Origin of the sequence: Methylobacterium sp. J-078 (assembly GCF_022829285.1) — a bacterium.
GTDB lineage: Bacteria > Pseudomonadota > Alphaproteobacteria > Rhizobiales > Beijerinckiaceae > Methylobacterium.
In genome coordinates, this window is the sequence record NZ_JAKSYI010000141.1 from 1 (window position 1) to 56,849 (window position 56,849).

A 56,849-nucleotide genomic window follows, 5' to 3' on the forward strand; every position below is an offset into this window, starting at 1 on the left:
GCGCGGGGTGGAGCAGCCCGGTAGCTCGTCAGGCTCATAACCTGAAGGTCACAGGTTCAAATCCTGTCCCCGCAACCAAACCAACAAACGCCCGCCACGCTCTCAAGCGCGGCGGGCGTTCTCGTGTTCAGACCGGATACGAGAATCCCGTCAGTGCAACCAGGACGTGAAGAAATAGATCAGAAGGATTATCGGGATCGGAATTCCGATCAACCAAAGCAGACCGCCCTTCAACATCATACACCTCCACGCCGCGTTACTTGGGTCTTTCCAACGGGTGGTTTCGGGAAGGGGTTCCTTTGGCTTACAGGAGATCGCGCATGCGCTTGCCGCTTCGCTCGTAATAGTACGGGATCGGCAGGTAGGGTGCGAAGCCGCCCCTGACCTGGATCTCGAGGTCGTCGAGGACCACGCCGGTGATGCGCGGCAGGTTGAGGCGTCGGGCCTCCGCGAACGTCACCCAGATTAGTTCGACGAGTTCCGAAGCCGCCGAGACGACGTCCGGCACCGTGTGGGCGATCGTCGTGCGATCCGCCGCGAAGAAGCGCGTGTCGAACCGGCGGACCCGGCCCGGCGGCGTGACCGCCCGCGCGATGAGGTGCAGGGCCTCGAGGTCCGGCAGCACGCCGGCTTCGCGAAACGCGCTCCAGCTTCCAGGGGGGGCGGTTTCCGGCGGGCCGTACGCGCTGGTGCCCAGCATCAGGCCGGTCTCTTCGTAGGTCTCCCGGATTGCCGCCAGCGCCAGGGCACGGCCCAGGCCATCGCCGCCGCGCGGCACGCGCTGCGCCAGAGCGTCGTTCGCCCGTCCCGACAATGCGCCCGCCACGGGCATGTGGCGGTCCGCCCGCTCGATCCGGCCGCCGGGAAACACGAACTTGCCCGCCATGAAGGCGAGGCCCGGATGGCGCCGGCCCATCAGGATCTTTGGGGTGCGCCGGGTCCGGTCGATCAGGATCAGCGTGGCGGCATTGCGGGGCCGCAGGGCGGCCGCGCGGGCCGGCGTCTCAGGCGGAAGCGCCTCCGGCAGCATGTCCGTGATCTGGTCCATGCTGCGTCTCCTCGATCTCCGCGTTCGGCGACACCGGTAGCTTGGCAAAGCCGTGCATGCCAAGGGCATATTGCAGGCCGACCACCGCCCCCTTCGCCGGCTGCAGCAGGGCAAGGGAGCCCAGCAGCGTCACCAGGGGCCAGAAGGTGAGCTGAAACCAGAGCGGAACGTCGTAGTTCATCTCGGTCTCGAGGAGGAAGTAGCCGACGATGTGCCCGATGACGAAGATGACGATGTAGGGCGGCAGGTCGTCCGCCCGGTGATGCGCCAGTTCGAGGCCGCAGACAGCGCAGTCGGGCCGGACCTTGAGGAAGCGGCCGAAGACGCGTCCCTCGCCGCAATGGGGGCAGCGCCCGACGAATCCGCGTGCCATCGCGCGGACGAGGCCCGTGCGCGTGCCGGAGCCGGTCTCGATCGTCGCGGTCATTCGGGGCTCCTGGGGGATCGCGCCATGGTGTCTATACGCTCCGCATCAGCGACGCGACCCGCGATGGCGCGTTCCCGTCCTGATGCCGGCCGGGCGCCCCGGCGCGCCGGGCTTGCGGACGGGCCCCCGGCCCCGCGGAGCTTCGCCGCCGCCCCGGTCCGGCCGGGCCCGCCCTTCCGACAGAAGCTCGAAGCGCAGGGCTCCGGCGACGGCGGCCGCCTCGACGAGGCGGACCTCGACGCGGTCGCCGAGGCGATGGGTCTCGCCCGAGCGCTCGCCCACGAGGGCATGCTTGGCCTCGTCGTGGCGGTAGTAATCCGCCCCGATCGTCGAGATCGGCACGAAGCCGTCCGCGCCGGTCTCGTCGAGCTTGATGAACAGGCCCGACCGGGTGACGCCGGAGATCTGACCCGTGAAGGTCGCCCCGACCCGGTCGGCGAGGTGGTGGGCGATCAGACGGTCGATCGTCTCGCGCTCGGCCGCCATGGCCCGCCGCTCGGCCGCCGAGATCTGCTCGCCGATCTGGTCGAGGGCCGCCACCGTGACCTCGGAGGACAGGCCGTCATTCCCGAGCCGGCAGGCCGCGATCAGGGCGCGATGGACGATGAGATCGGCATAGCGCCGGATCGGCGAGGTGAAGTGTGCGTAGCGACGCAGGTTCAGGCCGAAATGTCCGAGGTTCTGGGCTGCGTAGACGGCCTGGGCCTGCGAGCGCAGCACCACCTCGTTGATGAAGGTCGCGTGCTCCGTCTCGGCCACGCTGGCGAGGATGCGGTTGAACAGGGTCGGGCGTAGCGCGCTCTCCTTCGGCAGCTTGATGCCGATGGAGGCGAGCACTTCGCCCAGCGCGCGCATCTTCTCCAGGGCGGGTTCGTCGTGCACCCGGTAGATCAGCGGCTGCCGCGCCTGTTCCAGGGTCTCGGCGGCCGCAACGTTGGCCAGGATCATGAATTCCTCAATGAGCCGGTGCGCGTCGAGGCGGGCCGGCACCACCACGCGGTCCACCGCGCCGTCGACGGTGAGCACGACCTTGCGCTCCGGCAGGTCGAGGGCGAGGGGGCCGCGCGCGTCGCGGGCCTGGCGCAGCGCCGCGTAGGCGGCCCAGAGGGGCTGCAGCGCCGGCTCCAGCAGGGGGGCGGTGGCCGCGTCCGGCGTGCCGTCGATGGCGCCTTGCGCCTGGGCGTAGCTGAGCTTGGCGCGCGAGCGCATCATCACGCGGTGGACGCTGTGGCGCCGCTTCACCCCGTCGACGCCGATCACCATCCGGATCGCGAGCGCCGGCCGGTCCTCGGCCTCGCGCAGGGAGCAGAGATCGTTCGAGATGCGCTCCGGCAGCATCGGCACCACCCGGTCCGGGAAGTAGACCGAATTGCCGCGCATCAGCGCCTCGCGGTCGAGGGCCGAGCCCGTCCGGACGTAAGCCGCGACGTCCGCGATCGCCACGGTGACGACGAAGCCGCCGGCATTGGCCGGGTCCGGATCGGGCACCGCCATCACGGCGTCATCGTGGTCCTTGGCGTCGGGGGGGTCGATCGTGAGAAGCGGCGCGTCGCGCCAGTCTTCGCGCCCCGCCAGACCCACTGGTACCGCCGCGTCGGCCTCGGCCAGGGTGGCGGCGGCGAAGACGTGCGGGATGTGGTGCAGGTGCAAGGCGATCAGGCTGACGGCCTTCTCCGAGCCCAGGGCGCCGAGGCGCTCGCGCACGCGGCCCTGGGGCAGGCCGAATCTGCTCTCGCGCTGCAGGACGACGCTGACGAGATCGCCGTCTCGGGCCTCGCCCTCCTCGCCCGCCGGAATCGCGATCTCGCGCCCCTGCGCCCGCTTCTCGACGGGAATGATGCGGCCGCCCTCGGGGCCGGCCCGATAGACGCCGATGATCTCCGACTTGTTCTTGCCCAGGGTCTTGATGACCCGGCCGGTGTAGCGGCCCGGTTCGGCGGGGCTCGCCTCGACGCGCAGGAGCACGCGGTCGCCGATCCCTGCGGCCGGCTGTCCGGGGCGCTTCGCGCCCCGCGGGGCCGCTACGGTGATCCGGGGCGCGGGGCCGTTGCCGACGTCCCACTCGGCGGGATTGGCCAGGAACTCACCGTTCCGGTCGCGCGCGGTGATGTCGGCGAGCACCACCGGCGGAAGGCGCCCGGAGGGTGCGAGGCCACCGCGCCCGCGCGCGATGGCGCCGTCCGCCTCGATTTCCTTGAGGATGCGCTTCAGGCCGATCCGGTCGGCGCCCTTAATGTTGAAGGCCGCCGCGATCTCGCGCTTGCCAACGGTCTCCGTGGAGGCGGCGATGAAGGCGACGATCTGCTCACGCGAGGGGAGGGCGGCGGGGCCGGGATTGGGGTCGATGCGTTTTGCCAAGGCGGGGCTCGCTGCGCGGGCGCGAGGCCATACGCGGGAAGGATTGGAAGCCGGGGACGCGAATGCGTTCCGGTCCTTGTAACATGGGCGTCCGCGTCTGCCCCGGCAACGGCAGAGGCGGCGCCGTCGACAGGGTTCAGCCGGTGGCGGCTGATTTCCGCAGGCGCTCGACGGCCCGGTCGATGTCAAAGTCCCGGGCGGTGAGTTCGGCGAGGGTGAAGGGGCACAGGGCGGGAAAACCGAACTGCACCTGGTTCTCCGCCTCACGGTATTCCGGGGCCTCGGCCTCGCGCACCGCCAGGGTCCAGAACCCCTCGACGTTGAGGCCCTCGACGCGGGCCGGATCGGCGGCGAGCTCGGCCTGAATCGGCCGCGCCGCCTCGCGCCAGAGGGCGCTCGCCCGGTCGTCCGACATCAGCGCGGCCCGCACGAGGTTGGCGAGGAGGGTGCGGATGTCCGTGGCGGCGGTCTCGGGCATGGATGGCGCTCGGCGCGAGGGATCGGTCGGCCCCAACGCGCAAGCCCTGCGCCATATCGAGGCTCTGGGCCGGATCGCGTCTCAGTAGGGCGTTCCCTTCGCCCGCTGCGCCTGAAGCGCCTCGGCGTACCAGACCAGTTCGTCGAGGAAGCGGGCCGCAGCCTTCGGCAGCCAGGCCTCCTGCGCGGCGCCGGCCTCGTCGAGGGCCTTGCCGATGCGGGGGATCGGCAGCAGCGATGGAATGCTCGACGCGCCGAGCTCGGCCATCATCGCCCGCAGCTGCATCGCCGCACGCACGCCCCCGTACTGTCCCGCCGAGTAGCAGACGATGCCGGACGGCCGCCAGGAATACTCCTCGAGGAAGTGGTCGAGCGTGTTCGCGAGGGCCGGCGGAATCGAATGGTTGTACTCCGCCGAGACGACCAGGAAGGCGTCCGAGCGGCGATAGAGCGTGGCCAGATCCTCGAGGCATGCTGGCGCTCCACCCTTCGGATATTCCTTGTACATCCGGTCGAGGAGCGGAAGCTTCAGTTCGGCCGGATCGACCAGGGGCGCCTCGATGCCGCGCGCTTGAAGTTCGGCGATGACGAACCGGGCCGCGCGCAGGCCCTGGCGGTCCGACCGGACGGAACCAAGAATCACGGGGACGACGAGGGACATGAGGTCGCTCCTGAACGCCGGCGCCATCCGCTCGGCGAAGAATCCTGGCTAGCGAACCTTCGCCGCACCCTCAATCCTCGCGCTTACCGGCAAGCGGCCCGGGAGCCGGTCGATCTTCGTCGTCTCGATGCGGGCGCGGTGTTTCTCAGAACCGCGTCGTCGCCCGCGTCAGCCAATCCGGTGAGGCATCGACCAGGAACGTCTCCAGGGCCTTGTCGTAGCCGAGCACGATGGCGAGGCCCGTCAGGACCAGGGTGAGGCCGAGCGCGGCCTTGAGACCCCGGCCCAGGCCCATCATGCGGTCGCGCCAGCGCATCAGCGTCGCGCGGGAGAGGGTGCCGAGGACGACCAGGGGCAGGGCCGCGCCGAGGCCGAAGAGCAGCATCGTCAGGGCGACGGTGCCGAGGTCGCGCCCCTGCGCGGCCAGGAGCGACGCCGCGCCCAGCGTCGGACCGACGCAGGGGCTCCAGACCGTCCCGAGGAGGAGGCCGACGCCGAACTGGCCGGAGAGGCCGATGCCGGAGACGCCGCCGAAGCGAGCCTGAATCCAGTTGCTCGCGGGGCCGGCCGCCACCGCCAGGCGGGTCTGCGCCACGGGCAGCATCAGCACGAGCCCGAGCACGATCATGAGCCCGGCCGCGCCCGTCCGGAACAGGCCGCTATCGAGGCCGAGGCTGAAACCGATTGTGGCGACGAACAGGCCGACCGCCACGAAGGCGAGGGCCAGCCCGGAGGCCAGCGCGAGGGGGCCGAGCCGATGCGCGGAGGCGGCGGCGCCCAGCACCAGCGGCAGCAGCGGCAGGACGCAGGGCGAGAGCACCGAGAGCAGCCCGGCGAGGAAGGCGAGGCCGAGCCCGGTGGCCATCGGCTCGGCCTAGAGGGTCTTCTCGACGAGGCTCTCGATCCATTCGGGCTGCGTCTCGCCCACCGAACGGCCGGTCTCGGTCTCGCCCTTGAAGGCGATCAGGGTGCTCTGCATGCGGGCGTCGAAGCGGCGCAGCACATCCTTCTGCGTATCGAAGTCGACGTCGAAGATCAGCAGGTCCTTGAAGCGCGCCTGCTCGCCCAGCTTGGCCAGGATCGGCTTCTGCGTCTTGCAGATCGGACACCAGGGTGCGCTCACCTCCACGAGGATCGGCCTGCCCGCCTTCTGGGCCGCTGTGAAGGCTTGCGCGCTGTAGGCCTGCGTCTCGGCGGCGCGCGCCGGCAGCGCGAGGATGGCGGGCGCGAGGGCGAGGCAGGCGAGGAGGACACGTCGGTGGAGGCGGGCGGAATCGACCGCTCGGGCAGGGCTGGATCCGGCGGGTCTGGACATCCGCATGGCACTTCACTCCCGGAATCTTGGTGGCCGTCTCGCGCGTCGCGGTAGCCCGTTGTGTCGAGCCTACGCCACGGCGAGGGCGATGTCGCCGGAATCGGGGCCGGCCGCGCGGTGCGCGCGCGCAAGATCGCGCGATGAGCCCGATGCCCCTCGGGACTGCACGCTTCGCCGATATGCCCGCAGCCGCGAGGCACGATCGCCGAATCTACCGGTTTCCTGCGGAATTCGTGCGGACCCAAGGTCGCCGTCGCCGCGTGCCTTCACCAGAGGGAGAATTCGGTGGCGAAATCGGTGGTCTTCAGCCGCGCGCAGGTCTCCGGCGCGACGCCGCAATCGGCCTTCGGCTTCAGCGTCAGGGTGCCGTCCGGTGCGGTCGCGAAGGTCAGGTGGAGTGGGGGCTCGTCCGCCTTGGTATAGGCGAGGCCGGCCTCGAAGCGAACGAAGTCGAAGCGGTCGCGGTCGGCATACACGATGAGGTCGCGTGAGACGGTCTCGCCCGGGTTGAGCTCGGAGGGGTCACCCCCCGCCTCGGTGGCGCCGGCGAACAGGCGGCTCTCGCGCAGGATCGCTTCGCCGGGACCCGCGAAGCCGTAGGCGCGGGCCGCGATGGTGCGATCGGCGGACGTCGTTCCACCCGCAGGCTTCGTGCCGGCTTCCGCGTCGAACCGCACACGCACCCCGGTGACGTTGTAGACGAGGCCGAGCACGCGCACGCCGGTCTGGCCGACGTTCTTGCGCGTCACCGTGGAGCGGATCGCCACGTGCTGGCCACGCTCGCCCGCCCGCACGAGGCTCGTCGTCACCGAGACGGCTGGCGGCTCCAGGGCCGGCTTAATCCGGGCCTCGTAGATGAAGGTGTAGACCGCCCAGGCGCCGGCCGCGACGATCGCCAGGGTCTGCACCAGGGCATTGGCGCGCTCCAGCCGTCCGCCCCGGCGGGATCGCGCATCCTCGTTCTCGTCCTTCGGCATTCGCAGTCGCGGCCCTCACGTCGGGGCGGCAAGCCCGTTGGAAAGATCATGGTTCCGTCGTCGGGATCTTAACGGCATCCGACCGGGAGTGGCGCAGTAGGACGGATCAGAGCCGGTCGCGGATCAGTCTGAGAAATCTGCGAAGGCCGCCCTGCTCGTAGAACACGACGTTCGCGGGGGTCGCGTTCCAAAGCCGCGTCAGCTCCGCATCGGAAATGCGATCCGCGGTGATGTCGTCGAGGTATTTCCGAAGTTTCAACCGATCTTCGCCCCGGAACGGAGACACGGCCGTTCGCAGGATCTCCTCCATCGTATCTCCCATGTCGTCCAGGCCTTCGATGAAGGCGAGGGCCAAGCTTTCGAATTCCGCTGAGCTCTGCAATCTCGGCTTCGGATATCGCTCCTTCGATCGTTTCGGCCTGGGCTTGTCGGTGCGTCGCAATCCGTCACCTTTCCGGTCCGGCACGCAAAGGCGTGACGCGCCGTTCAACGGATCGTCGCGATCATGACGCTCGCGACGGACCCCCTCTCCCTTCAGGCAATGCGATCGCATCCGGCTTAACCCCGTCATTCCGGGGCGCCGTCGGCGAGCACGGACCCGAAGAGGTGCTCCAGCGGTGTGCAATCCAGAGATTCAAATTGCAGGCGCAGGTTGATTTTGTCGATCCGCTGATGGAACTTCGCCGGCCGGCGGAACGCGAAACGCCGGAGCCCCTCGCGGAGCCCCGGCGTTTCGGATCGTCTCGAAGGGACCGGGCCAGGCGCCCGGCCCGGTCGCTCTCAGAGCGAGTAGTACATCGTGAACTCGACGGGGTGCGGAGTCATCTCGTAGCGCATGACCTCCGTCATCTTCAGCTCGATGAACGAGTCGATCTGGTCGTCCGTGAAGACGTTGCCGGCCTTGAGGAAGGCGCGGTCGCGGTCGAGGTTCTGCAGGGCCTCACGGAGCGAGCCGCAGACGGTGGGGATCTTCTTCAACTCGCGCGGGGGCAGGTCGTAGAGATCCTTGTCCATGGCGGCACCCGGATCGATCTTGTTGATGATGCCGTCGAGGCCGGCCATCAGCAGGGCCGAGAAGGCGAGGTAGGGGTTCGCCATCGGGTCGGGGAAGCGGACCTCGACGCGCTTGGCCTTCGGGTTCGTCGTCCACGGGATACGGCAGGAGGCCGAGCGGTTGCGGGCCGAGTAGGCGAGCAGCACGGGGGCCTCGTAGCCCGGCACCAAGCGCTTGTAGGAGTTGGTCGACGGGTTGGTGAAGGCGTTGAGCGCCTTGGCGTGGCGGATGATGCCGCCGATGTACCAGAGGCATTCCTGGGAGAGGTCGGCATACTTGTCACCGGCAAACAGCGGCTTGCCGTCCTTCCAGATCGACTGGTGCACGTGCATGCCCGAGCCGTTATCGCCGTAGACGGGCTTCGGCATGAACGTCGCGGTCTTGCCGTAGCTCTGGGCGACCTGATGGATGCAGTACTTGTAGATCTGCATGTGGTCGGCGAGCAGCGTCAGGGTGTCGAACTTCATGCCGAGTTCGTGCTGGGCGGAGGCCACCTCGTGGTGGTGCTTCTCGACCTTCACGCCCATGGACTGCATGGCGGCCAGCATCTCGCCGCGCATGTCCTGCGCCGAGTCCTGCGGCGGCACCGGGAAGTAGCCGCCCTTGGTGGCGACGCGGTGGCCGAGGTTGCCGCCCTCGTAGTCGGTGAAGCCGTTGGTCGGCAGCTCGGTCGAGTCGAGCTGGAAGCCGGTGTGGTAGGGGTCGGAGCCGAACTTCACGTCGTCGAACACGAAGAACTCGGCTTCGGGGCCGACATAGATGGTGTCGCCGATACCGGTGGACTTCAGGAAGGCCTCGGCCAGCTTGGCGGTGCCGCGCGGGTCACGGCTGTAGGGCGCGCCCGTGGAGGGCTCGAGCACGTCGCAGACGATCGACATGGTCGAGGCCGAGAAGAACGGGTCCATGCAGGCGGTGGCCGGGTCCGGCATCAGCAGCATGTCGGATTCATTGATGGCCTTCCAGCCGGCGATCGACGAGCCGTCGAACATCGTGCCTTCGGAGAACATCTCGTCGTCGATGAGGGAGACGTCGAACGTGACGTGCTGCCACTTACCGCGCGGATCGGTGAACCGAAGGTCGACGTACTTGACGTCGTTGTCCTTAATTTCCTTCAGGACGTCGGCTGCAGTCTTGGCCATCCTTGGGGGTCTCCTTCATGTCTCGGCCCGTTGCGGCCGTGGTTTTGCCGCAGCGTGCACCGGCGCGCCGCAGAGCGGAAGGGTCTCGGACGTCGAGCGCCTTGAGCGTCGTCGCCTTGGGCGTCGAGCGTTTAGCGCAGGTGGAGCCTCCGGGCCAGCGCAATTTAAAGGCCTCCGGCGCCGGGCGGCCGCCAGAAGAGACGCAAAAACAGAAACTTAGAACTGTCTTCGGGCGCTTCGAGACCGGGCCGCGGGCCATGACGACATCGGGAGTCCGTGACGGATTCCGTCAGGGCATCAGGATCTTGCGCATCTGGATGCAGTCGGCCGCGTGCCCGACCAATTCGGCCGCGTCCCAGGTGAAGCGGTGCCATCCCGTCGCTTCGTAGAAGCCGACCACGTCGGGGGCGGCGTTGACATGGAGCGTATGGATGGCGAATTGCCGGGCTCGTTCCTGCACCGCCTCGTCGAGCCGGCGGCCGAGCCCCCGGCCCTGATGCTCCGGTACGATCGCCACGAGGCGGACGATCCCGGTCCCGTCGCGGCGGTCGTCGATCCGAACGACCCCGAGGGCGGTATCGCCGTCGGTGAGCAGCAGGGGATGGTGGTCGGGGTGGCGATCGTCCGGGTGGTTCGCGTCGTAGTCCGTCCGGCCACGCGGCACCCAGAGGACGGTGTGTCGGATACGATGGAAGTCCTGCCAGTCCCGCGGATCGGTGACCGGCTTGAGCCGGCATCCGGCCTGCGCCACGGAACCGAGGCCTATAGACTTCAGATCGCGTCGGTCCCGGTCTCGCCGGTGCGGATGCGGATGGCTTCCTCGATGGTGGAGACGAAGATCTTGCCGTCGCCGATGCGCCCGGTCTGGGCGGATTTGCGGATCGCCTCCACGGCCCCCTCCACCAGCGCGTCCGACAGGACGATCTCGAGCTTCACCTTCGGCAGGAAATCGACGACGTACTCGGCACCCCGATAGAGCTCGGTGTGGCCCTTCTGGCGCCCGAAGCCCTTCGCCTCGATCACGGTGATGCCCTGGAGGCCGACCTCCTGAAGAGCTTCCTTCACCTCGTCCAGTTTGAAAGGCTTGATGATCGCTTCGATCTTCTTCATGCCGGGCGGGCCTGACCTCGATGCTGCTTGACCCATCGTTGGTATCATCGCCGTCCGGCCTTCGCCACGCCGTTTTGCTCTGAGACGGCGGAAAACTGCACAACGAACGTGCACAGGCGGCAAATCGTTTGGGCGAATGCCAGAGTCCGAAGCGGTTTCGTGGGTCCCGGACAGGCATTGCAGGAGGAATTCCCGATGACGACGCAGCGCCTGCTTGACGTCGAGGCGATGCGCCGGGTCGATGCGGCCGCCATCGCGGGCGGAACGCCCGGCCGCGTGCTGATGGAGCGGGCCGGCGCGGCGGTGGCGGAGCGGGCGCGCCTCCTGGCCGGCGAGGGCGGCCGCATCCTCGTCCTATGCGGTCCCGGCAACAACGGCGGCGACGGCTTCGTGGCCGCCCGTCTCCTCGCCGAGGCGGGCTTCGCGGTGCACCTCGTCGCCCTCGCGCCGGTCGCGGCCCTGTCCGGCGACGCGGCCCTCGCCGCGTCCGGCTGGACCGGTCCGGTCGGCACCCTGACGGAGGTCGGCGAACTCGGGGACTACGCCCTCGCGATCGACGCGCTCTTCGGGGCCGGGCTCGCCCGGGACCTCGCGCCGGATGTTGCATCCCTGGCCGCGCGTCTCGCCGCATATGGCACCACCGTTCTGGCGGTGGATGTGCCGAGCGGCGTCGACGGCGATACCGGCGCCGTGCGCGGCGCGGCCTTCCGCGCGACAGAGACCGTTACCTTCGTGGCCTTGAAGCCGGGGCACCTTCTCCAGCCCGGTCGCGACCTGTGCGGCGCCCTCCATCTGGCCGAGATCGGCACCACTGACGCCGATCTCGCGGCCGGGCTCGCCGAGGCCCCCGCCCTCTGGCGCAACGGTCCGGACCTCTGGAGCCACCTCCTTCCGCGCCTGAACGCAGCGAGCCACAAGTACACGCGCGGGCACGCGCTCGTGCTCTCCGGGCCGGCCACGAAGACCGGTGCCGCCCGGATGGCGGCGCGGGCCGCCCTGCGCGTCGGCGCCGGGCTCGTCACCCTGGTCTCGCCGACCGGCGCCCTCGCCGAGAATGCCGCCCACTGCACCGCGATCATGCAGCGCGCCTGCGACGGCGCCGACGATCTCGACGACCTCCTGGTCGACGAGCGCCTGAACGTGGTGCTGGCCGGCCCCGGCCTCGGCGTCGGCTCGGGCACCCGCGATCTCGTGGCGGTGGCGGCCGCAACGGGGCGCGCCCTCGTCCTCGACGCGGATGCGCTGACGAGCTTCAAGGGGCAGGCCCGCCTCCTTGCGGCACACCTGTCGGACAGCGACGCCCGGGCCGTGCTCACGCCGCACGAGGGCGAGTTCGCCCGCCTGTTCGAGGGGACGGGCGCGCTCGATCCGGAAGCCGGCAAGCTGGAGCGGGCGCGGCGCGCGGCCGCCCTCGCCGGGGCCGTCGTCGTCCTCAAGGGCGCCGACACGGTCATCGCGGCGCCCGACGGCCGCGCCGCGATCAACGATCACGGCACCCCCTATCTCGGCACGGCCGGTTCCGGCGACGTGCTCGCCGGGCTGGTCGCGGGGCTGCTCGCGCAGGGCATGGAGCCGTTCGAGGCGGCCTGCGCCGCCGTCTGGCTGCACGGCGACGCGGGCCTGCGCCACGGGCCGGGCCTCATCGCCGAGGACCTGCCGGAACTGATGCCGCAGGTGCTGCGGGCGCTCCTCGGCGCCTGACCGGCGTCCGGCGCTCAGGTCACTTCGAACAATGTCCAGAGCCCGGTGTCGAAGCGCTCCAGAACCGTGGAGCTGATGAGCCAGCGGCCCGGATTGTCCGCCTTGAAGGCGATGCGGGCCGTGCGGCCCTCCAGGAGCTGGAAGGTGTCGAGCCAGTAGGGTTCCCAACCGTCGTCGAGGGGATGGAGCAGCCGGAAGGCGTGCCCGTGCAGGTGGAGCGCTTGTGGAAAGGCGGTGGCGTTCTTGATCGCCAGGACCACCACCTGGCCCCGCTTCACGGAAAACAGGGGCGCCAGGCCGGCGCTGCCGCTGGCGCCGTTCACCGCCCAGATCCGAGCCGGATCGCCGGTATAGACGGGTTCCGCCGCCGGCTTGTCCTTGTCGATGCGGGCGCCGCCCGTGATCGTGATATCGCGCCGGACCGCGTTCTGGAGTTTCACCTCGGCGGGCAGGAGGGCGTTCTCACCGATCTTGGTGATCGCCGGCCGCGCCGGGGCGACGGGCTGGCCCGCCACCGCCAGGGTCGCGAGCACGAGGCCGTTGCCGACGAGAGCCGTGACGCTGCCGGTGGCGCCGGCCTCCGTCGGCAGGTCGAGCATCAGGTCGTAGCGGGTGCCGGGCGGGAAGGGCAGGGTGGCCCGCAGGGGCTCGAAGGTGTCGGTGGGCTGCCCGTCCACCGCCAGCACGTAGACCTTCACGCCGTCGAAGCGGATGCGCGTGCCGCGCGCGTTGCAGACGTTGCCGAGGCGCAGGCGCACCCGGCTGCCCGGCCGCCCCGTGATCGTCGCCGGAACCGGGGCCCCGTTCAGAGTCACCAAGCTGCCGAGGCGGCCTGAACTCGCCGCGAACGCGGTCTGGCCGAACGGCAGCAGACTGGCATCCTCCTCGATCCGCCAGTCCTGCATGAGCAGTGTGAGGTCCTGATCGGCCGCCGGGGGCGAGGCCTCCTCCACCACGAGTGCTCCGGCGAGGCCGCGCCCCGAAGGCTCGCTCGATCCGCCTATCACCAGAGGGCGGATCAGGAAGGTGCCGGCATCGGGCGGCACGAACGCGTAGGAGAAATCGGCGCCGGGGGCGATCGGTGCTTGAGTGACGCCGCCGACGCCGTCCATCGGGTTCTGGTTGCGCACCCCGTGCCAGTGCAGGCTGAGAGGCTTGTCCGTCCGGTTCTCGACCTTGAGCCGGACGGTCTCCCCGAGCTTGATCCGCACCACGGGCGGCGGCGATGTCGCGTCGAATGTCCAGACCGGCGTCGCGGCCGCGGGCTCGGGCTTCAGGCGCGTGCTGCCAGGCGCGGCCCTCAGGATCCGCTCGGGGCCGGCGGATGGCGCTTCGCCGGACGGCGAAACAGGTCCCTTGGGTTTTCCTGCCTGTGCCATCGTCCCGCGCGGTGCCAGGGCCAGGGCCGCTGCTCCGCCGAGCAGGACGCGGCGCGGAACCGAGACGGAAGCGTGCGGCGCGGGCGATCGGGGCTTCGGCATGGAACCTCGGAGATTCGGAGAGGGGCTCGGCGCGGGCGCGTCCGCGCAGCGCTTGTAGAATGCGGCTCCTCCGGATTCCAACCGCGCGAGCAGCGATGAAAGGCGCACGGCGTCGAACCGGGACGGTCCCGACTTTTTTTGATGCGGCCCGTGGCGCGCGTGCTATAGGACCGCGCTCTGGCGGCGGAATGCGCGCTGGGCGTTGGCGCTTGCGGGCGTGGCGGAACTGGTAGACGCGCTGGATTTAGGTTCCAGTGTCGCAAGACGTGGGGGTTCGAGCCCCTCCGCCCGCACCAGTCCTTCGCCGTCGGGAACGGATTGGCTCATAGCGATGGCCGCCCGGCCCGCCGTAGGGAGTCGGCCCCTCGGCGGCGCGATGTCCTGTCGCCGACCTCGTTCCGGTCCGTATCGGCGGACCGCGAGGGACCGAACGACACCACGCGATCACACGGACGACAGCGGAAAGACGACCATGCAGGTGACCGAGACACTCTCCCAGGGACTGAAGCGCGAGTTTCAGGTCCTGCTCGCCGCGAACGAGCTCGAGGAGCGCCTGACGAGCGAGCTGTCGACCCTGAAGGACAAGGCCCAGATCAAGGGCTTCCGCCCCGGCAAGGTGCCGGTCGCGCACCTGCGCAAGCTCTACGGCCGCTCCGTGATGGCCGACGTGCTGCAGAACGCCGTCAACGAGGCGAACCAGAAGATCGTTTCCGAGAACAACCTCAAGCTCGCCCTTGAGCCCAAGATCGAGTTCCCCGGCGAGAAGTCGATCGTCGAGCGGGCGCTCGACGCCAAGGACGACGTCTCCTTCAACGTCGCCCTCGAGGTGTTGCCGACCTTCGAGCTCGTCGACCTGTCCGACGTCAGCCTGACCAAGCAGGTGGCCAAGCCCTCCGACGAGGAGGTTGACGAGGCCATCACCCGCATGGCGTCGTCCAACCGCGCCTTTGCCCCCCGCGAGGAGGGCGCCCCCGCCGAGACCGGCGACCGCGTCACCATCGACTTCGTCGGCCGCATCGACGGCACCGAGTTCGAGGGCGGCAAGGGGGAGGGCATCGACCTGGAGCTCGGCTCCGGCTCGTTCATTCCCGGCTTCGAGGACCAGCTCGTCGGCGCCAAGGTCGGTGAAAGCCGTGTCGTCAAGTCGACCTTCCCTGAGGCCTACGGCGCCGAGCAGCTCGCCGGCAAGGACGCCGAGTTCGACGTCACCGTGACGGCGATCCAGGCCCCCGGCGAGACCAAGATCGACGACGAGCTCGCCAAGGGATTCGGCATGGAATCGCTGGAGAAGCTCAAGGAGGCTGTCTCCACCGCCATCGGCAGCGACTTCGAGGCGCAGTCCCGCCGCAAGCTCAAGAAGGACCTCCTCGACGCCCTCGACACCAAGTACGCCTTCGATCTGCCTCCGAGCCTCGTTCACCAGGAGTTCGCCGCCGTGTGGGCCCAGGTCGAGCAGGATCTGAAGACCCGCGGCAAGACCTTCGAGGACGAGGGCACCACCGAGGAGAAGGCCACCGCCGAGTACCGCAAAATCGCCGAGCGCCGCGTGCGTCTCGGCTTGGTGCTTGCGCAGGCCGGTGAGACGGCCGATATCAAGGTGACGGACGACGAGGTGAACCAGGCGCTGATCGCCCGGGTGCGGCAGTATCCCGGCCAGGAGCAGCAGGTCTGGGACTTCTACCGCAAGAACGCCCAGGCGCTCGCCGAGCTGCGCGCGCCGATCTTCGAGGAGAAGGTCGTCGACCACGTCCTCGCGCAGGTGAAGCTCGTCGAGGAGGTGGTCTCGAAGGAGGCGCTGTTCGCCGACGAGGACGCCGCGGCAGAAGGCACCGAGGCGAAAGCCGAGGCCGCCGCGACGGACGAGGCGGCCCCGAGCGGCGAAGAGGCCCTTCCCGCCGTCGCCAAGGCCGATTGATCCCGCCTGCTCCACGAGGGCGGCGGGCCGAGAGTAAGGCGATGTTCACCATCGCCGTAGTTCGCTGAAACGTCCGGCGCGCGCCCGATTCGCGGCGCGGCCGGACCCCTTGAATCTGGGGCACGTGATGATGAGAGATCCGGTCGACTATTATAACAGTGCGCTCGTGCCCATGGTGGTCGAGCAGTCGAGCCGCGGTGAGCGTGCCTTCGACATCTATTCGCGCCTGCTGCGCGAGCGCATCATCTTCCTCACCGGCCCGGTCGAGGATTACGGCGCGTCGCTGATCGTCGCGCAGCTGCTCTTCCTCGAGGCCGAGAACCCCAAGAAGGAAATTTCCTTCTACATCAACTCGCCGGGCGGCGTCGTGACATCCGGCCTGTCGATCTACGACACCATGCAGTTCATCCGCTGCCCCGTGACCACGCTCTGCGTCGGTCAGGCCGCGTCCATGGGTTCGCTGCTCCTCACCGCTGGTGAACCCGGCCATCGTTTTGCCCTGCCGAACGCCCGCATCATGGTGCACCAGCCCTCCGGCGGCTTCCAGGGACAGGCCACCGACATCCTGATCCATGCCCGCGAGATCGAGGCCCTCAAGAAGCGCCTCAACGAGATCTACGTGAAGCATACGGGGCGCGACTACGACGCCATCGTCAACGCGCTGGAGCGCGACAACTTCATGACGGCCGACGCCGCCAAGGAGTTCGGACTCATCGACGAAGTGATCCAGAAGCGGCCCGAGCCGGCCGCGGCCTGACCGACCGCGCGCCGGGCCGCGAGGCCCGGCGCGTCGTTTAGAGGCGGGACGCTTTTCTGAGCCCTGCCTTGATCCCGTCGCGGTCGCGTGCTTGCATCGCCAGTCTGATCGAGGCCGGCAGAAGCGCGCAGGTGACTGTTTCTTTAGGCGGACGCCATTAAATTCGAAGGATGCGTGTGCGCCCCGGACCGGCGCCATGCCCGCGAACGGAGACCGATATGAGCAAGACTGGCGGCAACGACTCGAAGAGCACGCTGTACTGCTCGTTTTGCGGCAAGAGCCAGCACGAGGTCCGCAAGCTGATCGCGGGCCCGACGGTGTTCATCTGCGACGAGTGTGTCGAACTGTGCATGGACATCATCCGCGAGGAATCGAAGTCCTCCCTGGTGAAGTCGCGCGACGGGGTGCCGACCCCGAAGGAGATCCGCCGCGTCCTCGATGACTACGTCATCGGCCAGGACTTCGCGAAGAAGGTCCTCTCGGTCGCGGTCCACAACCACTACAAGCGCCTCGCCCACGCCTCGAAGCACAACGACGTCGAGTTGGCGAAGTCGAACATCATGCTGATCGGGCCGACGGGTTCGGGAAAGACGCTGCTCGCGCAGACGCTCGCCCGCATCCTCGATGTGCCGTTCACCATGGCGGACGCGACGACACTGACCGAGGCCGGCTACGTCGGCGAGGACGTCGAGAACATCATCCTCAAGCTGCTCCAGGCCTCCGACTACAACGTCGAGCGGGCCCAGCGCGGCATCGTCTACATCGACGAGATCGACAAGATTTCGCGCAAGTCCGACAACCCGTCGATCACCCGCGACGTCTCGGGCGAGGGCGTGCAGCAGGCGCTCCTGAAGATCATGGAGGGCACCGTCGCCTCCGTGCCTCCGCAGGGGGGCCGCAAGCACCCGCAGCAGGAATTCCTGCAGGTCGACACCACCAATATCCTGTTCATCTGCGGCGGCGCCTTCGCGGGCCTGGAGCGGATCATCTCGGCGCGCGGCAAGGGCACCTCGATCGGCTTCGGCGCGACCGTGCAGGCCCCAGACGATCGCCGCACCGGTGAGATCTTCCGCAACGTCGAGCCCGAGGATCTGCTGAAGTTCGGCCTCATCCCCGAGTTCGTCGGCCGCCTGCCCGTGCTGGCGACCCTCGAGGACCTCGACGAGACCGCGCTCAAGCGCATCCTCCAGGAGCCCAAGAACGCTCTGGTGAAGCAATACCAGCGCCTGTTCGAGATGGAGAATGTCGATCTGACGTTCCAGGACGAAGCGCTTTCCATGGTCGCCCGAAAGGCGATCGAGCGGAAGACCGGCGCGCGTGGCCTGCGCTCTATCCTGGAGACGATCCTCCTGGAGACGATGTACGACCTGCCTGGCCTCGACTCCGTCGAGCAGGTGGTAATCGGTCCTGAAGTCGTCGATGGCAAGTCGCGGCCGCTCTACATCCACGGCGACCGAAACAAGGAAGCCCCGGCCAGCGTCAGCGCCTGAGGCCCGATCGGGGTCTCGTCAGGTCTGGGTGGTGCCTCGGGGCGGATGCTTGAAAACATCCGCCCCGATTTCCATCTCAAGCCTCAGCGCGATGGCCGCATGCTCACCCCCTGAGGTGCGGTGTCCCGCCACCAGCCGCATCGTTCAAGACCGTTCCCAAGACAGTCTCCCACGACACTTCCGACCCCCTCGCGGCCCGGTCGGCCCCTGGCAGGATGCTTGCTCCGGAGGAGGAGCGACTGCCCGGCGTCCATCATGAGGAAGTCCGATATGACTCAATCGAAATCGCGCCAGCCCGTCGTTCCGGGCTCGACGGGCTCCTACGCCGTCCTGCCGCTTCGCGACATCGTCGTGTTCCCGCACATCATCGTGCCGCTCTTCGTCGGCCGCGAGAAGTCGATCCGCGCCCTCGAGGAGGCGGTTCGCACGGACCGGCATATCCTGCTGGCGACGCAGATCAACGCCAGCGAGGACGACCCCTCGACGGACGCGATCTACAAGATCGGGACGCTCGCCAGCGTACTGCAACTTCTGAAGCTGCCCGACGGCACCGTGAAAGTGCTGGTCGAAGGCGCCGGTCGCGCCAAGATTTCCCGCTTCTCGAAGTCCGACACTTATTACGAAGCGGAGGCCGAGACCCTTACTGACGAGCTTGGTGATAGCGTTGAGGCGGAGGCCCTCGCGCGCTCGGTCATCGCCGAGTTCGAGAATTACGTGAAGCTCAACAAGAAGATCTCGCCCGAGGTCGTCTCTGCGGTGACTCAGATCGACGAGCCCTCGAAGCTCGCCGACACGGTCGGCTCGCATTTGGCCGTCAAGATCGCCGACAAGCAGGCCATCCTCGAGATCCCCACGGTGGCCCAGCGTCTCGAGCGCGTGCTGTCGCTGATGGAGAGCGAGATCTCCGTGCTCCAGGTGGAGAAGCGCATCCGGACCCGCGTCAAGCGGCAGATGGAGAAGACCCAGCGCGAGTACTACCTCAACGAGCAGATGAAGGCGATCCAGAAGGAGTTGGGCGACTCCGAGGACGGCAAGGACGAACTTGCTGAGCTCGAGGAGAAGATCGAGAAGACCAAGTTCACCAAGGAGGCCCGGGACAAGGCGGTGGCGGAGCTGAAGAAGCTGCGCCAGATGTCGCCGATGTCGGCGGAAGCCACCGTCGTGCGCAACTACCTCGACTGGATGCTCGGCATCCCGTGGGGCAAGCGCTCGAAGATGAAGAAGGATCTTCTCGGCGCCCAGGTCATGCTCGACGAGGACCATTTCGGCCTCGACAAGGTCAAGGAGCGCATCGTCGAGTACCTCGCCGTTCAGCAGCGCGCCAACAAGCTCACGGGCCCTATCCTGTGCCTCGTCGGACCTCCGGGCGTCGGCAAGACCTCGCTCGGCAAGTCCATCGCCAAGGCGACGGGTCGCGAGTTCGTGCGCATGTCACTCGGCGGCGTGCGTGACGAGGCCGAGATCCGCGGTCACCGGCGGACTTACATCGGCTCGATGCCCGGCAAGATCGTGCAGTCGATGCGCAAGGCCAAGACTTCGAACCCGCTCATCCTCTTGGACGAGATCGACAAGATGGGCATGGACTTCCGGGGCGACCCGTCGGCCGCCCTGCTGGAGGTCCTCGACCCTGAGCAGAACGCCACGTTCAACGACCACTACCTGGAGGTGGATTACGACCTCTCGAACGTGATGTTCGTGACGACCGCCAACACGTTGAACATTCCTGCGCCTCTGATGGACCGCATGGAGGTGATTCGCATCGCCGGCTACACCGAGGAAGAGAAGCTCGAGATCGCGCGCAAGCATCTGATCCCGGGTGCCGTGAAGAAGCACGGCCTCGACACCAAGGAATGGCAGATCGACGATGCTGGGCTGCTCATGCTCATCCGCCGCTACACGCGGGAGGCGGGGGTGCGCAATCTGGAGCGCGAGATCTCCAACCTGATCCGCAAGGCGGTGAAGGAAATCCTCATCACCAAGGTGAAGGCGGTGGCCGTCACCGAGGAGAACCTTCCGGTGTTCCTCGGTGCTCCGAAGTTCCGCTACGGCGAGATCGACGAGGAGGATCAGGTCGGCGTGGTCACGGGTCTGGCCTGGACCGAGGTGGGTGGCGAGTTGCTGACCATCGAGGGCGTCATGATGCCCGGCAAGGGCAAGATGACGGTCACGGGCAACCTGCGTGACGTGATGAAGGAGTCGATCTCCGCTGCGGCGAGCTATGTCCGCTCGCGGGCCGTTGATTTCGGAATCGAGCCGCCGCTCTTCGAGCGTCGGGACATCCACGTCCACGTTCCAGAGGGGGCGACTCCGAAGGACGGTCCCTCCGCCGGCATCGGCATGGCGACCGCGATCATCTCGACGCTGACGGGCATCCCGGTGCGCCGCGACGTGGCGATGACGGGCGAGGTCACACTCCGGGGTCGCGTGCTCCCGATCGGCGGCTTGAAGGAGAAGCTGCTCGCGGCACTGCGCGGCGGCATCAAGACGGTGCTCATCCCCGAGGAGAACGCCAAGGACATCGCCGAGGTGCCCGACAGCGTAAAGAACGGGATGGAGATCATCCCCGTCTCGCGGATGGACCAGGTGCTCCAGCACGCCCTCGTCCGTGTCCCCGAGGCGATCGAGTGGGAGGAGCCTGCCCCGAAGGTTCGCCCGGTTATCGCCGACGAGGATTCCGCGACGGTCATCGCCCACTGAGGGGCGACGCAAACCTGACATGAGACGAGGCCCCGGCGCATATGCCGGGGCCTTTTTCATGTCCGAACCCGAACGGCTGCCCGGGGGAGGGGGTTGCGCGCCCTCCCGCCCTTCCGTTACGAAGCATCACGTCCTGCGATCGAAGCGAGGCGCGACGGGCGGTTAGCTCAGTTGGTAGAGCGTCTCCTTTACACGGAGAGGGTCGGGGGTTCGAGTCCCTCACCGCCCACCATGTCTAGGAAAAATGCCGGTTCTGCAGACTGCCAATTCTGATTCGCAAGCTCATAGTAGGCGCCGTGCCCCGTTGGTTATTTCTGGTCGTTTCGGCGTTCCTTGCTTTAGCCGTCGCCGGCAGCACCCTGATCTTTCTGCGTTCGCCGAGTCAGGTCGTGCAGTGGTCGAACTGAAGTCTTGGATGCGCGTAAGGTCGCTTACGCGCATCAGGTAGCAAACCTCCAAAACCCGGAACGACACTTCCTCCACCATAGCTTGGAATTCCGTCTCCGAGGACGGATGCTGTGGATCTGACCGTTCGGATGTTCAGACCAGATGGTACCGATCATCGGACTTGGGCAGTGCGTCCGCTCAAACAGATAACGATATACAGCGAATGTCTTCGCAAGCCTCAGTCAGAATTCACCGGAGATCTCGGTTATGGGTGCCCTGAAATACGTGATCCGGTTGATGTCCCAAAACCTTGGTCCGGTTTCGTCGGTCTTGTATCAGGCAGCAAATCTATACGCCAAGAGCTACATGAACGTGAATCATGATATGAGGACGAACGGCGAACTCTATCTTCTCGACAAATTGGCACGCTTCGACATAAAGACGGTGTTCGATGTCGGTGCCAATAAGGGCGAGTATACCAATGCCTGCCTGAATAAATTTCAGGAGGCACGAGTTCATGCCTTCGAAATCGTCCCTGAGACGCATGCCAAGTTCATGAGCAACGTGAGGTCTGATAGGGTCGTCATCAATGCTTTTGGTCTCGCCGATCGAGCGGGTAATATTGAGATAAACTACAATTCGAAGAAGGATGGTTTGTCTTCCCTCATAGAGGGTACTGACATTAACAAGGGGCATTGGACCACTCGTCGCGTGGAAATCCGGCGTGGCGATGAGTATTGCCGAGCGAGCGGAATCACCGCGATTGATTTTCTCAAGATGGATGTCGAGGGTGCTGAAGATCTAGTTCTACTTGGCTTTTCAGATGTGTTGAGTGGGAATAATATTTCGATTATTCAGTTTGAGTTTGGGATGATCAATATATACAGTAAGTTTTTACTGGTTGATTTCTGGAAATTTTTGGAGGGACACGGTTTCCGTCTTGGGCCGATTATGCCAAAGGGCGTCGACTTCATGGGGTACAACCCGAGAAACGAAAACTTCCAGGGGCCTCCAAATTATGTGGCGGTCCATTCATCGAGGCCAGAGCTGATCGATGCCGTCAGATTGAAGTGAATGGCGTCAGGTTTTGGTGTGTGAACGCTGTCGGGCCGAATGGAACACGGGGGCGGGCTTGTTCTCATCCGTTCGTGGTCCGACTGTCTCAAGCGTCGAAAGGTCCGCCGCAGCCGGAAGTCGGATAGGCGAAGGAAGGCTGAGGGCAAGCATTCTGTGCAAGCCGCAAGAGCTTCCGCTGGTACTCCGCATGCGGCGGTACGCTTATGACCGCGACGCGCTTCCTCCCGCCGTCGCGTTTGAGAAGGCTGCATCGGTACTGGTCGCGCCGGGCAATCTCACACGGGTCGGACGCCTACCGTTGGTGTTCCGCACACAGGTCAAGGATGCGGCCGCCTTGGTCCTTGTGCCGCGAGCTGACTTTGGCCTCGGTGCTCATCGGACTGGGATCGGATTGTCCGTAGCAGGTCGCAAGGCGAAAGCATCGAGGTTTGTATTTTCTGCTGTGATTCATAGGGAAAGGCGAGGGAGGATTTTCGATGTTTCCGAACAGCTGTATAATATAGGCCCACCCCTCGATCTCCGTCGACGGGTCTAGATTTCTGTTATTCTCTTCGGATCGCCAGAAATCTGATCAGGCTTACTTTCTCTTGTGCCGTCTCAGGTTGGCAGGGTGGTCGATAACTTTCGGCCTCCTCGGTTGAGGTGCGGGATCGATCGGTGACCGAATTGATTGCCTGTGTCTCCGACGCGGCTCAAAGCGGACGTGTCGGTGATCCCAGGAAAAACCCGCCACGGCTTTCGCCGGGCGGGTGAGGCAGATCCTGATCCCTCGGGGGATATGGAACCTGTAGCGGGTGCCAACCTGCCTGCAACCCGCATTTGGGGGATCGCGCCGACGAAGCGCGCTCCCCGATCCGGGCGCCCGAGCATGTCCTGGGCGCTCTTGCCACGCGGGTAAGAGCGCCCGACGCCACCCGGCTCCGCGCCCGCCACCCTGGCCCTTGGAGCAAACCCGCGCTAGAGCGGGGTCGTCATGTCGCATAATACGTTCGGACACCTGTTTCGCGTCACCACCTTCGGCGAAAGCCACGGGGTCGCCCTCGGCTGCGTGGTCGATGGCTGCCCGCCTGGGCTGGCCCTCTCGGCGCAGGACATCCAGGCGGAGCTCGACCGGCGCAAGCCTGGCCAGTCGCGCTTCACCACCCAGCGGCGTGAGGCCGACCAGGTCCGCATTCTCTCCGGGGTCTTTGCCGACGACCGCACCGGCGGCGTCCAGCTGACCACCGGCACGCCGATCGCCTTGGAGATCGAGAACACCGACCAGCGCTCGAAGGACTATTCCGAAATCCGCGACAGCTACCGGCCGGGCCACGCCGACTACGCCTACGATGCCAAGTACGGCATCCGCGACTATCGCGGCGGCGGCCGCTCTTCGGCCCGCGAGACCGCCGCCCGCGTCGCCGCCGGCGCGGTCGCGCGCAAGGTTCTGCCGGCCGGCCTGACCATCCGCGCCGCCCTGGTGCAGATGGGCCCGCACGCCATCGACCGGTCGCGCTGGGACTGGGAGGCGGTGAGCGCCAACCCGTTCTTCTGCCCGGACCCCGAGACGGCGCGCTTCTTCGAGGATTACCTCGACGGCATCCGCAAGGACGGCTCTTCGGTGGGGGCGGTGATCGAGGTCGTGGCCGAGGGCGTGCCCCCCGGGCTCGGCGCGCCGATCTATGGCAAGCTCGACGCGGACCTCGCCGCCGCGATGATGTCGATCAACGCCGTGAAGGGCGTCGAGATCGGCGACGGTTTCGCGTCGGCCGCACTGCGGGGTGAGGAGAACGCCGACGAGATGCGCTCGGGCAATGCCGGCGCCCCGACCTTCCTGGCCAACCACGCGGGCGGCGTGCTCGGCGGCATCTCCACCGGCCAGCCGGTCATCTGTCGCTTTGCCGTGAAGCCGACCTCGTCGATCCTCACCCCGCGCATGAGCGTGACGCGGGACAACCGCGACGTGGACCTCGTCACCAAGGGCCGCCACGACCCCTGCGTCGGCATCCGCGCCGTGCCGGTGGCCGAGGCCATGATGGCGTGCGTCCTCGCCGATCACTATCTGCGCCATCGGGGGCAGGTCGGCGCGCGGGTCTGAGCCCGCCTGCGCCCGCCGCCGTCCGATCCGCGAAACGCCATGAGACAGCCCGTGCCCCACACCCACGTCACGCAAGCCATCGAGGCCTATGCACGCGGCGAGATCGTCGTCGTCACCGATGACGACGATCGCGAGAACGAGGGCGACCTTGTCGTCGCGGCCTCGCTCTGCACGCCGGAGAAGATGGCCTTCATCATCCGCAACACTTGCGGCATCGTCTGCGCGCCCCTGACCCGCGCCGAGGCGCGGCGCCTGCGCCTCGACCCGATGGTGGCCTCGAACGACGCGCCGCTCGGCACCGCCTTCACGGTGACGGTGGACGTCAAGCACGGGCTCACCACCGGCATCTCGGCCGAGCAGCGCTGCAACACGGTGCGGGCGCTCGCCAACGGCAATATGGGCGAGGACGATTTCGTGCGCCCGGGCCACGTCTTCCCGCTCATTGCCAAGGACGGCGGGGTCCTCATGCGCTCCGGTCACACCGAGGCGGCGGTGGATCTCTGCAAGCTCGCGGGGCTCCCGCCAGTGGGCGTGATCTGCGAACTCGCCAACGACGACGGCACGGTGATGAAGGGCCCGCAGATCACGGCCTTTTCGGAGTTGCACAACCTCAAGCGCGTCTCTGTGGCTGACCTTATCGCCTACCGGCAGGCGCGAGAGACCCTCGTCGAGCGGGTCGGCAGCTTCCCGGTCAAGACCGAGTTCGGCGAGATGACGGGCTACGCCTACACCACACCGTTCGAGACCGTGCAGCAATTCGCCTTCGTCCACGGCCGCATCGGCGACGGCAAGGACGTGCTGGTGCGCCTGCACCGCTCGAACGTGGTGGCCGACGTCATTGAGGGTGGACGCCAGATCGAGGCAGTGATGCGCCGGTTCGCAACCGAGGGCCGCGGCGTCCTCGTCTACCTGCGCGACGGCACGGCCGGCGTCCCCTTGAAGACCTTTGCTGAGGAGGGCTCGGAAGCCCAGCGGGTCGCGCAGTGGCGCGAGGTCGGCCTCGGAGCTCAGATTCTGCGCGACCTCGGCGTCTCCTCGATCCGCAACCTCGCGACCTCGTCGCGCGCCTATGTCGGCCTGTCGGGTTTCGGTATCGAGTTCCTCGGCGACGAGCGCCTCGAGGGCTGACATCAGGTCCGCCGCGGCATCCGGAAGGGCAGCATCAGCCGCACCAGCGGGTTGCTGAATCGGGTCAGCGAGAGGCTCTCGTGCACCGGCCGCACCGATTCCCCGCGCAGGGTCGCGGCGAGGTGCGAGCGCGCGTAGAATGGGGTGTCCTCGAAGGTCCGCAGCACTTCGGCCCGGCCGTCGTCGCTGCGGGTATGGCGGGGCATCCGCCACAGGCGGGTCCGGGACAGGTCGGCGCGGCGCGGCGGCGCGATCTCGCGAGGCGTCCCGTCGGGAGCGAAGCAGAGGGTGAGGTCCTGGTCGGTCCCGTCTCGGCGGTGCACGTCGTAGAGGATCGCCGCCCCGTCCCGCAGGTCCGCCCGGCACCACGTCCAGTCCGTGAAGGCGGCCTCCAGGGCGGTGTCGCCGTGGTTGGTGTCGAAGTAGGCCGTTCCCCGCCAGGACAGGTCAGGCTCTCTCAATTTCACCTCCACCGGCGAGTTCGGCGCCATGGGCCACCATCGGTGCCGGCCGGCCCCGTCGAGGTGGTGCGGCCCCGGCGTGAAGCCGGCGGGCCGGATGCGCACGGTGCCGCGCACCCGAGTGGGGATGGGGGCCGTGACCTCGTCGAGGCGAATCGTCAGGGTGGTGCCATCCCACTCGAGGCCGCTCTGGCCGATCCGGATATGGTCCGCGTCCCGCTCCAAGGCGGTGCGTCCGCGCTCGGTCATGCAGAAGCGGTTGGCCCGTTCGCCGTACAGCACCACGTTGATGGCGCAATGGTTGAACGGATCGCGCGTCGGGTCCCAGGCATAGTAGGGAGAGAACACGCTGCCGATGAAGGCGATGATGGTGAGCCCCTGGCGTCCGTCCGCGCTCAGGGCGTCGACGTACCACCAGACGTAGCCGTCGCGATCCACCCGCGTATCGAAGCGCGGGCGCGGCTGCTGTCGTGCATCAGACTGTCCGCCGCGATCCGCCCGGATTGCGCCGCCATCGGCACCCCCGGACCCGGATGCACGCTCCCCCCGGCTAGATACAGGCCCGGGATCTTTGTGCGCGCCCCCGGACGCTTGAACGAGGCCATCCAGCCGTGAGACGCCCGTCCGTAGAGCGCTCCCGCCGAGCCCGGAAACAGGCGGGCAAAATCCTCCGGCCGGGTCGTCACCGGCTCCGCCGCGTCCACCAAGGTCAGGCCGCTCGCGCTCAGGCGCCGTCGCATCGTGGTCACGCATGTCTCGATCTCCGAGGGGCTGAACGGGCGGGCCGGTGCGTTGGCGAGGCAGAGCAGGCGCTCCGGGCCGTCCGGATGTGGGGCGACATCGCTTCGGTCCTGGGCGCAGACGTAGATCGTCGGGTCGGCGGGCAGGGTGCCCCGTGCGATCTGCGCGAACTCCGCCTCGTAATCGGCCGAGAAGAACACGGTGTGGCGGGCGAGCGGGAACCCCTGGGCCCGGGCCGAGAGGCAGAGCGTCACTGCCGAGAGGGAGCGCTCGGAGGCCGGAACCGCGTCCGCTGCGCGAGCGGCCTCGCGGCCGAGCAGGCCCTCGGCGAGACCGGCGACGTCGGCGTTGCAGATCACCGCGTCGGCGAGCACCCGCTCGCCGTCGGCGAGGTCGACCCCGATAACACGCCCACTTGAGACGGCGATGCGGCGGGCGGGCGTGGCGTAGCGGAAGCGGGCGCCGCGCTCACCAGCGAGCTGCGCCACGGCCTGTGCCAAGCGGCTGAGGCCGCCCGCCACGTGCCAAACGCCCTGGCTCTCCACATGCGCTACGAGCATCAGGGTGGCAGGCGCCGCGAAGGGCGAAGAGCCACAATAGGTCGCGTAGCGCCCGAAGAGTTGGCGTAAGCGCGGATCGGCGAAGTAGTCGCCGAGTGCGCTCCACAGGGTCGTGAAGGGCTGGATTCGCCAGAGGTTGCCAAGACCCGAGAGGCCGGCTCTCCGGGTCAAGTCGACGGGGCTCGGGCGCGCGCCGCGGATGAACGGCCCCTCCAGGGTGCCGTAGACTTCCGCCGCCCGGGCGTGGAAGCGTCGGTATCCATCCCGCTCGCGCGCGCCTGCGAACGCCTCGATTGCCGCCTCGGAAGCTTCTGGGTCGGCCATGAGATCGAGCGTCTCGCCCGATCGCCAGGTGTGGCGGGCCAGGATCGCGGCCGGTTCGAGCCCCACATGGGCGGCGAACTCTGCCCCGCATTCCGCGAAGAGTTCCTCGAAGACCCAACGCATCGTGAAGACCGTGGGCCCGGCCTCCACCGCACCGGCGCCCACGGGGACGCTCCGCATCTTGCCGCCGGGGCGGGGCGCCTGCTCCAGCACCGTGACGTCGAGGCCCGCATGAGCGAGCCGCAGAGCGGCAGCGAGGCCGCCGATCCCGGCACCGACGATGACGACCTTCACCGATGAGCCTCCGTCGCGCGGAACTGCCTTGACGACTGTCAATCAATACTGACACTCTGACATTTCAATAACAAGTGACACGGGAGGAATCGCCGGATGGACGCCAACCGTCGTATCGAGCAGGCGCTGGACGCCGCTGTCGCGCATCTGGAGGCGCCGGGCGCGCCTCCCCGCCTCGCCGAGGCCCTGCGCTACGCGGTCTTTCCCGGCGGTCATCGCATTCGGCCGCGTCTTTGCTTGTCCGTTGCGCGGGCTTGTGGTGACGATGATCCGGCGGCTTCCGATGCGGCGGCTGCGGCGATCGAGCTTCTGCACTGCGCCTCCCTGATCCACGACGATCTGCCCTGCTTCGACGACGCGCCCCTGCGGCGGGGGCAGCCCTCGGTGCACGCGGCCTTCGGTGAGCCCCTGGCGGTCCTGGCCGGCGACGCCCTGATCGTCTCGGCCTTCGAGACCCTGGCGCGGGGCGCGGCCCGCAGCCCGAATCGCCTCGCCGCCCTGGTCGGGCTCGTCGCCCGCGCCGCCGGCTCCCCCGCCGGAATCGCCGCCGGGCAGGCCTGGGAATCGGAGCCGAACGTGGCGCTCACCGAGTACCAGCAGGCCAAGACCGGCGCGCTGTTCGCCGCCGCGACGGTGACGGGGGCGGCGGCGGCCGGCGCGCCGTCGCTGCCCTGGCGGCTCCTGGGCGAGTGCCTGGGCGAGGCCTACCAGGTCGCCGACGACCTGCGCGACGTCGCCTGCCGGCAGGAGGAGGTCGGCAAGCCGGTCGGGCGCGATTCGACCCTCGGGCGGCCGAACGCCGCCGCCCTCCTGGGGATGGGGGGCGCCCTGGCGCGCCTCAAGCGCCTCGTGCGGGAAGCCATAGAGGTGATTCCCGACTGCCCGGGCGCCGAGACCCTCCGGGCCGAGATCGAGGCGCAGACGCGGCTGTTCCTGCCGGCGAGCCTCGCGCGGGAGCTGGCCTGACGTGGCGCGGGGCGCCGCGATCGGGACCCCGCGCCCGGCCCCGGGGGAGGGCTGGCGCACCCGCTGGCGCGCCTTCCGCACCCGCACGGTGGCCGATCCGCGCTTCCAGCGCTGGGCCGCCGGCTTCCCCCTGACCCGAGGCATCGCGCGGGCGAACACGCGGGCGCTGTTCGACCTCTGCGCGGGCTTCACCTACTCGCAGACCCTGTTCGCCTGCCTGCGCCTCGACCTGTTCGGGGCGCTGGCGCCGGGACCCCTCGGCCTCGACGGTCTCGCGGCGCGGATGGGCTTGCCGGCCGAGGCCGCGACCCGCCTCCTGAAGGCGGCCGCCGCCCTCGGCCTCGTCGCCGCCCTGCCGGACGGGCGCTACGCCCTGGCGGATCTGGGCGCGGCCCTGATCGGCAACCCCGCCATCGGCCGGATGGTCGAGCACCATGCCATGCTCTACGACGACCTGCGCGATCCCGTCGCCCTCCTGCGCGGGGAGGCGGGTCCGACCCGGCTCGCCGCGTATTGGCCCTATGCCGGGCAGGACGGCACCACCCTCGGGGCGGAGGCGGTGGCGCCGTATGGCGGGCTCATGGCCGCCTCGCAGGCCCTGATCGCGCAGGACATCCTGGAGGCCTACCCGCTGACCCGGCATCGCTGCCTGATGGATGTCGGCGGGGGCGAGGGCGCCTTCCTGACGGCGGCGGCGCGCGCGGCCCCCCACCTCCAGCTCCGGCTGTTCGACCTGCCGGCGGTGGCCACCCGGGCGCAGGCCCATCTCGACCGGGAGGGCCTGAGCGGGCGGGCGCGGGCGATCGGCGGCAGCTTCCTCGCCGGCCCGCTGCCGGAGGGCGCCGACGCGATCTCCCTGGTGCGCGTGGTGCACGATCACGACGATGAACAGGTGCGCATCATGCTGCGCGCGGCCCGGGTCGCGCTCCCGCAGCATGCGGCGCTCATCATCGCCGAACCGATGAGCGGCACGCCCGGCGCCGAACCGATCACGGACGCGTATTTCGGGTTCTACCTGCTGGCCATGGGAACCGGCCGCTGCCGGACCGTGGCCGAGCTGACGGCCCTGCTGCACGAGGCGGGCTTCACGAAGGTCCGCGAGATGCCGACCCGCCGGCCGCTGCTGGCGCGGGTCCTTGTGTCAACCTGAATTGACGAAAACGGCGAATTCCGCCCGCGCCGGGTAATTTCAGATTGACGTATGAAAGTGTCTATCTAGGATGACACATCAGATCCGGAACGAACCGGATCGAATCGCCGGGACAGGGAGGACAGGCTCGATGAACGCACAGGCCGTCATCCTCCACCGCCCCGGTCAGATCGGCCTCGAGACCCTGACCCTCGACGCTCCGACCCCGGCCGACGCCGTCGTGGCGATTCGCTGGAGCGGGATCAGCACCGGCACCGAGCGCCTGCTCTGGTCGGGCCGGATGCCCGATTTTCCCGGCATGGGCTACCCGCTGGTGCCGGGCTACGAATCGGTCGGCGAGGTCGTGGAGGCCGGCGCCGAATCCGGATTGCGCGCGGGACAGACCGTGTTCGTCCCCGGCGCCCGCTGCTTCGGTCCGGTGCGGGGCCTCTTCGGCGGCGCCGCCTCGCACCTCGTCAGTGCCGGCGCCCGCCTCGTGTCCATCGATTCCGGTCTCGCCGAGCGCGGCACCCTGATCGCACTCGCGGCGACCGCCCATCATGCGCTGGCGGGTATCGACCTCGCTCGGCCGCTCCTCGTCGTCGGCCATGGGGTGCTGGGGCGCCTCGTCGCCCGCATCGCCACGGCCCTCGGCGGTGATCCGCAGGTCTGGGAGACCGTGCCCGTGCGCCGGCAGGGCGCGGAAGGCTACGCCGTGCGCGCCCCCGAGGACGATGCCCGGCGCGACTACGCCACGGTCCTCGACGTCAGCGGCGATGCCGGGATCCTCGACGCTGCGATCGCCCGGCTCGCGCCCGGTGGCGAGATCGTGCTCGCGGGCTTCTACGAGGCCCGGCTCGCCTTCGATTTCGCCCCCGCCTTCCTGCGGGAGGCCCGCATCCGGGTCGCGGCCCAGTGGCGGCCCGAGGATCTCGCCGCGACCCTGGCGCTGATCGAGGCGGACCGCCTCGCCCTCGACGGCCTCATCACCCACCGGCGTCCGACGGACGCCGCTCCGGACGCCTATCGCACGGCCTTCGGCGATGCCGAATGCCTGAAGATGATCCTGGATTGGAGAGCCGCATGAACATCCAGCTGAAGACGATGCAGCTGAACGGCGGCGCCCTGACGGCTTCCGAGGCGCTCCGCGCCGAGGCCGGCATCGAGCCGGATCCCGTGCCGGTCAAGGCCACCAAGGAGACGCAGATCATCGCGATCTACGGCAAGGGCGGCATCGGCAAGTCGTTCACCCTGGCCAATCTCAGCTACATGATGGCCCAGCAGGGCAAGAAGGTCCTGCTCATCGGGTGCGATCCGAAGAGCGACACCACCTCGCTGCTCTTCGGCGGCCGGGCCTGCCCGACCATCATCGAGACCTCCACCAAGAAGAAGCTCGCGGGCGAGCAGGTCGCCATCGGCGACGTCTGCTTCAAGCGCGACGGGGTCTACGCCATGGAGCTCGGCGGCCCGGAGGTCGGGCGCGGCTGCGGTGGGCGCGGCATCATCCACGGCTTCGAGCTCCTGGAGAAGCTCGGCTTCCACGAATGGGGCTTCGACTACGTCCTCCTCGACTTCCTGGGCGACGTGGTCTGCGGCGGCTTCGGCCTGCCGATCGCCCGCGACATGTGCCAGAAGGTCATCGTCGTCGGCTCGAACGACCTGCAGTCGCTCTACGTGGCCAACAACGTCTGCTCGGCGGTGGAATACTTCCGCAAGCTCGGCGGCAATGTCGGGGTCGGCGGCCTCGTCATCAACAAGGACGACGGCACCGGCGAGGCCCAGGCCTTCGCGCAAGCCGTCGGCATCCCGGTCCTGGCCTCGATCCCGGCCCACGACGACATCCGCAAGAAGAGCGCGAATTACGAGATCATCGGCCGGCCCGAGAGCCCCTGGGGCTCGCTCTTCGCGGATCTCGCGCAGAACGTCCACGACGCGGCCGCCAACCACCCGACGCCGCTCTCCCAGGACGGGCTGCTCGGTCTGTTCAAGGGCGAGGCCGTCGGCCGGGGCGTCACCCTGGTGCCCGCCACCTTCGAGGACATGTGCGGCACGACCCAGGTCGTGAAGCCGTCCCTCGAAGTCGTCTACGACGAGGTCTGACGCATCATGGCCGTCACCCTCGACATCGCGGATCTTCGGGCGCGCCAGACCCTTCGCGCCGGCAACGAGCGCCCGGCCTCGACCCTGGCGCCCCTCGTGGCCCCGGCCGAGGTGGTGAACCTCGCCGCCGCGAAGGAGGACGGTCTGGGCTGCCATTCCGGCAAGGCCACGATGCGGGCGGCCGCCGAGGCCGCCGGGATGTCCGATACGCTGGATCAACTCCGGAAAGACTACCCGACGGGGCCGCACGACCAGCCCCAGAGCATGTGCCCGGCCTTCGGTAGCTTGCGCGTCGGATTGCGGATGCGGCGCACGGCGACGATCCTGTCGGGCTCCGCCTGCTGCGTCTACGGCCTGACCTTCACGGCGCATTTCTACGGCGCCAAGCGGAGCGTGGGCTACGTGCCCTTCAACTCCGAGACCCTGGTCACCGGCAAGCTCTTCGAGGACATCCGCGAAGCGGTGTTCCAGGTGGCCAAGCCCGCCGATTACGACGCCGTCGTCGTCATCAACCTGTGCGTGCCCACGGCCTCCGGCGTCCCCTTGCGCCTCCTGCCCAAGGAGATCGACGGGGTCCGGATCATCGGTATCGACGTGCCGGGCTTCGGGGTCCCCACCCATGCCGAGGCCAAGGACGTGCTGGCCGGGGCGATGCTGAAATTCGCCCGCGGGGAGGCCGAGCAGGGCCCCGTCCAGGCGCCCCGCGCCGGCCGGGCCGAGCGCCCCACCGTGGCGCTGCTGGGCGAGATGTTCCCCGCCGACCCGGTGGTGATCGGCGGCCTCCTCGAGCCGCTGGGTCTGGCGGCCGGTCCCGTCGTACCGACGCGCGAATGGCGCGAGCTCTACGCGGCCCTCGACTGCACTGCCGTGGCGGCGATCCACCCGTTCTACACCGCCTCGCTGCGCGAGTTCTCCGCCGCCGGGCGGCCCATCGTCGGCTCGGCGCCGGTCGGGCACGACGGCACCGCCGACTGGCTGGACCGCATCGGCGAGGCCTGCGCCGTGCCCCGCGCCACCGTCGAGGCCGCCAAGAACCGCTTCCTGCCCATGATCGCGGGAGCGCTCGCCGCCAACCCGATCCGGGGGCGGATCACGCTCTCGGGTTACGAGGGCTCGGAACTCCTGGTCGGACGCCTCCTCGTCGAGAGCGGCGCGGACCTGCGCTACGTGGGCACCGCCTGCCCGCGCACCCCCCATTCGGAGGCCGACCGCGACTGGCTCGAGGCCCACGGCGTCACCGTGCGCTACCGCGCCTCCCTGGAGGACGATCTCGCCGCCCTCATGGATGTGCGGCCCGATCTCGCCATCGGCACCACGCCGGTGGTGCAGAAGGCCAAGGCGCTCGGGGTTCCGGCCCTCTACTTCACCAACCTGATCTCGGCCCGTCCGCTCATGGGCGTGGCCGGCGCCGGGTCCCTCGCCAAGGTCATCAACGCGGCCCTCGGCAACCGCGCGCGCTTCGACGCCATGCGGGATTTCTTCGATGGGGTCGGCACGGGTCACGCCGCCGGTATCTGGGAGGACGTGCCCAAGCTCCGCAAGGCGGTGGCGAGCCCCCGTCGCGAAAAACCCGCTCATGATCCGATCGGGGAGATGGCCTGATGCTCGTCCTCGATCACGACCGTGCCGGCGGCTACTGGGGCGCCGTCTACGTCTTCACCGCCATCAAGGGGTTGCAGGTCGTCATCGACGGTCCGGTGGGCTGCGAGAACCTGCCCGTCACCTCGGTGCTGCACTACACCGATGCCCTGCCGCCGCACGAACTGCCCATCGTGGTGACGGGACTGGCGGAGGAGGAACTCGGCCGGCACGGCACCGAGGCCGCGATGAAGCGGGCGCACGCCACCCTCGACCCGGCCCAGCCGAGCGTGGTGGTGACGGGCTCCATCGCCGAGATGATCGGCGGCGGCGTCACCCCGGAGGGCACCAACCTCCAGCGTTTCCTGCCGCGCACCATCGACGAGGACCAGTGGCAGACCGCCGACCGGGCCATGTCCTGGCTTTGGCAGGAATACGGCGCCAAGCGCTTCGCCAAGAAGGGCATCCCGGCCCGTCCGGAACGCCGGGAGGGCGTGAAGCCCCGGGTGAACCTGATCGGGCCCGCCTACGGCACCTTCAACATGCCGTCCGATCTCGCCGAGATCCGCCGCCTCGTCGAGGGCATCGGCGCCGAGGTGAACCTCGTATTCCCCCTCGGCTCGCATCTGGCCGACGTACCGGCGCTCGTGAACGCGGACGCCAACATCTGCCTCTATCGCGAGTTCGGCCGCCTGCTCTGCGAAGCCCTGGAGCGTCCCTACTTTCAGGCGCCCATCGGCATCCATTCCACGACGCGGTTCCTGCGGGCGCTGGGCGAAGCGCTGGGCCTCGACCCCGAGCCGTTCATCGAGCGCGAGAAGCACACCACCATCAAGCCGGTCTGGGACCTCTGGCGCTCGGTGACGCAGGATTTCTTCGGCACCGCGAGCTTCGGCATCGTGGCCTCCGAGACCTATGCGCGGGGCGTCCGGCACTTCCTCGAGGACGAGATGGGCCTGCCCTGCCATTTTGCGGAATCCCGCAAGGCCGGCGCCAAGACCGACAACGCCGCCATTCGCGAGATGATCGCCAAGAACCCGCCGCTGGTGCTGTTCGGCTCGTTCAACGAGCGGATGTACGCGGCCGAATGCGGCGCCCGCGCGGTGTTCGTGCCGGCTTCCTTCCCGGGCGCCATCATCCGGCGGCACACGGGCACGCCCTTCATGGGGTTCTCCGGGGCGACCTACCTCGTCCAGGAGGTCTGCAACGCGCTCTTCGACATGCTCTTCCACATCCTGCCGCTCGCCCGCGACATGGACAAGGTCGAGGCGACTCCGGCCCGGCTCCACCGCGAGCTGCCCTGGGACGAGGCGGCGCGTGCCCGCCTGGACGAACTCGTCGAGGCGCATCCGGTGCTGGTGCGGATCTCGGCCGCCAAGCGCCTGCGCGATGCCGCCGAGCGGGCGGCGCGCCAGGCCGGCGCGGGCCGGGTCGTCCCGGACCATGTCGAGCGCGCCCGCGCCGAGGCGAGCCTCGGAGCCGCCGCATGAGCGCCGGCCACCATTCCCTTTCCGGCTGGATCGGCGCGGCGCCGTCCAGCCGGTCGATGCCGACCCCGCGCGTCCTCGCAAGGACGCGTCCCGCCGCGGAACGCCAGGAGAGAGATCCCATGCAACGTTCGCTGAATCCGGTGTCGCGCCTGCATCAGGACGAGGTCCAGGCCCGGATCCTCCTGGCCACCACCTACCCGTTCTTCCTCGCCGCCGCCGTGGTGCAGCGCGTGCTGCCGCAGGCGCGCAGCGCCGTCGCCCAGCCGCGCCGCTCGGTCTTCGCCGAGGCGCGGGCCATGGCCGTCTCGGCGATCCCCTTCGTCTTCATGGGGTGATGCCCCCCGGAGCGGTCCGCTCGCGCGGTGCCGCTCCCACCCGTTTGCCCCTCGGGCCGAGGCGTCACGCCCGGCCCCCGACCGACCTCCCGTCCGAACAGGCGGGAAGGACCGCCCCGAGCCGCGCCGCGCGGCCCGAGGCGCACCCCGCCGTCTCCCGATCCGCGGGCGCGGCCAGTCACAGCGGAGGTTTGAACCGATGGCCAATGGCATTGTCGAGAAACCGAGCAGCCTGTCCGGGCTGACGGAACCGGAAGCCAAGGAGTTCCACGCGATCTTCTTGACGAGCTTCATCATCTTCACGGCGATCGCCGTGGTCGCCCACATCCTCGTGTGGCTGTGGCGCCCGTGGCTGCCCGGACCGAAGGGCTACGCCGCCCTCGAGACGGCGGCCCAGGGCGTCGTCTCCCTGCTCTCCTGAGAAGGACCCTCATCATGCACAAGGTCTGGCTTCTCTTCGATCCGCGCCGCACCCTGGTGGCGCTCTTCACCTTCCTGTTCGTCCTGGCGCTGCTGATCCACTTCATCCTGCTCAGCACCGACCGGTTCAACTGGCTGGAAGGCCCCAAGGCGCCGCGCGCGGCCAACGCGCAGACGCTGGTTCTGCCGACGATGCCCGCCTGACCGGGCCGGCATCCAGAGCAGAATACCCCGAACACGGATGATCGGCGGGCTGGCCACGAGCCACCCGTCGGCCATCGCCAAAGAGCGTGGTGGGCCTGGGAGGTCGCGATGGCGATGCTGAGCTTCGAACGAAAATACCGCATCCGCGGCGGCACCCTGGTCGGCGGAGACCTGTTCGATTTCTGGGTCGGGCCGTTCTACGTCGGCTTCTTCGGCGTCACGACGCTGTTCTTCTCGGTGCTGGGCACTGCCCTGATCATCTACGGCGCGGCGCTCGGGCCGACCTGGAACATCTGGCAGATCAACATCGCGCCGCCCGACCTCAAGTACGGGCTGGCGCTCGCGCCCCTCCAGGAAGGCGGCCTCTGGCAGATCATCACCTTCTGCGCGGTGGGCGCGTTTTCCTCCTGGGCCCTGCGCGAGGTCGAGATCTGCCGCAAGCTCGGCATCGGCTACCACGTGCCCTTCGCCTTCTCGGTGGCGATCCTGGCCTACGTCACCCTGGTGGTGGTGCGGCCCCTCCTGATGGGCGCCTGGGGCCACGGCTTCCCGTACGGCATCCTGTCCCACCTCGATTGGGTCTCGAACACCGGCTACCAGTACCTGCACTTCCACTACAATCCGGCGCACATGCTGGCGGTGACGTTCTTCTTCACCACGACGCTGGCGCTCTCGCTGCACGGCTCGCTGATCCTGTCCTCCACCAATCCGGGCAAGGGCGAGGTGGTGAAGACGCCCGAGCACGAGGACACGTTCTTCCGCGACACCATCGGCTACTCGATCGGCACGCTGGGCATCCACCGGCTCGGCCTGTTCCTGGCGCTCTCGGCGGGCTTCTGGAGCGCGGTCTGCATCGTCATCAGCGGCCCGATCTGGACCCGCGGCTGGCCCGAGTGGTGGGGCTGGTGGCTCAACCTTCCCGTCTGGCGCTGATCTCGGAAAAGGGAGGCTCGTGACACCATGGCCTACTACCAGAACATCTTCTCCGAAGTGCAGGTCCGTCCGATCGCGCCGGACCTCGGCATCCCGGTGGACTCCAACAAGCGCTGGGGCACGCCGTTCAACTCCTACCTGTTCGGCCTCATCGGCAACGCGCAGGTCGGCCCGATCTACATCGGCTATCTCGGGGCGCTCTCCTTCGCCTGCGGGCTGATCGCCTTCGAGATCATCGGCCTCAACATGTGGGCTAGCGTGAACTGGGACCCGGTCCAGTTCGTGCGCCAGTTGCCCTGGCTGGCGCTGGAGCCGCCGCGACCGCAATACGGCCTGCGGGTGCTGCCGCCGCTGGCCGAGGGCGGCTGGTGGCTGATCGCCGGCTTCTTCCTCACCGCCTCGGTGCTGCTCTGGTGGCTGCGCCTGTTCCGCCGGGCCAAGGCGCTCGGTCTGGGCTACCACGTGCCCTGGGCCTTCGCCTCCGCGATCTGGCTGTTCCTGGTGCTGGGCTTCATCCGCCCCGTGCTGATGGGCTCCTGGTCGGAGGCGGTGCCCTTCGGCATCTTCCCCCACCTCGACTGGACCGCCGCCTTCTCGCTCCGCTACGGCAATCTGTTCTACAACCCGTTCCACATGCTCTCCATCGTCTTCCTGTACGGGTCGACGCTGCTCTTCGCGATGCATGGCGGCACCATCCTGGCGGTGAGCCGCTTCGGCGGCGAGCGTGAGATCGACCAGATCGTCGATCGCGGCACCGCCACCGAGCGCGCCGCCCTGTTCTGGCGCTGGACCATGGGCTTCAACGCCACCATGGAATCGGTCCACCGCTGGGCCTGGTGGTTCGCGGTCCTGACCACGCTCACCGGCGGCATCGGCATCCTGCTCACCGGCACGGTGGTCGACAACTGGTACCTCTGGGCGGTCAAGCACGGCGTCGCCCCGGCCTATCCGCAGGTCTACCCGCCCGTGATCGATCCCCTCGCCACCTCTGCCACCACCATTCCCGGGGGAGCTCCATGAAGATCTTCTTCACCGTCCTCGGAGCCGCCGTCGCCTTCTTCCTCACGGTGGCGATGATCGGGTTGACCGATTGGGACCGGCCGCCCCTGGCGGTCCAGCAGAACGGCTATCGCGGCACCGCGATGGCGCAGGTCCACACCCGCGAGGCGGTGGCGGAGAAGAAGGAGGCCAACCTGGCACCCGCACCCGCCGACCCGGCCGAACCCGGCGACGATCTCGCCGGCACCACCTACGAGAACGTCCAGGTCCTCAAGAACGTCAGCGTCAACGAGTTCAACCGCCTGATGGTCTCGATGACCGAGTGGGTCAGCCCCGAGCAGGGCTGCACCTACTGCCACAACACCGAGAACATGGCCGACGACAGCCTCTACCAGAAGAAGGTCGCCCGCCGGATGCTGCAGATGACCCAGCATCTCAACAGCGACTGGAAGGACAAGCACACGGGTGGGGCCGGCGTGACCTGCTACACCTGCCACCGGGGCCAGCCGGTGCCGGCCAACATCTGGTTCACCGATCCGGGCCCGAACCGCCCCGGCGGCTTCACGGCCCGCAACAACGGCCAGAACCTCGCCAAGAGCTCGGTCGGCCTCGCCTCGCTGCCCTACGACACGCTCACCGAGTACCTCGCCGACAAGACCATCGACAACAACGTGATCCGGGTGAATTCGACCACGGCCCTGCCCACCACCAAGGGCAAGCCGATCCAGGACGCGGAGAAGACCTACGGCCTGATGATCCACATGTCGGAGGGCTTAGGGGTCAACTGCACCTTCTGCCACAACACCCGGGCGATCTCGAACTGGTCGCAGAGCACGCCGCAGCGGACCACCGCCTGGCACGGCATCCGGATGGTGCGGGACATCAACGGCAACTACCTGGAGCCGCTGACCTCCACCTTCCCGCCCAACCGCCTCGGGGCGCTCGGCGACGTGCCGAAGGTGAACTGCACCACCTGCCACAACGGACAGAGCAAGCCCCTCAACGGCGCCCACGTGGTGGACGCCTATCCGGAGCTCGCCAAATCCACCGAGACCGCCAGCGCGACCCCGCCCGCCACGCCGGCGGATCCGCCCACAATGCCGGCGAACCCGCCCACCATGCCGGCGACCCCGGCGCAACCCGCGCCCGCGCCGCAATAGCGGCCCGGGGCGAGGGCGAGACGACAGAGGCCGCCCGGGCAACCGGACGGCCTCTTTCGCTTGTGCGCTTCGCAGAGGGCGGGTTGACGTCGTAACCCCATCAGCGGGTCGATCGCATCCGCAAGTCCGAGGCATTGCCCGGCTCTCCTCCCCCTTATGGGGAGGCGTTGGAAGTGGGGGTGGCTCCGCCAGCCTCCGCCGGCTGAGGGTCACTCAACGACCGCCACCCCTCAGATAAAAGCCAATCAGCTTGACCGCGCGAATGGCTGATGAGGGTGGTTTGCTGTCTGTCCGCTTTCAGGAGAACCGGTAGTGGATCAGGTTCAGAACGCCGTCATGCGACACCCTTAACTGGCACGACATCAACCTCTTTTCGGCGACGCTGTGCCAAGCGGCCGGGCCGGTTTCCTTCTGACAGCCGATCCGCGAGTGCATCAATGGCGAGGCGGGACCGCAACGGCAGGTAGCGCGTCGCGGGCCAAACGGCGAAGCAATCCACCGTCGTACAAGGCCGGTCCGCCCAGATCTCGACGAGTTCGCCCGTCTGCACGCTGTCGCGGATCAGCCAGTGGGGAAGCCAGCAGAGCCCGAGGCCCGCGCGGGCCGCGTCCGCGATCACCTCGATGTCGTCGAAGCGCAGTCGGGCGGCAATGGCAACGGCCACGAGTGCGCCATCGGCATCGGGAAGCCGCCAGCCGTATTCTCGATCGCCGCACGCGTAGATCAGCGTGTCGTGGGCGGCCAGATCCGCAAGTACCTCGGGATATCCGCGCGCCGACAGGTAGCCGGGAGCGGCGCAAAGCACCCGGTGTTCCGTGCTCAGGCGACGGGCGCGCAACGACGTTCCGTTGCCCAGCGCGCCGAACCGAACCCCGATGTCGAAGCCTTCGGCGATGACGTCGATGACGCGGTCGTTGAAGCTCAGTTCAAGTTCGAGCTTCGGGTGCTCCTTGGCGTAATCGAGCAGGATCGGTGCGGCACGGCGCCGGCCGAAAAGAACCGGCATTGAGATGCGCAGCCGTCCTGCGACCTCGCGGCGGCCTGAGTCGAGGAGGGCCTCGCCGGTACGAAGTTCATCGACGGCGCGCTGGCAGTGTTCGTAGAATTGCTGGCCATCCTCCGTCAGGCTCTGGGCCCGGGTCGTCCGCTGGAACAGCCGGACGCCGAGGCGTTCTTCGAGGCGGGCGACGGATTTACCAATAGCGGAGCGTGACAGCGCTAGGCGATCCGCCGCACGGGCGAAACTACCGGCCTCGACCGCCTCGACGAAGATCTGCACACCGTCGAACCTGTCTCGCATTGTTGCCTCGGGCGCTTCCGGTTGCGCTGGCGGTTGTAGCATGTGAGGCAACAAAGAAGCGAACGATCCGACCTGATGTCGAGTGAAGATCTACGCTACGAATTCCTCAGACGCAGCGTGCGGTCTGGGCCAGCGTAGCCCCGGCCAAACGACCGCCGCCGTCGGTCACGGCCTCTGCCGGTGACCCATCCTGGAGACGTTCATGGCCCCCCTTCAAAAGACCTTCCCGCTAACCGCCGATGTTCAGATCCCGGCCGTCGGCTTAGGCACCTATCTCATCGCGCCGGACCAGACCGCGGAAGCGGTCCGCACCGCGATCTCCATAGGCTACCGGCACGTGGACACGGCCTCCGTCTACCAGAACGAGGAGGCCGTCGGCGCCGGCATGCACGCAGGTCTCCGTGACGCCGGGCTTCGCCGCGAGGACATGTTCGTCACTACGAAGCTGTGGCCCGGCGCCCGGGAGTTCGGCGAGGAGATCAAGTCGTACGAGGAGACGATCGCGGAGTGCGATGCGAGCCTGACGCGCCTGGGCCTCAAGGACGTCGACCTCTACCTCATCCACTCACCGCATGCCGGCGCCGGCCGCCTGGACCAGTGGCGCGCGATGCTGGAGATCAAGCGCAGCGGCAAGGCCCGCAGCGTCGGCGTCAGCAACTTCAGCCGGAAGCACCTGGAGGAGATCGAGGCGGCAGGGCTGACCATGCCGGACGTCAACCAGATCGAGCTCCATCCCTGGTCGCAGAAGCCGGATTTGATCGCCTACATGCGCGAGAGAAACATCACGCCCATCGCCTACAGCAGTCTCGCCCCCCTCTCCACCTGGCGCATCGAGCCGGGACAGGACAGCGCCAAGACCGATGCGATGCGGGAGCCGGATGCGGTCTTCCAGACGATGGCCGCCAAGTACGGCGTGTCGGAAGCCCAGCTTCTCCTGCGTTGGGGCATCCAGAACGGGTATGCCGTCCTGCCCAAGAGCCTCAACCCCGAGCGCATGCGCCAGAACCTCGACCTTGACGGCTTCCGCATCGACGACGCGGACATGGCGACGATCCGCGATATGGATCGTGGCGATGGCCTGGCCTGGTCAATCGGCGATCCGGCCCACGTCGCCTGAGCGGGGCCGCCGGACTGACGCGCCGACGCGCGTGAGGTCGACAGTCACGCCCTCGTGAGACGACACGGAGCATGGATGGTCTCGTACCCTTCATGCTGCGCTCGGCCACGTCTTACCTGGCGGCACGAATTGGAGCACGGGATTGTTGAGACGGACGATCCCCAAAGCCGAGCGAGAGGCTGCTACTGAGGTGCGCTCGCGCCGGCCTGTACGACCGACTTGGGTCGGCATCAGCGCGTCCGGTCTACGACCGAGTTGGGTGGAATTGGAAACGGTCTGCTTTCCGGGGGAGGCTTGCGAAGCCAGCGGGCGGCAGGTACCTTTTCGGTGTCGAAAAGGACCAGTGCGGCATCGGTAAGCCCGCTCCCTCCACGTGAGGCTCCGTGTCACCCTTTGGGGTGAACCCGCGACAAGCAACGGTGCGATCCACCGGGGCTTGGCGCGCCTTCGTTTCGAATGATCGCACGACAAGGCCTGACGGACGCGCGCGATCACGGAGCGACTGTTATGCCGATCATCACGGCCAACACCGGTATCATCACGCAAATCAACATCTTCACCGTGCCACAGGGTCGGCAACAACCGCTGATCGACCATCTGGCCCGAGCCGCGAGAGTGGCGCGCGAGGTCGATGGCTGGTTATCGGCTAGTCTGCACCGGAGCCTGGATGGAACGCGCGTGGCGAACTACGCGCAGAGCATGGATCGCGACGCAGCGCGACGCGTGTTCGATCATCTCTCAGCCAAGGGCCTCATCGACGGAAACCGGGGCTACGGCGAGGCGCATCCAGGTCTGTATGAGGTGGCGTTTACGTTGGAGCGATGACCTTTCGGCTTCAGCTTTGCAGGTATCACGAACGTTCTTGACGTCTGCGATGGGCGCAAATGGTCCCCGCATGGTCAGGCGGATTGGTCTTTGGCCCCAGACCCTCCTCACGAGAGAGGGGGACACGCTGCGCGCTTCAGGGCGCGGATCGGCCGGTTCACACGGACACTGTTGGCAGGATAGCGAAGAGAGAACCATGTCACGCACGCAGGTGCATTCCGGCGCTGCGGTACTCTGATACCGTAACCCGCAAGTCATTCTTAGAACACGGATTTCCGAAATTTTCGCCTGCCGATCCGCGTCCGCGCTTGACGCCTGAACCGCGCTCCCCTATTGGCTCTGGCAACGCCGCCGCGTCCTGCACGCGGCGGCGCATCGTTTTGACTTCAGACACCATACGGAACGCCACGGGATGAAGACCTTTTCTCTGAAGCCCGCCGACGTCGACAAGAAGTGGATCATCGTCGATGCGGAGGGCCTGGTCGTCGGCCGGCTCGCCTCCATCGTCGCCATGCGCCTGCGCGGCAAGCACAAGCCCGCGTACACGCCCCACGTCGATTGCGGCGACAACGTCATCGTCATCAACGCCGAGAAGGTGCAGTTCACCGGCCGCAAGCGCGAGCAGAAGGTGTACTACCACCACACCGGCTACCCGGGCGGCATCAAGGAGCGCACGGCCAAGTTCATCCTCGACGGACGCTTCCCCGAGCGCGTCGTGGAGAAGGCCGTCGAGCGCATGCTCCCGCGCGGTCCGCTCTTCCGCCAGATCATGGGCAACCTCCGGGTCTACAAGGGCTCCGAGCATCCCCACACCGCCCAGCAGCCGCAGGCGCTCGACGTCGGCAGCCTCAACCGCAAGAACGTGAGCGCTTGATCATGGCGACCCTCCAGTCCCTCTCCGACCTGAACCGCGCGAACGTCGAGAACCCCGAGAACGCGGCGCCCGTCCACGTTCAGAAGCTCGATGCCCAGGGCCGCGCCTACGCCACCGGCAAGCGCAAGGACGCGGTCGCCCGCGTCTGGATCAAGCCCGGCAACGGCACCGTCGTGGTCAACGGCCGCGCGGTCGAGGTGTACTTCGCCCGTCCCGTGCTGCGCATGATCCTGCGCCAGCCGCTCACCATCGCCAACCGCGTCGACCAGTACGACATCACCGTCACGGTGCATGGCGGCGGTCTCTCGGGTCAGGCCGGCGCCGTGCGCCACGGCCTCTCCAAGGCGCTGACCTACTACGAGCCCGAACTGCGCGCGCCCCTGAAGCGCGAAGGCTTCCTCACCCGCGACAGCCGCGTGGTCGAGCGCAAGAAGTACGGCCGCAAGAAGGCCCGCCGCAGCTTCCAGTTCTCCAAGCGCTGAGGCGTTTCGACAGGTATACGGACAGGGCGGCTTCGGCCGCCCTTTCTTTTTGAGCCGCCACAGCGAGAGACGAACCCACGATGGCCAAACCCTTCCGGCGTGTCCGCGAGCCCGATGCGTCCGCCGTCACCCTCTGCCTCGCGGAAAGCGACGGCGCGACCACCGGGGAGGTGAAGCTGGCCGACGGCCGCCTGTTCAGCACCACCGGAGCGCTGCCCATCGCCCAGGCCTTCGGAATCGCCGTGCACGTGGCCAACGAGAGCGGCCGGGAGATCGTGGTGATCGACCCGCGCAACCTCTGGAAGTCGAGCTGGGGCGAACTCGTCGCCTGAGGGCGCGGGCCCGGTATAGGGCCCGCACGCTTGCGTCACGCGAGGGCGTGTTCGAGCTCGCTCTTCGACATCTTGGAGCGGCCCGGAATATTCTTGTCGCGGGCGGCCTTCATCAGGTCGGCCTTGGTGTGGCCGCTGTCCCTCTTGCGCGCCGCGGCGGTCTTCTTGGCCACGTCGGCCGGCTGCTTCGAGAACTGCTTGCCCTTCGCCGTGTCGGCGCGCTTCTTCTTCGTCGAGCGGTCGTACTCGGATTTGGAGACCGCCGCGCGGGCCTTCTTCGGCAGGTAGCGCTCGCCGGTCTCGCCGCTCTTGTGGCCGGACTTCGTGTCCCACTCCTCCTCGGTCCATTGCTTGAGGTGGTTGTCGTCCGACTTCTTTCCCTTGTAGCCGCCGCCGGCATCCTTGTAGGCCTTGGTCGCGGCCTGGGCCTTGCGCGCCGACCACTGGCCCGGCTTGCCGCCCTTGTCCGATTTCGTGACCTCGGTCTTCACCTTTTCCCAAAGCTTCGGGTCGGTCTTCTCCGCGCTCGCTGACATCTGCGCCTCCGGAATGCTGATTTCTCGGGGCGACAACCGGCGGCCCCCCGGCCCGTTCCGACCCGGCATGCGTCGTGCACAGATGAGTCGTGTCGTCATCAAGGCTTGTCGGAGGGATGCGAGACGATTGACTTGACGAAGCGGGCCGGTCAGGTGGCGCGCACGGATCCGCTGCGTGCTAAAGGCCCGCGAATCCGACGAAGGGAAGTCGAGTGTCCATGAGCGAACACGGCGCGGGGCGCGAGCCCACGGTCTTCATCGACGGCGAGGCGGGAACCACCGGCCTCGGCATCCGCGAGCGCCTGGAGCGCGAGGGGCGGGTGCGCGTGCGCAGCATCCCGCACGAGAGCCGCAAGGACCCGGCCGTGAAGCGTCGCCTGCTGGAGGAGGTCGACCTCGTCGTCCTGTGCCTGCCGGATGCCGCCGCCAAGGAGACGGTGGCGCTGGCCGACACCCTGCCCGGGGGCGGGCCGCGCATCCTCGACGCCAGCACCGCGCACCGGGTCGATCCGGCCTGGGTCTACGGGTTCGCCGAACTCGAACCGGCGCAGGCGCGCGCCATCGCGCAAAGCCGCCGGGTGGCCAATCCCGGCTGTTATCCCACCGGCGCGGTCGCGCTGATCCGCCCCCTGGTGGAGGCTGGGTTGCTCCCCTCCGACCACCCCGTCAGCATCAACGCGGTCAGCGGCTACAGCGGCGGCGGCAAGGGCATGATCGAGACCTACGAGGCCGGGGAGGGCGAGCCGTTCCTGCTCTACGGCCTCGGCTTCGCCCACAAGCACCTGCCCGAGACCCAGGCCTACGCGCGCCTCACCCGCCGGCCGATCTTCATTCCCTCCGTCGGCAATTTCCGGCAGGGGATGCTGGTCAGCGTGCCGCTCCACCTCGACACCCTGCCGGGTACGCCCACGGTCGGTGCCATCCAGGCCGCCCTGCGCGCCTATTACGAAGGGCAGGATCTCGTCCGCGTGATCCCGGTCGGGGATGCCGAGCGCATCGAGCCCGAGGCGCTCAACGACACCGACCGGCTCGAACTGCGCGTCTTCGGCAGCGACACCCACCGGCAGGCCGTCCTGGTGGCCCGCCTCGACAATCTCGGCAAGGGCGCGTCGGGGGCGGCCGTCCAGAACATCGGCCTGATGCTGGGCCTCGCCTGAGGCCCGTTGGCGACAGCCGCGCCGGTCCCGCACGCGCCGATGGGCCGGGCGGTCCCGCATTCTTCGCGGGAGGCCGGCACGGCCCCGGCGAGATCCGTAGCCGGACCTCGCCTCCGGCCGCCGGCGCGCGTTCCGCCCGATCGCGGGCCGTCGTCGCCGACGCCATGCCTCTGAGGGGCGGTCGCCCGGTGCCCACCCTTGGGCCTCCACGCCGTTCGGCCCGTTGATCTCGCCCAAGCCCCCCAACGCATCGTCCCGCTGCAATACGCGACCGGGCCGTCGGCGCTCCGCCGCACCGGTTTCCAACTGACTGCTTCGGTCAGCCTGCGCCAGCACCCGTCTCACAAGCGAGTGAGCAGCTGTACTGCCGGACGCGTCGCCCGCCGACCGGGGCGTGCCGGGGTCTCGCGCATTCGGTCGGACCTGATCTTGCCGAACACGCAGTCCAGGCCCGGAATGAGATCGTGAAGCGCCTTGCTTTGAACGATGTCGCAGAAGACGCGGCGCCGGCATCGTTCGATCGGCAACCATTCGGCATCGGCTCGACTTGCAAACGGACGCCCCCGTTCACGTGCGCAATCGATGCGCCCGCACCGCTGAACCCGCGTTGCGCGACGAACAAGTCGATGAAATTGCCTGTCGCCGCCCCGCAGATACGAAGGGGTTTCCAAGAACGCCCGACAGTCGGAACGAGTTTCGCCGATTCATCAGGTTCATCCCGCGTCTTACCGGGCAACCGGAGGGTGACTGTTGGGTGTCGTGCAGGCGGCGCGCGAAAATTTGACAAATGATCCACAGCGGGGCGAGGAAAAAACGCTTGACCGGCCGAAGAACATCTTGCCTGGAAAAAGAAGTGCGCCTAGGTTTGTCAACAACATCAACACTTATGCAGATTGGCATCGCCTCATGAACGAAACTGACACCGACGCAGCGCGACTCATCACCCTGGCGGCCGATATCGTCTCGGCCTACGTCAGCAACAATCATGTCCAGAGCGCCGAGCTGCCGAAGCTGCTGAGCGATGTCCATGAAGCGATCCGCGGCGTCTCTGCTGCCGGGACGCCGGCGGCCGAGACCGGTCCGCCGAAGGCGACGCCCCAGGAGATCCGTCGCTCCGTCACCCCGGATTACTTGATCAGCTTCGAGGACGGGAAGCAGTACAAGACCCTGCGCCGTCACCTCACCCTGCGGGGCCTGACGCCCGAGCAGTATCGCGCGAAGTGGGGCCTGGCGCCCGATTACCCGATGACCTCCGCGAGCTATTCCGAGCAGCGCTCCGAGCTCGCCCGCGCCCTCGGCCTCGGTCAGCAGCGCCGCAAGGGCGTCGCCCGCGCGGCACCCGAGGAGACCGTCAGCGAAGAGGCGCCCGAGGTTGAGGCGCAGCAGGAGGAGGACGCTCCGGCGCCCGAGAAGAAGAAGCGCGGTCCTCGCAAGAAGGTCGACGCGTAATCGGTCGAGCCGGGCCCGACTGTCGCGGTCGGGCTTCGTCCACGTCGCGTTTCGCAAGCCGCCGACCAGGCTGTCCGAGTCAAATCGGAGCGGCCTGGTCGGCTGTTTTCGTTCGCGGACGACGCTTGGAGATTGGTTGGGGCGCGGGTCTGATGCGGGCTCCGGGTCATGGCTTTGGCCCGCTCGCGCGCACCGTGCTCCCTCTCCTGGAAGGAGAGGTTTGGGGTGAGGTGTGGTCCACCTCCGGAGAGGTCACGCACCTCACCCTGTCCCTCTCCTTCCAGGAGAGGGGACCCGCGCCAGAACCCGAACGATTCAGCCGGGGTGAGGTGTGGTCCACCTCCGGAGAGGTCACGCACCTCACCCTGTCCCTCTCCTTCCAGGAGAGGGGACCCGCGCCAGAACCCGAACGATTCAGCCGGAAACCGTATCAGGTGACAGGCGCGCTCCCGACCGGCCTCCACGCGCCGGCCGGGCGGCCATGTGGCCGCGCCGCTGGGAGGCCAGTTCGACGATGATCTCCGGCTCGCGCGCCGCCATCGTGCAGGGAGGATCGTATTCCGAGTTGCAGGGCCGGGCGTAACGCTTCCACGATCGACCGCAGCCCGGTTCGCTTTTCGAATATCGGGCTGGCCGATCGCGCGTGGCGAACCTCTGCCGTGCGCCCGGATCGTTTCGTGAGGCCCGTCGTCATACGGTTCCCGGCGGCATCGTGCGCTTTCCGATACGATTTTCTGCTGAATCGGTTCGGCTTCTGGCGCGGGTCCCCACTCCTTTCGGGAGAGGGAGAGGTGTGTGACTTTTCCGGAGATGGACCACACCTCACCCCAACCCTCTCCTTTCAGGAGAGGGCGCGCGTCGCGTGCAGGCGGATCGCAGCCATTACCCGAAAAACGTATGACGCGGGCCCCCGCTCCTTTGGGAGAGGCAGAGGTGCGTGACCTCTTCGGAGGTGGACCAAACATTACCCCCAATCCTCTCCCGTCAGGAGAGGGCGCGCGTCGTGCGCAGGCGGACCGAAGCCATCAACCGAAAAGCCGTCGTCAGACGAGCGGCGTCGCCAGCACCTTGTCGATCCGGCGGCCGTCCATGTCGACCACCTCGAAGCGCCAGCCGTGCGATTCGAAATGGTCGCCGGTGGCCGGGATGCGGCCCAGCTGGAAGATCACGAAGCCCGCCAGGGTGGTGAAGTCGTCGGAATTCGGCCGGTCCGCGAAGGCGAGGCGGTCGAAGGCCTGGCTCGCCGGCATCATCCCGTCGATGAGGAGGGAGCCGTCCTCGCGTTCCACGACGTTCGGTTCGTCGCCCACCTCCGGGATATTGCCCGCGATGGCCTCCAGGAGGTCGGTCTGGGTGACGATGCCCTCCAGGCTGCCGTACTCGTCGACGACGACCGCCATCCGCACCGGCTTTGCCTGGAAGGTTTCGAGGACGGCGAGGATCGACATGCTCTCGTGCACGACGATCGGCGGCTGCGTGGCGGCCAGCACGTCGACCGGGCGGCCGTCGAGGAGCTGATTCAGCAGGTCCTGCTTGCGCACCACGCCGACGATTTCGTCGACCGCGCTGCGGCTCACTACGAGCTGGGCGTGGTCGCACTCGCGCACGGAGCGGAGCATCGCGTCCCGCTCCTCGTCGGCGTCCACCCACTCCACCTCGTGGCGGGGGGTCATGATATCGCGCACCCGACGCTCGCCGATGGAGAAGATGCGCTGCACCGCCTCCTGCTGCGCCTCGCGGATGAGGCCGGCCTCCTGGCTCGCCTGGACCAGCAGGTTGAGTTCGGCGGTGGAGTGCAGGGACCCCTCGCCGTGACCGGCCTGGAGCCCGAACAACCGCACGATGCCGTTGCCGAGGCCGTTCAGGAACAGGATCGCCGGGCGGAAGACGAAGAGGAACACGCCGAGCGGCCGTACGACCGCCAGCGCCGTGCGCTCGCTGCGCTGGAGGGCGAGGCTCTTGGGCGCGAGCTCGCCGAGCACGATGTGCATCGACGTGATGATGACGAAGGAGATCACCACCGCGATGGTGTGCGCGGCCGTGGTGCCCACCGGCTCCGGCAGGAACGAGAGCAGCGGAATGATGATGTGGGCGAGTGCGGGCTCACCGACCCAGCCCAGCGCCAGGGACGAGATCGTGATGCCGAGCTGCGTGGCGGCGAGGAAGGCGTCGAGCTGATCGGTGGCCCGCTGGAGGGCCTTGGCGTGGGTCCGACGCTCGGAGACCAGTTCGGCCACCCGGCTCTTGCGCACGGAGACCAGGGCGAACTCGGCGGCCACGAAGAACCCGTTGGCGAGCACGAGGGCGATGACGGCGACGAGACCCAAACCCGTCGCCCATGCGTCGTCGAAAATCGTCGTCTCCCCTGGTCAGCCGGGGATCTCTAACAGCTACGCCACGCACCGGCCACAGCGATCCCGAGAAAGTCCCGGGATCGCCGCGTCGGATCGGTCAGCGGTCGGCCTTCTCGCCGGCGACGGTCAGTTCGATGTAGCGCAGGGTGGTCGGGCGCACGAGTTCGCGCACCTTGCGGGCCATGCCTTCCTCTTCCCGCAGCGATTGCTGGAAGCCCGTGATCGCCGCCTGCTGGCCGGCGGCCTCGGTGATCGCGATCAGCGACTCGTAGGCCGCGATCTCGAAATTCTCGAAGGCGTGGTTGGCGTAGGCGTTCTTCAGGATCTCGTCCTGGGCCGGCGCGTGGCCCAGGGCCATGATGTTGCCGACGAAGCCGAGCACGCCTTCCTTGATGGCGGACGGGCTCTCCGAGACGGCGTGCAGCGCCTCCTCGAGGCGGGTGCGCTGGCCGTGGGTCTCCTCGATGTGCCGGCGCAGGGCCGCCTCCATCTCCGGGTAGCGCTCCAGGCGCTCGACCTGACGCTCCATGATCTGGAGCGCCTGCATTTCGAGGGCATGCGTATTCTTGAGGGCCGTCACATAGATGTCGCGCGTGTCTGTGGTCACGTCGAAGCACTCCTCATCGGTCGCGAACGCATTCGCTGTCGTCACGAGAAGATCAGCCGACGGTTCGATGTTCCGCGTCGTCGCCGTGCTTCGTCGGTGTAGCCGCATCTATTCGCAGGACGGCATCGGCGAGCTTGAGGGTTGCGCGCGGATACGCTTGCGTCGACCCGCGTCAGGGTGCCGAGGCCGCCTTCAGTCGCTCCAGCTCGGCCTCTGCGCTCAGGGCCCGGTCTTTCCAGACGTCGCGCTCGGCCTCCGCCGCGCGCGCAGCGGTCTCGGCCCGCTTCGCCCGCGCGGCCTCCGTCGCCGCGAGGGCCTGGGCCCGCTCGCGGGCACGGGTCTCGCCCGCCATCTGCACCTTGAGGTCGCGGGGCGTGGCCATCGCGGTCCTTCCTGTCCAATTCGATCCCGGTTCGGAAGGCGTGCCTTCCCGCGCCGGGCGGCCGGGGTCAAGCGCGGATACCCGGGCGGCGGGGGGCCGAACCCGAGGGCCATGGGACCGCTCAGAGGAACTTCGCCGGGTCCGTGCTCGGGGGCGCCGGCTTCACGTCGGTGCGGTTCCACCAGCCGCCGCCCAGCGCCTGGAACAGGGCGGCGGTGTCGGCATACTGGTTGGCGCGCGCGCCGGCCGAGGTGACGAGGGCCGAGAGGTAGGATTGCTGGGCGATCAGCACCTGCGTGCTGTTCAGCGCGCCCGCCGCGTACTGCTTGCGGATGAGGCCGAGGCTCTCGTTCGTGGCCCGCTCGGCGGCCGAGGCCGCCGCCACCGCCTTGGCGTCGGATTGCAGGGCGCGCAACGTGTCGGCGACGTTCTGGAAGGCGCCGATCACCACCGCCCGGTACTGGGCCTGGGCCTCGTTCAGCGTCTCCTCCGCCGCGCGCTGGCGCCGGAACAGGGTCCCGGCATCGAAGATCGGCTGGGCCACGGTGCCGACGATGCCGTAGAACGAGGCGGCCGAGCTCGCGAGCTGCGCGATCCGCACCGCGCTGGCGCCGCCGTTGGCGGTGATGTTGAACTGCGGCAGGCGGTTGGCCACCGCGACGCCGACCGCCGCGCTCGCCTGCTGCACGTTGGCCTCCGCCGCCTTCACGTCCGGGCGCTGCTGCACGAGGCGCGAGGGCAGGCTCACCGGCAGGCTGGTGGGCAGGCGCAGGGACGCGAGGGTGAAGGTCTGCGAGACCTCATCGCTCGGCAGGCGCCCGACCAGGGCGGTGAGCAGGTTGCGCTGCTGGGCGAGCTGCTTCTCCAGGGGCGGCAGCAGCTGCATCGAGACCGAGAGCGCGGCCTGCTGCACCACCACGTCGGCCCCGGCGATCTGCCCGAGGGAGAGCTGCTTGTTGTAGAGGTTGAGGACCTCGGTCTGGGCCTGGATCACCTTGCGGGTGGCGTCGATCTGGGCGCGCAGCGACGCCTCCTGGATCGCCGCCAGGACGACGTTCGTGGTCAGCGTCAGGTAGGTGGCTTCCAGCTGGAAGCGCTGGTTCCCGGCCTGCGCCTCCAGGGACTCGATCTGGCGCCGGTTGCCGCCGAACACGTCGGGCGTGAACGAGACCGTCACCTGCGGCGTGTAGAGGCTGTAGAACAGCTGCCGGGTGTCGTTGAGCGGCCCCTGCAGGGCGCCCCCGGGAGCCTTCTGGCGCGAGCCGAGGCCGTTGGCGGCGACCACCGGGAACAGCGTGCCGCGCTGCGCCTCGACGTTCTCCTGCGCGATCCGCAGGGCGGCCTGCGCGGCGTCGAGATTCGGGTTGTTGGCGAGCGCCTCCTCGACCAGCCGGTCGAGGGCGGGGGAGCGGAACAGCGTCCACCACCGTCCCGGCACGTCGGCGCCCGCGACGAAGTTCTGGTCGGCCGAGCCGCCATGGGCGGTGCGGATGGTGTCGGCGGCGGTGGGGTTGGCCAGGGGTTCGCGGGTGTAGCGGGTCACGGGCGGATCGGCCGGCGGCACGTAGTCCGGGCCGACGACGCAGCCGCCGAGGCCCGTGATCGCGAGGGCGAGCAGGGCGCCGCGCAGGCGGCGCGGGGCCGGGCCCCGGCCGGCATGCGCCGCGTTCTGGGATGATGCCGCCATGTCGGAGAATCCTGTCGCCAACCGCGGCCGTAGAGGCGCCGGAGCGGCGTCGAAGTCAACGCGGGCGGGCGCAGGCGCGCGAGGCTGTGATCGCTGCATCACGCGTGCTCGGCCCGGGTCCCGGCCCGGATGGCCGCGTCCGACGGGATCGTCGCCGGCACCCGGCGCGAGAACAGCGCGATCAGGATCGGGACCACCACCAGGATGAGGTTGGGTGCGAGCAGGATGCCGCCCACGACCACGAGGGCGAGGGGCTTCTGCACCTGCGAGCCGATGCCGGTGGAGATCGCCGCCGGCAGCAGGCCGACGCAGGCGGCCACGCAGGTCATCATCACCGGACGCATGCGCACGTTGGCGGCGTGCCACACCGCGTCCGCCCGGGCCCAGCCCTCGTCGAGGAGCTGGTTGTAGTAGGAGAGCAGGATCACGCCCTCCATGGTGGAGATGCCGAAGAGGGCGATGAACCCGATCGCGGCCGAGATCGAGAACGGCGTCAGGGTCAGGACGAGGGCGAAGATGCCGCCGATCATCGCCATCGGGATGACGCTGAGCGTCAGCGCCATGTCGGTCACGGAGTTGAAGTTCACGTAGAGCAGCAGGGCGATCAGCGCGATCGTCACCGGCACCACGATGGTGAGGCGCTGCACGGCGTCCTGGAGGTTCGTGAACTGCCCGACCCATTCGAGGTGGAACCCGGCCGGCAGGGTCACCTCGCGGGCGATGCGATCCTGGGCTTCGAGGACCGCACCACCCAGATCACGCCCGCGTACCGAAAACTTCACCGGGATGTAGCGTTCCTGGTTCTCCCGGTAGATGAAGGCCGCGCCGGAGACGAGCTCCACGGTGGCGATCTCGGAGAGCGGCACCTGGACCACGCCGCCGGCCGGGTTGGCCGCCCCGATGGTGATGTTGCGGATGGTCTCCAGGCTGCGGCGGTACTGGGGCGCGAGGCGCACCCGCATGGGGAAGTGCCGGTCCGAGCCGTACTCGTAGAGGTCGCCCGCGGTCTGGCCGCCGATAGCCGCCTGGACGGTGGTGTTCACGTCGCCCGGCGACAGGCCGTAGCGGGCCGCTTTTCGCCGGTCGATGTCGATCCGCACGGTCGGCTGGCCGAGGGAGGCGAAGACCGCCAGATCCGCGATGCCCGGCACCGTCGACAGGGTGGCCTTGATGGCTTCGGCCGTCTTGGTGAGGTCGTTGAGGTCGTTGCCGTAGATCTTGACGGAGTTCTCGCCCTTCACGCCGGAGGCCGCCTCCTGGACGTTGTCCTCGATGTACTGGGAGAAGTTGAACTCGATGCCGGGGAAGGCCTCGTCGAGCTTGGCCGAGAGGTCGCGGACCAGCGCCTCCTTGTCGAGGCCCTTGCGCCAGGTGTCGAAGGGCTTCAGGGGCGCCAGGATCTCCACGTTGAAGAAGCCGGTGGCGTCAGTGCCGTCGTCCGGGCGGCCCTGGTGCGACAGCACGGTGACCACCTCCGGCACCTCGGCGATGATCTTGCGCAGGCGCTCCACGTAGGCGTTGCCGGCCTCGAGCGAGATCGAGGCCGGCATGGTGCCGCGGATGTAGAGGTTGCCCTCCTCGAGCTTGGGCAGGAATTCGAGGCCCAGCGTCCGCGCGGCGATGCCCGAGGCGCCGAGAAGCGCGGCGAGGACGAGGAGCGACAGCACCTTGTTGCGCAGGCCGAAGCGCAGGATCAGCACGTGGCCGAAGCGCAGCAGGCGCACGATCAGGGTGTCGCGCTCCTCCACGTGCTTGGGCAGGATCAGCGCCGAGAGCGCGGGCGAGACCGTGAAGGTGGCGATGAGCCCGCCGAGCAGCGCGTAGGCATAGGTCTTGGCCATGGGGCCGAAGATGTGGCCCTCGACGCCGGTCAGCGTGAAGAGCGGCAGGAAGCCCACGATGATGATGGTCGCCGAGAAGAAGATCGCCCGGTTCACCTCCGCGCCCGCGATGGCGATGGTGCCGAGGCGCCCGCTCAAGCCGCCCGGCGGTGCCTCGCCTTCGCCGTGTTCCGGCTCGGCCAGGTGCCGGAACACGTTCTCCACCATGATCACGGTGGCGTCGACGATCAGGCCGAAATCGATGGCGCCCAGGGAGAGGAGGTTCGCCGAATCCCCGCGCAGGACCAGGATCAGGATGGCGAAGCCGAGGGCGAAGGGAATCGTCGCCGCCACGATGATGGCGCTGCGCAGGCTCCCCAAGAACAGCCACTGCACCACGAAGACCAGCACCACGCCGAAGACGAGGTTGTGCATCACCGTGTGGGTCGTGGTGTGGATCAGCCCGCTGCGGTCGTAGATGCGCTCCACCGTCACGCCCGGGGGCAGGATTCCGCTGGCGTTGACCTTGTCGATCTCGGCGTTGACCAGCTTCAGCGTCGGCAGGCTCTCGCCGTCCCGGCTCATCAGCACGATGCCCTCGACGATGTCGCTCTGCCCGTCATGCCCGACGATGCCGAGGCGCGGCGCGTTCGAGACCCGCACCTCGGCGACGTCGCGCACCAGCACCGGCACACCGTTGACCTGGGTCAGCATCGTGTCGCGAATGTCGTCCATGTCGCGGATGAGGCCGATGCCGCGCACCACCGCCGATTGCTCGCCCACGTTCAGGGTCTGGCCGCCGACGTTGATGCTCGAATTGTTCAGCGCCGTGACGAGCTGGACCAGGGTCAGCCCCTGCGCCTGGAGCCGGGTGAGGTCGACCGCGATCTCGTATTCCTTGGTGCGGCCCCCGAAGGCCGTCACGTCGGTGACGCCGGGAATCGCCTTGAACCGGCGCTGCAGCACCCAGTCCTGCAGGGTCTTGAGGTCGGTGGAGGAGTAGCCCGGCGGCCCCGTCACCTTGTAGCGCATGATCTCGCCGACGGGACTCGTGGGGGAGATCTGCGGCTGGGCGCCGTTGGGCAGCGGCGGCAGCTGCGACAGGCGGTTGAGCACCCGCTGCAGGGCCTGCTGGTAGGTGAAGTTGTAGTTGAACTGCACCTTCACGTCCGAGAGGCCGAACAGCGAGATCGTGCGCACCACGGTGGCGTTGGGGATGCCGGCGAGCTGCACCTCCAGGGGAATCGTGATGTAGCGCTCGATCTCGTCCGCCGATTGCCCGGGATTCTGGGTGATGACGTCGACCAGCGGCGGCACCGGGTCGGGATAGGCCTCGATGTTGAGCTGCGTGTAGCTCGCATAGCCCAGCGCCAGCATCACCACGAACAGCAGGAACACCAGCACGCGCTGGCGCAGGGCGAAGACGATCAGGCCGTTCATGGGTGAGACTGGGTCATGACAGGTCTTCGCCTCGAAAAAAGGTGTCGGCTTCGAACAGGGATTCGGCCTCGACGGATGGCGGGCGCCCGCCTCAGGACGCCTTGTCGCCGCTGGTGGCCCGATCCATGAAGACGGCGCCGCGCGTGACGATCGCCTCGCCGGCCGAGAGGCCGCCGGTCACCTGGGCGAGCCCGCCGACGGTCATGCCGAGGGTGATCGGCCGGGCCTCGATGGCGCCGTCCGGCCGCGCCACCCAGACATGCGCCCGCGCGCCCTCGTACACGATGGCGGCGGCGGGCACGGCCGGCGCCGTCTGTCCGGGTCCCGTGAAGATGGTGAAGGCCGCGAACATCTCGGGCTTCAGGAGCCCCTCGGGATTCGCGACCTCGCTGCGCACGGCGAGCCGCCGGGTGGCCGGGTCGAGGCTGGCGGACATGTAGTTCACCCGCCCCTTGAACACGCGCTCGCCGAAGCCCGCCACCGTCGCCTCGATCTCCTGGCCGATGCGGATGCGGGGGATCTCGCTCTCGCGCACGTTGGCCACCAGCCACACCGTCGAGAGGTCGCCGATCACGAAGACCGGGTCGCTGGAGGCGGAGAGATACTGGCCGAGACCGACCTTGCGCTGGACGATGGTGCCGGCGATGGGCGCCCGGATCTGGGTCTCCGGGCTCATGGTGCCCTTCTTCTCGTAGGCGGCGATCTCCGCATCCGTCTTGCCGAGGAGGCGCAGGCGGTTCTTCACCGCCTCGAGGCCGGCCTCGGCGGTTTTCAGGTCGCTCTGGGCGCCGATCACGTCGTTCTGGGCGGACTGGTAGTCCTTGAGCGCGACCGCCTTGGCCTGGAACAGCTCCTGCTGGCGCGCCGCGATGGTCTGGTCGAGCTTGAGCAGGGCGGTCGCCTTGGCGAGGGTGTTGAGGGCGGCCTGATAGTCGCTCTGCGCCTGGACCATGTCGGTGGCCTCCAGGGTGAGGAGGACGTCGCCCGCCTTGACCGTGTCGCCCGCCCGCACGAGCACGCGGGTGACCCGGCCCGCATAGGGTGAGGTGACCGGCACGTTGTCGTCGTCGTTAAGGGCGATGCGGCCCTCCGCCGTACCCTCCGGGCGGAAGCTCATCGTCCGGACGGGCTGAATGTCCAGGGCGGCGCGCTGGGCGGGGCTCGGCCGGAACAGCCGCCCCTCGGACGAATCCGGCGCCTGGCTCGCCTCCGCCCCGGCGGTCTCGGACGCCGAGAACCGGTCGCGGATCGAGGTGGCGAGGCCGAGGATGGGGCCGGGCCAGACGCTCGCGGCCACGATCGCGCAGATCAGCAGCCCGAGGGGAATGACGATCCTGGCCATTGCAGGCGGGGTCCCGTTCATGGGGCGCAACTTCGTCTCGGTCTGGGCGTGGATCGTCGTCCGGGGGCGCCGGGGCGCCCTCGGTGGCCTCGGCACGGGGGCGGGGAGAGCCGGCGCCGGTCAGGCGCGGCGCGGGTCGCGCCGGCACGAGCCCGCAGATCGGTCCCCCCGAATC

Annotated in this window: 50 protein-coding genes and 3 tRNA genes; 30 read left to right on the forward strand and 23 right to left on the reverse strand. The window is 68.3% G+C overall.

Annotated features, from left to right (window positions below):
* The first annotated feature begins 1 nt into the window (after window position 1).
* Window positions 2-78: transfer RNA gene (locus MKK58_RS24780), tRNA-Met, on the forward strand.
* A 226-nt stretch (window positions 79-304) separates the two neighbouring features.
* On the opposite strand, the gene MKK58_RS24785 is transcribed toward MKK58_RS24780, so the two are convergent.
* The 12 genes from MKK58_RS24785 to MKK58_RS24840 form a co-directional block, all read right to left on the reverse strand.
* On the reverse strand, window positions 305-1,048 hold the full coding sequence (locus MKK58_RS24785; RefSeq protein ID WP_409565316.1) for an NUDIX hydrolase: 744 nt from the start codon (window positions 1,046-1,048) through the stop codon (window positions 305-307).
* The gene (locus tag MKK58_RS24790; protein WP_243915625.1) at window positions 1,005-1,475 is read right to left on the reverse strand and encodes a DUF983 domain-containing protein; all 471 of its coding nucleotides are present in this window, start codon (window positions 1,473-1,475) and stop codon (window positions 1,005-1,007) included. The genes MKK58_RS24785 and MKK58_RS24790 overlap by 44 nt, the downstream gene beginning before the upstream one ends.
* A gap of 45 nt (window positions 1,476-1,520) precedes the next feature.
* Window positions 1,521-3,833 carry a ribonuclease R gene (gene rnr / locus MKK58_RS24795; protein WP_243915626.1) on the reverse strand — a complete coding sequence of 771 codons (2,313 nt, stop codon included), beginning with the start codon at window positions 3,831-3,833 and terminating at the stop codon, window positions 1,521-1,523.
* A gap of 136 nt (window positions 3,834-3,969) precedes the next feature.
* Window positions 3,970-4,311, reverse strand: a complete 342-nt coding sequence (locus MKK58_RS24800; RefSeq protein WP_243915627.1) for a hypothetical protein — start codon at window positions 4,309-4,311, stop codon at window positions 3,970-3,972.
* A gap of 81 nt (window positions 4,312-4,392) precedes the next feature.
* Window positions 4,393-4,971 carry an NADPH-dependent FMN reductase gene (locus tag MKK58_RS24805; protein WP_243915628.1) on the reverse strand — a complete coding sequence of 193 codons (579 nt, stop codon included), beginning with the start codon at window positions 4,969-4,971 and terminating at the stop codon, window positions 4,393-4,395.
* Window positions 4,972-5,116: 145 nt separating this feature from the next.
* Complete coding sequence (locus MKK58_RS24810) at window positions 5,117-5,836, reverse strand: cytochrome c biogenesis CcdA family protein (protein WP_243915629.1); 720 nt, start codon at window positions 5,834-5,836, stop codon at window positions 5,117-5,119.
* Window positions 5,837-5,845: 9 nt separating this feature from the next.
* A complete protein-coding gene (locus MKK58_RS24815; protein WP_243915829.1) occupies window positions 5,846-6,286 on the reverse strand; it encodes a thioredoxin family protein in 441 nt (146 codons plus the stop codon).
* A 266-nt stretch (window positions 6,287-6,552) separates the two neighbouring features.
* Entirely contained in the window at window positions 6,553-7,263 is a 711-nt protein-coding gene (locus MKK58_RS24820; protein ID WP_243915630.1) for a hypothetical protein, read from the reverse strand.
* A 106-nt stretch (window positions 7,264-7,369) separates the two neighbouring features.
* Entirely contained in the window at window positions 7,370-7,618 is a 249-nt protein-coding gene (locus MKK58_RS24825; RefSeq protein ID WP_243915631.1) for a hypothetical protein, read from the reverse strand.
* Between the two features lie 425 nt (window positions 7,619-8,043).
* The gene (glnA, locus tag MKK58_RS24830) at window positions 8,044-9,456 is read right to left on the reverse strand and encodes a type I glutamate--ammonia ligase (protein ID WP_243915632.1); all 1,413 of its coding nucleotides are present in this window, start codon (window positions 9,454-9,456) and stop codon (window positions 8,044-8,046) included.
* A 289-nt stretch (window positions 9,457-9,745) separates the two neighbouring features.
* Window positions 9,746-10,207: a GNAT family N-acetyltransferase gene (locus MKK58_RS24835; protein WP_243915633.1), complete on the reverse strand. Its 462-nt coding sequence runs from the start codon at window positions 10,205-10,207 to the stop codon at window positions 9,746-9,748.
* Between the two features lie 20 nt (window positions 10,208-10,227).
* Complete coding sequence (locus tag MKK58_RS24840) at window positions 10,228-10,566, reverse strand: P-II family nitrogen regulator (protein WP_003600526.1); 339 nt, start codon at window positions 10,564-10,566, stop codon at window positions 10,228-10,230.
* Window positions 10,567-10,761: 195 nt separating this feature from the next.
* Between MKK58_RS24840 and MKK58_RS24845 the strand changes: the two genes are divergently transcribed.
* The gene (locus MKK58_RS24845; RefSeq protein ID WP_243915634.1) at window positions 10,762-12,267 is read left to right on the forward strand and encodes an NAD(P)H-hydrate dehydratase; all 1,506 of its coding nucleotides are present in this window, start codon (window positions 10,762-10,764) and stop codon (window positions 12,265-12,267) included.
* A 14-nt stretch (window positions 12,268-12,281) separates the two neighbouring features.
* On the opposite strand, the gene MKK58_RS24850 is transcribed toward MKK58_RS24845, so the two are convergent.
* Window positions 12,282-13,748: a multicopper oxidase family protein gene (locus tag MKK58_RS24850; RefSeq protein ID WP_243915635.1), complete on the reverse strand. Its 1,467-nt coding sequence runs from the start codon at window positions 13,746-13,748 to the stop codon at window positions 12,282-12,284.
* 211 nt (window positions 13,749-13,959) lie between these two features.
* Between MKK58_RS24850 and MKK58_RS24855 the strand changes: the two genes are divergently transcribed.
* The 9 genes from MKK58_RS24855 (at window position 13,960) to ribB (ending at window position 25,276) form a co-directional block, all read left to right on the forward strand.
* Window positions 13,960-14,044: transfer RNA gene (locus MKK58_RS24855), tRNA-Leu, on the forward strand.
* Window positions 14,045-14,220: 176 nt separating this feature from the next.
* Entirely contained in the window at window positions 14,221-15,663 is a 1,443-nt protein-coding gene (gene tig / locus MKK58_RS24860; protein WP_243915636.1) for a trigger factor, read from the forward strand.
* 130 nt (window positions 15,664-15,793) lie between these two features.
* Complete coding sequence (locus MKK58_RS24865) at window positions 15,794-16,420, forward strand: ATP-dependent Clp protease proteolytic subunit (protein WP_243915830.1); 627 nt, start codon at window positions 15,794-15,796, stop codon at window positions 16,418-16,420.
* 218 nt (window positions 16,421-16,638) lie between these two features.
* A complete protein-coding gene (gene clpX / locus MKK58_RS24870) occupies window positions 16,639-17,910 on the forward strand; it encodes an ATP-dependent Clp protease ATP-binding subunit ClpX (RefSeq protein WP_238276775.1) in 1,272 nt (423 codons plus the stop codon).
* A gap of 270 nt (window positions 17,911-18,180) precedes the next feature.
* Window positions 18,181-20,607 (forward strand): endopeptidase La, encoded by a 2,427-nt coding sequence (gene lon / locus MKK58_RS24875; protein WP_243915637.1) that lies wholly within the window; start codon window positions 18,181-18,183, stop codon window positions 20,605-20,607.
* A gap of 156 nt (window positions 20,608-20,763) precedes the next feature.
* A tRNA-Val gene (locus MKK58_RS24880) sits at window positions 20,764-20,839 on the forward strand.
* A 422-nt stretch (window positions 20,840-21,261) separates the two neighbouring features.
* Window positions 21,262-22,068: an FkbM family methyltransferase gene (locus MKK58_RS24885; protein WP_243915638.1), complete on the forward strand. Its 807-nt coding sequence runs from the start codon at window positions 21,262-21,264 to the stop codon at window positions 22,066-22,068.
* Between the two features lie 976 nt (window positions 22,069-23,044).
* Window positions 23,045-24,148 carry a chorismate synthase gene (gene aroC, locus MKK58_RS24890; protein WP_243915639.1) on the forward strand — a complete coding sequence of 368 codons (1,104 nt, stop codon included), beginning with the start codon at window positions 23,045-23,047 and terminating at the stop codon, window positions 24,146-24,148.
* A gap of 51 nt (window positions 24,149-24,199) precedes the next feature.
* Window positions 24,200-25,276, forward strand: coding sequence for a 3,4-dihydroxy-2-butanone-4-phosphate synthase (gene ribB, locus MKK58_RS24895; protein WP_243915831.1), 1,077 nt, complete (start codon window positions 24,200-24,202; stop codon window positions 25,274-25,276).
* 2 nt (window positions 25,277-25,278) lie between these two features.
* On the opposite strand, the gene MKK58_RS24900 is transcribed toward ribB, so the two are convergent.
* Window positions 25,279-26,175 (reverse strand): carotenoid 1,2-hydratase, encoded by an 897-nt coding sequence (locus MKK58_RS24900; RefSeq protein WP_243915640.1) that lies wholly within the window; start codon window positions 26,173-26,175, stop codon window positions 25,279-25,281.
* Window positions 26,133-27,656 carry a 1-hydroxycarotenoid 3,4-desaturase CrtD gene (gene crtD / locus MKK58_RS24905; protein WP_243915641.1) on the reverse strand — a complete coding sequence of 508 codons (1,524 nt, stop codon included), beginning with the start codon at window positions 27,654-27,656 and terminating at the stop codon, window positions 26,133-26,135. The genes MKK58_RS24900 and crtD overlap by 43 nt, the downstream gene beginning before the upstream one ends.
* A gap of 96 nt (window positions 27,657-27,752) precedes the next feature.
* Between crtD and MKK58_RS24910 the strand changes: the two genes are divergently transcribed.
* The 12 genes from MKK58_RS24910 to pufC all read left to right on the forward strand — a co-directional run bounded on the left by MKK58_RS24910 (window position 27,753) and on the right by pufC (window position 38,970).
* Window positions 27,753-28,622: a polyprenyl synthetase family protein gene (locus tag MKK58_RS24910; protein ID WP_243915642.1), complete on the forward strand. Its 870-nt coding sequence runs from the start codon at window positions 27,753-27,755 to the stop codon at window positions 28,620-28,622.
* 1 nt (window position 28,623) lies between these two features.
* Window positions 28,624-29,772 (forward strand): methyltransferase, encoded by a 1,149-nt coding sequence (locus tag MKK58_RS24915; protein ID WP_243915643.1) that lies wholly within the window; start codon window positions 28,624-28,626, stop codon window positions 29,770-29,772.
* A 130-nt stretch (window positions 29,773-29,902) separates the two neighbouring features.
* A complete protein-coding gene (gene bchC / locus MKK58_RS24920) occupies window positions 29,903-30,838 on the forward strand; it encodes a chlorophyll synthesis pathway protein BchC (RefSeq protein ID WP_243915644.1) in 936 nt (311 codons plus the stop codon).
* On the forward strand, window positions 30,835-31,851 hold the full coding sequence (locus MKK58_RS24925; protein ID WP_243915645.1) for a chlorophyllide a reductase iron protein subunit X: 1,017 nt from the start codon (window positions 30,835-30,837) through the stop codon (window positions 31,849-31,851). Before bchC ends, MKK58_RS24925 begins: the two co-directional genes overlap by 4 nt.
* Before the next feature lie 6 nt (window positions 31,852-31,857).
* On the forward strand, window positions 31,858-33,453 hold the full coding sequence (gene bchY / locus MKK58_RS24930; RefSeq protein WP_243915646.1) for a chlorophyllide a reductase subunit Y: 1,596 nt from the start codon (window positions 31,858-31,860) through the stop codon (window positions 33,451-33,453).
* On the forward strand, window positions 33,453-34,919 hold the full coding sequence (bchZ, locus tag MKK58_RS24935) for a chlorophyllide a reductase subunit Z (RefSeq protein WP_243915647.1): 1,467 nt from the start codon (window positions 33,453-33,455) through the stop codon (window positions 34,917-34,919). The genes bchY and bchZ overlap by 1 nt, the downstream gene beginning before the upstream one ends.
* 119 nt (window positions 34,920-35,038) lie before the next feature.
* Window positions 35,039-35,254 (forward strand): hypothetical protein, encoded by a 216-nt coding sequence (locus MKK58_RS24940; protein ID WP_238278139.1) that lies wholly within the window; start codon window positions 35,039-35,041, stop codon window positions 35,252-35,254.
* 199 nt (window positions 35,255-35,453) lie between these two features.
* Window positions 35,454-35,675, forward strand: coding sequence for a light-harvesting antenna LH1, beta subunit (gene pufB, locus MKK58_RS24945; RefSeq protein ID WP_055956020.1), 222 nt, complete (start codon window positions 35,454-35,456; stop codon window positions 35,673-35,675).
* A 14-nt stretch (window positions 35,676-35,689) separates the two neighbouring features.
* Complete coding sequence (pufA, locus tag MKK58_RS24950; RefSeq protein ID WP_238278141.1) at window positions 35,690-35,878, forward strand: light-harvesting antenna LH1, alpha subunit; 189 nt, start codon at window positions 35,690-35,692, stop codon at window positions 35,876-35,878.
* A gap of 108 nt (window positions 35,879-35,986) precedes the next feature.
* Window positions 35,987-36,811 carry a photosynthetic reaction center subunit L gene (gene pufL / locus MKK58_RS24955; protein ID WP_243915648.1) on the forward strand — a complete coding sequence of 275 codons (825 nt, stop codon included), beginning with the start codon at window positions 35,987-35,989 and terminating at the stop codon, window positions 36,809-36,811.
* A 27-nt stretch (window positions 36,812-36,838) separates the two neighbouring features.
* Window positions 36,839-37,831: a photosynthetic reaction center subunit M gene (pufM, locus tag MKK58_RS24960; RefSeq protein ID WP_243915649.1), complete on the forward strand. Its 993-nt coding sequence runs from the start codon at window positions 36,839-36,841 to the stop codon at window positions 37,829-37,831.
* A complete protein-coding gene (pufC, locus tag MKK58_RS24965; RefSeq protein ID WP_243915650.1) occupies window positions 37,828-38,970 on the forward strand; it encodes a photosynthetic reaction center cytochrome PufC in 1,143 nt (380 codons plus the stop codon). The genes pufM and pufC overlap by 4 nt, the downstream gene beginning before the upstream one ends.
* Before the next feature lie 334 nt (window positions 38,971-39,304).
* Here pufC and MKK58_RS24970 read toward each other — a convergent pair whose 3' ends face one another.
* Window positions 39,305-40,270: a LysR substrate-binding domain-containing protein gene (locus MKK58_RS24970; protein WP_243915651.1), complete on the reverse strand. Its 966-nt coding sequence runs from the start codon at window positions 40,268-40,270 to the stop codon at window positions 39,305-39,307.
* Between the two features lie 202 nt (window positions 40,271-40,472).
* On the opposite strand from MKK58_RS24970, the gene MKK58_RS24975 reads away from it, so the two are divergent.
* The 5 genes from MKK58_RS24975 (at window position 40,473) to MKK58_RS24995 (ending at window position 43,900) form a co-directional block, all read left to right on the forward strand.
* Window positions 40,473-41,387 carry an aldo/keto reductase family protein gene (locus MKK58_RS24975; RefSeq protein ID WP_243915652.1) on the forward strand — a complete coding sequence of 305 codons (915 nt, stop codon included), beginning with the start codon at window positions 40,473-40,475 and terminating at the stop codon, window positions 41,385-41,387.
* A 507-nt stretch (window positions 41,388-41,894) separates the two neighbouring features.
* Window positions 41,895-42,212, forward strand: a complete 318-nt coding sequence (locus MKK58_RS24980) for an antibiotic biosynthesis monooxygenase family protein (protein WP_243915653.1) — start codon at window positions 41,895-41,897, stop codon at window positions 42,210-42,212.
* A 412-nt stretch (window positions 42,213-42,624) separates the two neighbouring features.
* Complete coding sequence (gene rplM, locus MKK58_RS24985; RefSeq protein ID WP_238278161.1) at window positions 42,625-43,086, forward strand: 50S ribosomal protein L13; 462 nt, start codon at window positions 42,625-42,627, stop codon at window positions 43,084-43,086.
* A 2-nt stretch (window positions 43,087-43,088) separates the two neighbouring features.
* Entirely contained in the window at window positions 43,089-43,568 is a 480-nt protein-coding gene (gene rpsI, locus MKK58_RS24990; RefSeq protein WP_243915654.1) for a 30S ribosomal protein S9, read from the forward strand.
* An 80-nt stretch (window positions 43,569-43,648) separates the two neighbouring features.
* Entirely contained in the window at window positions 43,649-43,900 is a 252-nt protein-coding gene (locus tag MKK58_RS24995; protein ID WP_243915655.1) for a hypothetical protein, read from the forward strand.
* A gap of 35 nt (window positions 43,901-43,935) precedes the next feature.
* On the opposite strand, the gene MKK58_RS25000 is transcribed toward MKK58_RS24995, so the two are convergent.
* Window positions 43,936-44,436, reverse strand: a complete 501-nt coding sequence (locus MKK58_RS25000) for a hypothetical protein (RefSeq protein WP_243915656.1) — start codon at window positions 44,434-44,436, stop codon at window positions 43,936-43,938.
* A gap of 218 nt (window positions 44,437-44,654) precedes the next feature.
* On the opposite strand from MKK58_RS25000, the gene argC reads away from it, so the two are divergent.
* Together argC and MKK58_RS25010 are read left to right on the forward strand one after the other, a co-directional pair.
* Window positions 44,655-45,593, forward strand: coding sequence for an N-acetyl-gamma-glutamyl-phosphate reductase (argC, locus tag MKK58_RS25005; RefSeq protein WP_243915657.1), 939 nt, complete (start codon window positions 44,655-44,657; stop codon window positions 45,591-45,593).
* 906 nt (window positions 45,594-46,499) lie between these two features.
* Window positions 46,500-47,042, forward strand: a complete 543-nt coding sequence (locus MKK58_RS25010; RefSeq protein ID WP_243915832.1) for a MucR family transcriptional regulator — start codon at window positions 46,500-46,502, stop codon at window positions 47,040-47,042.
* Window positions 47,043-48,085: 1,043 nt separating this feature from the next.
* Here the strand turns inward: MKK58_RS25010 and MKK58_RS25015 are convergent.
* The 6 genes from MKK58_RS25015 to MKK58_RS25040 all read right to left on the reverse strand — a co-directional run bounded on the left by MKK58_RS25015 (window position 48,086) and on the right by MKK58_RS25040 (window position 56,674).
* Window positions 48,086-49,342: a hemolysin family protein gene (locus tag MKK58_RS25015; RefSeq protein WP_243915833.1), complete on the reverse strand. Its 1,257-nt coding sequence runs from the start codon at window positions 49,340-49,342 to the stop codon at window positions 48,086-48,088.
* Window positions 49,343-49,493: 151 nt separating this feature from the next.
* Window positions 49,494-50,003, reverse strand: a complete 510-nt coding sequence (locus MKK58_RS25020) for a ferritin-like domain-containing protein (RefSeq protein ID WP_243915658.1) — start codon at window positions 50,001-50,003, stop codon at window positions 49,494-49,496.
* Window positions 50,004-50,175: 172 nt separating this feature from the next.
* Complete coding sequence (locus MKK58_RS25025; RefSeq protein ID WP_243915659.1) at window positions 50,176-50,385, reverse strand: hypothetical protein; 210 nt, start codon at window positions 50,383-50,385, stop codon at window positions 50,176-50,178.
* Between the two features lie 121 nt (window positions 50,386-50,506).
* Window positions 50,507-52,072, reverse strand: coding sequence for an efflux transporter outer membrane subunit (locus MKK58_RS25030; RefSeq protein WP_243915660.1), 1,566 nt, complete (start codon window positions 52,070-52,072; stop codon window positions 50,507-50,509).
* Window positions 52,073-52,170: 98 nt separating this feature from the next.
* Window positions 52,171-55,332 carry an efflux RND transporter permease subunit gene (locus MKK58_RS25035; protein ID WP_243915661.1) on the reverse strand — a complete coding sequence of 1,054 codons (3,162 nt, stop codon included), beginning with the start codon at window positions 55,330-55,332 and terminating at the stop codon, window positions 52,171-52,173.
* Between the two features lie 91 nt (window positions 55,333-55,423).
* Entirely contained in the window at window positions 55,424-56,674 is a 1,251-nt protein-coding gene (locus MKK58_RS25040; protein WP_243915662.1) for an efflux RND transporter periplasmic adaptor subunit, read from the reverse strand.
* Window positions 56,675-56,849: the final 175 nt, after the last annotated feature.

Excerpts from the sequence above, each read along its gene's own strand:
- pufA (WP_238278141.1), top strand. The coding sequence starts at position 35,690 with ATGCACAAGGTCTGGCTTCTCTTCGATCCGCGCCGCACCCTGGTGGCG.
- MKK58_RS25025 (WP_243915659.1), bottom strand. The coding sequence starts at position 50,385 with ATGGCCACGCCCCGCGACCTCAAGGTGCAGATGGCGGGCGAGACCCGT.
- aroC (WP_243915639.1), top strand. The coding sequence starts at position 23,045 with ATGTCGCATAATACGTTCGGACACCTGTTTCGCGTCACCACCTTCGGC.
- bchY (WP_243915646.1), top strand. The coding sequence starts at position 31,858 with ATGGCCGTCACCCTCGACATCGCGGATCTTCGGGCGCGCCAGACCCTT.
- MKK58_RS25040 (WP_243915662.1), bottom strand. The coding sequence starts at position 56,674 with ATGGCCAGGATCGTCATTCCCCTCGGGCTGCTGATCTGCGCGATCGTG.
- glnA (WP_243915632.1), bottom strand. The coding sequence starts at position 9,456 with ATGGCCAAGACTGCAGCCGACGTCCTGAAGGAAATTAAGGACAACGAC.
- pufM (WP_243915649.1), top strand. The coding sequence starts at position 36,839 with ATGGCCTACTACCAGAACATCTTCTCCGAAGTGCAGGTCCGTCCGATC.
- MKK58_RS25035 (WP_243915661.1), bottom strand. The coding sequence starts at position 55,332 with ATGAACGGCCTGATCGTCTTCGCCCTGCGCCAGCGCGTGCTGGTGTTC.
- MKK58_RS24925 (WP_243915645.1), top strand. The coding sequence starts at position 30,835 with ATGAACATCCAGCTGAAGACGATGCAGCTGAACGGCGGCGCCCTGACG.
- pufL (WP_243915648.1), top strand. The coding sequence starts at position 35,987 with ATGGCGATGCTGAGCTTCGAACGAAAATACCGCATCCGCGGCGGCACC.
- MKK58_RS24995 (WP_243915655.1), top strand. The coding sequence starts at position 43,649 with ATGGCCAAACCCTTCCGGCGTGTCCGCGAGCCCGATGCGTCCGCCGTC.
- MKK58_RS24885 (WP_243915638.1), top strand. The coding sequence starts at position 21,262 with ATGGGTGCCCTGAAATACGTGATCCGGTTGATGTCCCAAAACCTTGGT.
- rpsI (WP_243915654.1), top strand. The coding sequence starts at position 43,089 with ATGGCGACCCTCCAGTCCCTCTCCGACCTGAACCGCGCGAACGTCGAG.
- argC (WP_243915657.1), top strand. The coding sequence starts at position 44,655 with ATGAGCGAACACGGCGCGGGGCGCGAGCCCACGGTCTTCATCGACGGC.
- MKK58_RS24785 (WP_409565316.1), bottom strand. The coding sequence starts at position 1,048 with ATGGACCAGATCACGGACATGCTGCCGGAGGCGCTTCCGCCTGAGACG.
- MKK58_RS24820 (WP_243915630.1), bottom strand. The coding sequence starts at position 7,263 with ATGCCGAAGGACGAGAACGAGGATGCGCGATCCCGCCGGGGCGGACGG.
- MKK58_RS24840 (WP_003600526.1), bottom strand. The coding sequence starts at position 10,566 with ATGAAGAAGATCGAAGCGATCATCAAGCCTTTCAAACTGGACGAGGTG.
- MKK58_RS24910 (WP_243915642.1), top strand. The coding sequence starts at position 27,753 with ATGGACGCCAACCGTCGTATCGAGCAGGCGCTGGACGCCGCTGTCGCG.
- MKK58_RS24800 (WP_243915627.1), bottom strand. The coding sequence starts at position 4,311 with ATGCCCGAGACCGCCGCCACGGACATCCGCACCCTCCTCGCCAACCTC.
- MKK58_RS24790 (WP_243915625.1), bottom strand. The coding sequence starts at position 1,475 with ATGACCGCGACGATCGAGACCGGCTCCGGCACGCGCACGGGCCTCGTC.
- MKK58_RS24810 (WP_243915629.1), bottom strand. The coding sequence starts at position 5,836 with ATGGCCACCGGGCTCGGCCTCGCCTTCCTCGCCGGGCTGCTCTCGGTG.
- tig (WP_243915636.1), top strand. The coding sequence starts at position 14,221 with ATGCAGGTGACCGAGACACTCTCCCAGGGACTGAAGCGCGAGTTTCAG.
- MKK58_RS24980 (WP_243915653.1), top strand. The coding sequence starts at position 41,895 with ATGCCGATCATCACGGCCAACACCGGTATCATCACGCAAATCAACATC.
- bchC (WP_243915644.1), top strand. The coding sequence starts at position 29,903 with ATGAACGCACAGGCCGTCATCCTCCACCGCCCCGGTCAGATCGGCCTC.
- pufC (WP_243915650.1), top strand. The coding sequence starts at position 37,828 with ATGAAGATCTTCTTCACCGTCCTCGGAGCCGCCGTCGCCTTCTTCCTC.
- clpX (WP_238276775.1), top strand. The coding sequence starts at position 16,639 with ATGAGCAAGACTGGCGGCAACGACTCGAAGAGCACGCTGTACTGCTCG.
- bchZ (WP_243915647.1), top strand. The coding sequence starts at position 33,453 with ATGCTCGTCCTCGATCACGACCGTGCCGGCGGCTACTGGGGCGCCGTC.
- MKK58_RS24815 (WP_243915829.1), bottom strand. The coding sequence starts at position 6,286 with ATGTCCAGACCCGCCGGATCCAGCCCTGCCCGAGCGGTCGATTCCGCC.
- MKK58_RS24805 (WP_243915628.1), bottom strand. The coding sequence starts at position 4,971 with ATGTCCCTCGTCGTCCCCGTGATTCTTGGTTCCGTCCGGTCGGACCGC.
- MKK58_RS25010 (WP_243915832.1), top strand. The coding sequence starts at position 46,500 with ATGAACGAAACTGACACCGACGCAGCGCGACTCATCACCCTGGCGGCC.
- MKK58_RS24865 (WP_243915830.1), top strand. The coding sequence starts at position 15,794 with ATGAGAGATCCGGTCGACTATTATAACAGTGCGCTCGTGCCCATGGTG.
- MKK58_RS25000 (WP_243915656.1), bottom strand. The coding sequence starts at position 44,436 with ATGTCAGCGAGCGCGGAGAAGACCGACCCGAAGCTTTGGGAAAAGGTG.
- lon (WP_243915637.1), top strand. The coding sequence starts at position 18,181 with ATGACTCAATCGAAATCGCGCCAGCCCGTCGTTCCGGGCTCGACGGGC.
- MKK58_RS25030 (WP_243915660.1), bottom strand. The coding sequence starts at position 52,072 with ATGGCGGCATCATCCCAGAACGCGGCGCATGCCGGCCGGGGCCCGGCC.
- MKK58_RS24975 (WP_243915652.1), top strand. The coding sequence starts at position 40,473 with ATGGCCCCCCTTCAAAAGACCTTCCCGCTAACCGCCGATGTTCAGATC.
- rplM (WP_238278161.1), top strand. The coding sequence starts at position 42,625 with ATGAAGACCTTTTCTCTGAAGCCCGCCGACGTCGACAAGAAGTGGATC.
- MKK58_RS24940 (WP_238278139.1), top strand. The coding sequence starts at position 35,039 with ATGCAACGTTCGCTGAATCCGGTGTCGCGCCTGCATCAGGACGAGGTC.
- MKK58_RS24970 (WP_243915651.1), bottom strand. The coding sequence starts at position 40,270 with ATGCGAGACAGGTTCGACGGTGTGCAGATCTTCGTCGAGGCGGTCGAG.
- MKK58_RS24850 (WP_243915635.1), bottom strand. The coding sequence starts at position 13,748 with ATGCCGAAGCCCCGATCGCCCGCGCCGCACGCTTCCGTCTCGGTTCCG.
- pufB (WP_055956020.1), top strand. The coding sequence starts at position 35,454 with ATGGCCAATGGCATTGTCGAGAAACCGAGCAGCCTGTCCGGGCTGACG.
- MKK58_RS24845 (WP_243915634.1), top strand. The coding sequence starts at position 10,762 with ATGACGACGCAGCGCCTGCTTGACGTCGAGGCGATGCGCCGGGTCGAT.